The 54,178-nt window shown below is 66.9% G+C and carries 58 protein-coding genes, 2 tRNA genes and 1 pseudogene (2 of these 61 cut by a window edge); 37 read left to right on the top strand and 24 right to left on the bottom strand.

All coding sequences use genetic code 11. The annotated features are described in order from the left end of the window. Positions 1-628 carry the 3' portion of a CAF17-like 4Fe-4S cluster assembly/insertion protein YgfZ gene (gene ygfZ / locus ACYVDN_RS09310; RefSeq protein WP_460570666.1) on the top strand. It extends 536 nt beyond the left edge of the window, so only the last 628 of its 1,164 coding nucleotides appear in the window; its start codon lies off the left edge, out of view; its stop codon occupies positions 626-628. A gap of 119 nt (positions 629-747) precedes the next feature. Here ygfZ and ACYVDN_RS09305 read toward each other — a convergent pair whose 3' ends face one another. Together ACYVDN_RS09305 and ACYVDN_RS09300 are read right to left on the bottom strand one after the other, a co-directional pair. Continuing rightward, positions 748-1,599, bottom strand: coding sequence for a class I SAM-dependent methyltransferase (locus tag ACYVDN_RS09305; RefSeq protein WP_460572305.1), 852 nt, complete (start codon positions 1,597-1,599; stop codon positions 748-750). Next, positions 1,596-2,360, bottom strand: coding sequence for an SDR family NAD(P)-dependent oxidoreductase (locus tag ACYVDN_RS09300; protein ID WP_460570664.1), 765 nt, complete (start codon positions 2,358-2,360; stop codon positions 1,596-1,598). The genes ACYVDN_RS09305 and ACYVDN_RS09300 overlap by 4 nt, the downstream gene beginning before the upstream one ends. Before the next feature lie 98 nt (positions 2,361-2,458). On the opposite strand from ACYVDN_RS09300, the gene ACYVDN_RS09295 reads away from it, so the two are divergent. Beyond that, positions 2,459-3,214 (top strand): 2,3-diphosphoglycerate-dependent phosphoglycerate mutase, encoded by a 756-nt coding sequence (locus ACYVDN_RS09295; protein ID WP_460570662.1) that lies wholly within the window; start codon positions 2,459-2,461, stop codon positions 3,212-3,214. 42 nt (positions 3,215-3,256) lie between these two features. Here ACYVDN_RS09295 and ACYVDN_RS09290 read toward each other — a convergent pair whose 3' ends face one another. Together ACYVDN_RS09290 and phoU are read right to left on the bottom strand one after the other, a co-directional pair. Beyond that, positions 3,257-4,561, bottom strand: a complete 1,305-nt coding sequence (locus ACYVDN_RS09290; RefSeq protein WP_460570660.1) for an MFS transporter — start codon at positions 4,559-4,561, stop codon at positions 3,257-3,259. A 361-nt stretch (positions 4,562-4,922) separates the two neighbouring features. Then, the gene (phoU, locus tag ACYVDN_RS09285; RefSeq protein WP_460570658.1) at positions 4,923-5,573 is read right to left on the bottom strand and encodes a phosphate signaling complex PhoU family protein; all 651 of its coding nucleotides are present in this window, start codon (positions 5,571-5,573) and stop codon (positions 4,923-4,925) included. 180 nt (positions 5,574-5,753) lie between these two features. Here phoU and ACYVDN_RS09280 point away from each other — a divergent pair, with 180 nt between their 5' ends. After that, positions 5,754-6,917 carry a sensor histidine kinase gene (locus ACYVDN_RS09280; protein WP_460570656.1) on the top strand — a complete coding sequence of 388 codons (1,164 nt, stop codon included), beginning with the start codon at positions 5,754-5,756 and terminating at the stop codon, positions 6,915-6,917. Then, positions 6,914-7,612, top strand: a complete 699-nt coding sequence (locus ACYVDN_RS09275) for a response regulator (RefSeq protein ID WP_460570654.1) — start codon at positions 6,914-6,916, stop codon at positions 7,610-7,612. Before ACYVDN_RS09280 ends, ACYVDN_RS09275 begins: the two co-directional genes overlap by 4 nt. Here ACYVDN_RS09275 and ACYVDN_RS09270 read toward each other — a convergent pair. Continuing rightward, a complete protein-coding gene (locus tag ACYVDN_RS09270) occupies positions 7,594-8,058 on the bottom strand; it encodes a hypothetical protein (RefSeq protein ID WP_460570652.1) in 465 nt (154 codons plus the stop codon). The genes ACYVDN_RS09275 and ACYVDN_RS09270 overlap by 19 nt on opposite strands. Positions 8,059-8,219: 161 nt before the next feature. On the opposite strand from ACYVDN_RS09270, the gene ACYVDN_RS09265 reads away from it, so the two are divergent. The 5 genes from ACYVDN_RS09265 (at position 8,220) to ACYVDN_RS09245 (ending at position 13,453) form a co-directional block, all read left to right on the top strand. Continuing rightward, entirely contained in the window at positions 8,220-8,702 is a 483-nt protein-coding gene (locus tag ACYVDN_RS09265) for a CarD family transcriptional regulator (protein WP_460570650.1), read from the top strand. A gap of 69 nt (positions 8,703-8,771) precedes the next feature. Further along, positions 8,772-9,929 (top strand): bifunctional 2-C-methyl-D-erythritol 4-phosphate cytidylyltransferase IspD/2-C-methyl-D-erythritol 2,4-cyclodiphosphate synthase, encoded by a 1,158-nt coding sequence (gene ispD / locus ACYVDN_RS09260; RefSeq protein ID WP_460570648.1) that lies wholly within the window; start codon positions 8,772-8,774, stop codon positions 9,927-9,929. A 234-nt stretch (positions 9,930-10,163) separates the two neighbouring features. Beyond that, on the top strand, positions 10,164-11,600 hold the full coding sequence (gene cysS / locus ACYVDN_RS09255; RefSeq protein ID WP_460570646.1) for a cysteine--tRNA ligase: 1,437 nt from the start codon (positions 10,164-10,166) through the stop codon (positions 11,598-11,600). Continuing rightward, the gene (gene rlmB, locus ACYVDN_RS09250) at positions 11,590-12,591 is read left to right on the top strand and encodes a TrmH family RNA methyltransferase (RefSeq protein WP_460570644.1); all 1,002 of its coding nucleotides are present in this window, start codon (positions 11,590-11,592) and stop codon (positions 12,589-12,591) included. Before cysS ends, rlmB begins: the two co-directional genes overlap by 11 nt. 43 nt (positions 12,592-12,634) lie before the next feature. Then, positions 12,635-13,453, top strand: coding sequence for a hypothetical protein (locus ACYVDN_RS09245; protein ID WP_460570642.1), 819 nt, complete (start codon positions 12,635-12,637; stop codon positions 13,451-13,453). A 46-nt stretch (positions 13,454-13,499) separates the two neighbouring features. On the opposite strand, the gene ACYVDN_RS09240 is transcribed toward ACYVDN_RS09245, so the two are convergent. Both ACYVDN_RS09240 and ACYVDN_RS09235 read right to left on the bottom strand, forming a co-directional pair. Beyond that, the gene (locus ACYVDN_RS09240; RefSeq protein WP_460570640.1) at positions 13,500-14,780 is read right to left on the bottom strand and encodes a DUF4032 domain-containing protein; all 1,281 of its coding nucleotides are present in this window, start codon (positions 14,778-14,780) and stop codon (positions 13,500-13,502) included. Between the two features lie 102 nt (positions 14,781-14,882). Next, positions 14,883-15,977: an ABC transporter ATP-binding protein gene (locus tag ACYVDN_RS09235; RefSeq protein WP_460570638.1), complete on the bottom strand. Its 1,095-nt coding sequence runs from the start codon at positions 15,975-15,977 to the stop codon at positions 14,883-14,885. Positions 15,978-16,266: 289 nt separating this feature from the next. Here ACYVDN_RS09235 and ACYVDN_RS09230 point away from each other — a divergent pair, with 289 nt between their 5' ends. Further along, on the top strand, positions 16,267-17,193 hold the full coding sequence (locus ACYVDN_RS09230) for a DsbA family protein (RefSeq protein ID WP_460570636.1): 927 nt from the start codon (positions 16,267-16,269) through the stop codon (positions 17,191-17,193). A 34-nt stretch (positions 17,194-17,227) separates the two neighbouring features. Continuing rightward, a tRNA-Thr gene (locus tag ACYVDN_RS09225) sits at positions 17,228-17,300 on the top strand. 29 nt (positions 17,301-17,329) lie between these two features. Here ACYVDN_RS09225 and ACYVDN_RS09220 read toward each other — a convergent pair. Further along, complete coding sequence (locus ACYVDN_RS09220) at positions 17,330-17,839, bottom strand: nitroreductase family protein (protein WP_460570634.1); 510 nt, start codon at positions 17,837-17,839, stop codon at positions 17,330-17,332. Between the two features lie 53 nt (positions 17,840-17,892). Beyond that, entirely contained in the window at positions 17,893-18,309 is a 417-nt protein-coding gene (gene msrB, locus ACYVDN_RS09215) for a peptide-methionine (R)-S-oxide reductase (protein WP_460570632.1), read from the bottom strand. A 171-nt stretch (positions 18,310-18,480) separates the two neighbouring features. Between msrB and ACYVDN_RS09210 the strand changes: the two genes are divergently transcribed. The 7 genes from ACYVDN_RS09210 to groL all read left to right on the top strand — a co-directional run bounded on the left by ACYVDN_RS09210 (position 18,481) and on the right by groL (position 23,060). Beyond that, positions 18,481-18,777: a DUF3263 domain-containing protein gene (locus ACYVDN_RS09210; protein WP_460570630.1), complete on the top strand. Its 297-nt coding sequence runs from the start codon at positions 18,481-18,483 to the stop codon at positions 18,775-18,777. Positions 18,778-18,842: 65 nt separating this feature from the next. Then, positions 18,843-19,403 carry a LytR C-terminal domain-containing protein gene (locus tag ACYVDN_RS09205; protein ID WP_460570628.1) on the top strand — a complete coding sequence of 187 codons (561 nt, stop codon included), beginning with the start codon at positions 18,843-18,845 and terminating at the stop codon, positions 19,401-19,403. Between the two features lie 131 nt (positions 19,404-19,534). Continuing rightward, positions 19,535-19,738 (top strand): cold-shock protein, encoded by a 204-nt coding sequence (locus ACYVDN_RS09200; RefSeq protein ID WP_460570626.1) that lies wholly within the window; start codon positions 19,535-19,537, stop codon positions 19,736-19,738. Between the two features lie 91 nt (positions 19,739-19,829). Further along, positions 19,830-20,153 (top strand): PadR family transcriptional regulator, encoded by a 324-nt coding sequence (locus ACYVDN_RS09195; RefSeq protein WP_460570624.1) that lies wholly within the window; start codon positions 19,830-19,832, stop codon positions 20,151-20,153. Continuing rightward, positions 20,150-20,941, top strand: coding sequence for a permease prefix domain 1-containing protein (locus tag ACYVDN_RS09190; protein WP_460570622.1), 792 nt, complete (start codon positions 20,150-20,152; stop codon positions 20,939-20,941). The genes ACYVDN_RS09195 and ACYVDN_RS09190 overlap by 4 nt, the downstream gene beginning before the upstream one ends. Then, a complete protein-coding gene (locus tag ACYVDN_RS09185; protein WP_460570620.1) occupies positions 20,938-21,324 on the top strand; it encodes a hypothetical protein in 387 nt (128 codons plus the stop codon). Before ACYVDN_RS09190 ends, ACYVDN_RS09185 begins: the two co-directional genes overlap by 4 nt. 116 nt (positions 21,325-21,440) lie before the next feature. Next, positions 21,441-23,060, top strand: coding sequence for a chaperonin GroEL (groL, locus tag ACYVDN_RS09180; RefSeq protein ID WP_460570618.1), 1,620 nt, complete (start codon positions 21,441-21,443; stop codon positions 23,058-23,060). 125 nt (positions 23,061-23,185) lie between these two features. On the opposite strand, the gene ACYVDN_RS09175 is transcribed toward groL, so the two are convergent. The 4 genes from ACYVDN_RS09175 to ACYVDN_RS09160 all read right to left on the bottom strand — a co-directional run bounded on the left by ACYVDN_RS09175 (position 23,186) and on the right by ACYVDN_RS09160 (position 27,984). Continuing rightward, positions 23,186-23,476: a WXG100 family type VII secretion target gene (locus ACYVDN_RS09175; RefSeq protein WP_460570616.1), complete on the bottom strand. Its 291-nt coding sequence runs from the start codon at positions 23,474-23,476 to the stop codon at positions 23,186-23,188. A gap of 175 nt (positions 23,477-23,651) precedes the next feature. After that, entirely contained in the window at positions 23,652-25,124 is a 1,473-nt protein-coding gene (locus ACYVDN_RS09170) for an ATP-binding protein (protein ID WP_460570614.1), read from the bottom strand. 299 nt (positions 25,125-25,423) lie between these two features. Beyond that, complete coding sequence (locus ACYVDN_RS09165) at positions 25,424-27,175, bottom strand: sensor histidine kinase (RefSeq protein WP_460570612.1); 1,752 nt, start codon at positions 27,173-27,175, stop codon at positions 25,424-25,426. Positions 27,176-27,291: 116 nt separating this feature from the next. Continuing rightward, complete coding sequence (locus ACYVDN_RS09160; protein ID WP_243062615.1) at positions 27,292-27,984, bottom strand: response regulator transcription factor; 693 nt, start codon at positions 27,982-27,984, stop codon at positions 27,292-27,294. Positions 27,985-28,164: 180 nt separating this feature from the next. On the opposite strand from ACYVDN_RS09160, the gene ACYVDN_RS09155 reads away from it, so the two are divergent. From ACYVDN_RS09155 to ACYVDN_RS09145, 3 genes are read left to right on the top strand one after another with little or no spacing between them, the layout of a single operon-like run. After that, the gene (locus tag ACYVDN_RS09155; protein WP_460570610.1) at positions 28,165-29,400 is read left to right on the top strand and encodes an NAD(P)/FAD-dependent oxidoreductase; all 1,236 of its coding nucleotides are present in this window, start codon (positions 28,165-28,167) and stop codon (positions 29,398-29,400) included. Then, positions 29,397-30,302, top strand: coding sequence for a dihydropteroate synthase (gene folP / locus ACYVDN_RS09150; protein ID WP_460570608.1), 906 nt, complete (start codon positions 29,397-29,399; stop codon positions 30,300-30,302). Before ACYVDN_RS09155 ends, folP begins: the two co-directional genes overlap by 4 nt. A 13-nt stretch (positions 30,303-30,315) precedes the next feature. Then, positions 30,316-31,086, top strand: a complete 771-nt coding sequence (locus tag ACYVDN_RS09145; protein ID WP_460570606.1) for a pyrimidine reductase family protein — start codon at positions 30,316-30,318, stop codon at positions 31,084-31,086. 9 nt (positions 31,087-31,095) lie between these two features. On the opposite strand, the gene ACYVDN_RS09140 is transcribed toward ACYVDN_RS09145, so the two are convergent. The 3 genes from ACYVDN_RS09140 to ACYVDN_RS09130 all read right to left on the bottom strand — a co-directional run bounded on the left by ACYVDN_RS09140 (position 31,096) and on the right by ACYVDN_RS09130 (position 34,955). Continuing rightward, positions 31,096-32,736 (bottom strand): DEAD/DEAH box helicase, encoded by a 1,641-nt coding sequence (locus ACYVDN_RS09140; RefSeq protein WP_460570604.1) that lies wholly within the window; start codon positions 32,734-32,736, stop codon positions 31,096-31,098. A gap of 63 nt (positions 32,737-32,799) precedes the next feature. Continuing rightward, entirely contained in the window at positions 32,800-34,641 is a 1,842-nt protein-coding gene (locus ACYVDN_RS09135; protein ID WP_460570602.1) for a helicase-associated domain-containing protein, read from the bottom strand. A gap of 38 nt (positions 34,642-34,679) precedes the next feature. After that, positions 34,680-34,955 carry a hypothetical protein gene (locus ACYVDN_RS09130; protein WP_460570600.1) on the bottom strand — a complete coding sequence of 92 codons (276 nt, stop codon included), beginning with the start codon at positions 34,953-34,955 and terminating at the stop codon, positions 34,680-34,682. Between the two features lie 57 nt (positions 34,956-35,012). Here ACYVDN_RS09130 and ACYVDN_RS09125 point away from each other — a divergent pair, with 57 nt between their 5' ends. Both ACYVDN_RS09125 and ACYVDN_RS09120 read left to right on the top strand, forming a co-directional pair. Beyond that, positions 35,013-35,393: a cold-shock protein gene (locus ACYVDN_RS09125; RefSeq protein WP_460570598.1), complete on the top strand. Its 381-nt coding sequence runs from the start codon at positions 35,013-35,015 to the stop codon at positions 35,391-35,393. Then, positions 35,386-36,174 (top strand): DUF3027 domain-containing protein, encoded by a 789-nt coding sequence (locus tag ACYVDN_RS09120; protein WP_460570596.1) that lies wholly within the window; start codon positions 35,386-35,388, stop codon positions 36,172-36,174. The genes ACYVDN_RS09125 and ACYVDN_RS09120 overlap by 8 nt, the downstream gene beginning before the upstream one ends. On the opposite strand, the pseudogene ACYVDN_RS09115 reads toward ACYVDN_RS09120, so the two are convergent. After that, positions 36,136-36,318: pseudogene (locus ACYVDN_RS09115) on the bottom strand (DUF2530 domain-containing protein); the annotation flags it as partial. The gene ACYVDN_RS09120 and the pseudogene ACYVDN_RS09115 sit on opposite strands and share 39 nt — an antisense overlap. Positions 36,319-36,469: 151 nt before the next feature. Beyond that, positions 36,470-37,582 carry a PLP-dependent aminotransferase family protein gene (gene serC / locus ACYVDN_RS09110; protein WP_460570594.1) on the bottom strand — a complete coding sequence of 371 codons (1,113 nt, stop codon included), beginning with the start codon at positions 37,580-37,582 and terminating at the stop codon, positions 36,470-36,472. Positions 37,583-37,721: 139 nt separating this feature from the next. Between serC and ACYVDN_RS09105 the strand changes: the two genes are divergently transcribed. From ACYVDN_RS09105 to ACYVDN_RS09070, 8 genes are all read left to right on the top strand, one after another. Beyond that, positions 37,722-38,414, top strand: coding sequence for a metal-dependent transcriptional regulator (locus ACYVDN_RS09105; protein ID WP_460570592.1), 693 nt, complete (start codon positions 37,722-37,724; stop codon positions 38,412-38,414). A gap of 388 nt (positions 38,415-38,802) precedes the next feature. Beyond that, the gene (locus ACYVDN_RS09100) at positions 38,803-39,624 is read left to right on the top strand and encodes a C40 family peptidase (protein ID WP_460570590.1); all 822 of its coding nucleotides are present in this window, start codon (positions 38,803-38,805) and stop codon (positions 39,622-39,624) included. 328 nt (positions 39,625-39,952) lie between these two features. Next, positions 39,953-40,450: an HNH endonuclease gene (locus ACYVDN_RS09095; protein WP_460570588.1), complete on the top strand. Its 498-nt coding sequence runs from the start codon at positions 39,953-39,955 to the stop codon at positions 40,448-40,450. 49 nt (positions 40,451-40,499) lie between these two features. Beyond that, positions 40,500-40,574: transfer RNA gene (locus ACYVDN_RS09090), tRNA-Arg, on the top strand. Between the two features lie 243 nt (positions 40,575-40,817). Continuing rightward, complete coding sequence (locus ACYVDN_RS09085) at positions 40,818-41,792, top strand: ABC transporter ATP-binding protein (protein WP_460570586.1); 975 nt, start codon at positions 40,818-40,820, stop codon at positions 41,790-41,792. A 6-nt stretch (positions 41,793-41,798) separates the two neighbouring features. Next, positions 41,799-42,605: an ABC transporter permease gene (locus ACYVDN_RS09080; RefSeq protein WP_460570584.1), complete on the top strand. Its 807-nt coding sequence runs from the start codon at positions 41,799-41,801 to the stop codon at positions 42,603-42,605. A 49-nt stretch (positions 42,606-42,654) separates the two neighbouring features. Beyond that, entirely contained in the window at positions 42,655-43,926 is a 1,272-nt protein-coding gene (locus ACYVDN_RS09075; RefSeq protein WP_460570582.1) for a sensor histidine kinase, read from the top strand. Next, on the top strand, positions 43,923-44,537 hold the full coding sequence (locus ACYVDN_RS09070; RefSeq protein ID WP_460570580.1) for a response regulator transcription factor: 615 nt from the start codon (positions 43,923-43,925) through the stop codon (positions 44,535-44,537). Before ACYVDN_RS09075 ends, ACYVDN_RS09070 begins: the two co-directional genes overlap by 4 nt. Before the next feature lie 421 nt (positions 44,538-44,958). On the opposite strand, the gene ACYVDN_RS09065 is transcribed toward ACYVDN_RS09070, so the two are convergent. Then, positions 44,959-45,510: a PadR family transcriptional regulator gene (locus ACYVDN_RS09065; protein ID WP_460570578.1), complete on the bottom strand. Its 552-nt coding sequence runs from the start codon at positions 45,508-45,510 to the stop codon at positions 44,959-44,961. Between the two features lie 76 nt (positions 45,511-45,586). On the opposite strand from ACYVDN_RS09065, the gene ACYVDN_RS09060 reads away from it, so the two are divergent. Beyond that, positions 45,587-46,519, top strand: coding sequence for a hypothetical protein (locus tag ACYVDN_RS09060; RefSeq protein ID WP_460570576.1), 933 nt, complete (start codon positions 45,587-45,589; stop codon positions 46,517-46,519). Positions 46,520-46,632: 113 nt separating this feature from the next. Here the strand turns inward: ACYVDN_RS09060 and ACYVDN_RS09055 are convergent, their stop codons facing one another. Together ACYVDN_RS09055 and ACYVDN_RS09050 are read right to left on the bottom strand one after the other, a co-directional pair. Then, positions 46,633-46,959: a response regulator transcription factor gene (locus ACYVDN_RS09055; RefSeq protein ID WP_460570574.1), complete on the bottom strand. Its 327-nt coding sequence runs from the start codon at positions 46,957-46,959 to the stop codon at positions 46,633-46,635. After that, positions 46,851-48,047, bottom strand: coding sequence for a Rossmann-fold NAD(P)-binding domain-containing protein (locus tag ACYVDN_RS09050; protein WP_460570572.1), 1,197 nt, complete (start codon positions 48,045-48,047; stop codon positions 46,851-46,853). Before ACYVDN_RS09050 ends, ACYVDN_RS09055 begins: the two co-directional genes overlap by 109 nt. Before the next feature lie 83 nt (positions 48,048-48,130). Between ACYVDN_RS09050 and ACYVDN_RS09045 the strand changes: the two genes are divergently transcribed. Both ACYVDN_RS09045 and ACYVDN_RS09040 read left to right on the top strand, forming a co-directional pair. Then, the gene (locus tag ACYVDN_RS09045) at positions 48,131-48,703 is read left to right on the top strand and encodes a TetR/AcrR family transcriptional regulator (RefSeq protein WP_460570569.1); all 573 of its coding nucleotides are present in this window, start codon (positions 48,131-48,133) and stop codon (positions 48,701-48,703) included. 235 nt (positions 48,704-48,938) lie between these two features. Next, positions 48,939-49,607 carry an SGNH/GDSL hydrolase family protein gene (locus ACYVDN_RS09040; RefSeq protein ID WP_460570567.1) on the top strand — a complete coding sequence of 223 codons (669 nt, stop codon included), beginning with the start codon at positions 48,939-48,941 and terminating at the stop codon, positions 49,605-49,607. Between the two features lie 132 nt (positions 49,608-49,739). Here ACYVDN_RS09040 and ACYVDN_RS09035 read toward each other — a convergent pair whose 3' ends face one another. Beyond that, positions 49,740-50,312, bottom strand: coding sequence for a hypothetical protein (locus tag ACYVDN_RS09035; protein WP_460570565.1), 573 nt, complete (start codon positions 50,310-50,312; stop codon positions 49,740-49,742). Between the two features lie 163 nt (positions 50,313-50,475). On the opposite strand from ACYVDN_RS09035, the gene ACYVDN_RS09030 reads away from it, so the two are divergent. Both ACYVDN_RS09030 and ACYVDN_RS09025 read left to right on the top strand, forming a co-directional pair. Continuing rightward, positions 50,476-50,784, top strand: a complete 309-nt coding sequence (locus tag ACYVDN_RS09030) for an EthD domain-containing protein (protein ID WP_460570563.1) — start codon at positions 50,476-50,478, stop codon at positions 50,782-50,784. 105 nt (positions 50,785-50,889) lie between these two features. Continuing rightward, positions 50,890-51,348 carry a DUF1801 domain-containing protein gene (locus ACYVDN_RS09025; protein ID WP_460570561.1) on the top strand — a complete coding sequence of 153 codons (459 nt, stop codon included), beginning with the start codon at positions 50,890-50,892 and terminating at the stop codon, positions 51,346-51,348. Positions 51,349-51,377: 29 nt separating this feature from the next. On the opposite strand, the gene ACYVDN_RS09020 is transcribed toward ACYVDN_RS09025, so the two are convergent. After that, entirely contained in the window at positions 51,378-52,166 is a 789-nt protein-coding gene (locus ACYVDN_RS09020; RefSeq protein ID WP_460570559.1) for an SDR family NAD(P)-dependent oxidoreductase, read from the bottom strand. A gap of 42 nt (positions 52,167-52,208) precedes the next feature. Then, positions 52,209-52,706, bottom strand: a complete 498-nt coding sequence (locus ACYVDN_RS09015) for a SixA phosphatase family protein (protein ID WP_460572303.1) — start codon at positions 52,704-52,706, stop codon at positions 52,209-52,211. A 90-nt stretch (positions 52,707-52,796) separates the two neighbouring features. Between ACYVDN_RS09015 and ACYVDN_RS09010 the strand changes: the two genes are divergently transcribed. Then, on the top strand, positions 52,797-54,178 hold the 5' portion of the coding sequence (locus ACYVDN_RS09010; RefSeq protein ID WP_460570557.1) for a class I mannose-6-phosphate isomerase. Its footprint extends 391 nt past the window's final position; only the first 1,382 of its 1,773 coding nucleotides appear in the window; its start codon is at positions 52,797-52,799; its stop codon lies beyond the right edge, outside the window.

Below are 54,178 nucleotides of genomic sequence, written 5' to 3'. Positions count from 1 at the left end.
GGGGGGTCATCAGTACGCGAGTGCCGAGCACGGGCATCCTGGAGCCTCGTACCACTGGGTGGAGACGCTGGTGCCGAGGGCGCGGCTGGCCGCCCTCGCCGAAGCTGCGGCGTCTGGTCATCCGGCGGCCGCGGGCACCCTCGCTGCCGAGGCCCTGCGCATCGCGGCATGGCGGCCGAGGCTCGCGACCGAGGTGGATGACCGCACCATTCCGCACGAGTTGGACTGGCTGCGCACCGCTGTGCACCTCAACAAGGGCTGCTATCGCGGACAGGAGACCGTCGCGAAGGTGCACAACCTGGGGCATCCGCCGCGTCGTCTCGTTTTTCTGCACCTCGACGGCTCGGAGAGCGCACAGATCGAGCCCGGCGCCGAGGTGCTGCTCGGCGACGCCGTCGTCGGACGGGTCACCTCTTCCGGCCTGCACTACGAACTCGGGCCTGTCGCTCTCGCGGTGATCAAGCGCTCGACGGACGCCTCCGCCGACCTCCGCGTTCGCGCAGGTGACACCCTCGTCGCTGCCGCCCAGGAGGCGATCGTGCCTCCGGATGCCGGGGCAGAGGCGAACGTGCCGCGCATCCCGCGACTGGGCCAGGTCGCCCGCACCCCGCGCAAGACCGCCGGTTGAGGAGCTCGCCGAGGCCGCGCGTCATCACCGCTGGTTGAGGAGCTCGCCGAAGGCCGCGCGTCATCACCGCTGGTTGATGAGGAGCTCGCCGAAGGCGCGCGTCTCGAAACCCGCCTCGGCTAGCCCGGCGCCACCGCCTCCCACGGCACGCTGAGCTCCCCTAGCCGCCACCGCGAACGGCCGGCGAGTACGGGCCAACCGAGGTCGCGCATCCGCTCGGCCGTCGCGATCCATCGCTGAACCGGGCCATAGGTGGACAGCGGTGCGGCGTGCGCCCACGCCTCGTCGAGCGCACCGAGAAACGCGTGCACCCGTTCGCCTGGCGTGTTGCGATGGATGAGCGCCTTGGGCAACCGCTCCGCCACGATCGACGGACGTTCGAGCTCGGCGAGACGCAGCGACACCGTGAACGACAGCGGTGCGTCCGGAGTGATGGCCACCCAGCTCGCCACCCGGCCGAGCTCGTCGCACGTGCCCTCGACGAGCATCCCCTCGGGCATCAGCCGGGAGCGCATGAGCCGCCACGCTTCGGCCACGTCTGCCTCGTCGTACTGCCGCAGAACGTTGAAGGCACGGATGACCGCGACGGCCTCCCCGCCCGGCGTCGGCACCTCGAACCCGCCGCGGGCGAACGACACGTGGGAGTCCGACGCGAACGGCGTCGCACCTTCGCGCACCCGCTCGAGCTGATCACGGGCACGCGCAACCCGCCCTGGCTCGATCTCCAGGCCGAGCACGCGCACGTCGTCGCGCACCCGCCGCAGCCGCGCCTCCAGCTCGAACGCGGTGACGCCGCTGGCTCCGTACCCGAGGTCCACGACGAGCAGGCCGGAGATGGCGCGCAGCGCCGGCCGCGTTCTGAGCTGCTCCGCGATCCAGCGATCGACCCTGCGCAGACGGTTCGTGTTGGTCGTGCCGCGTGTGACCGTGCCGATCGCTTTGCCCGGCGGCCGTGTGGATGACGCGCTCAGGGCATGACCTGCCCGCCGGAGATGTCGATCGTGAGCCCGGTGATCCACCTCGACGCGTCCGACGCGAGGAACAGGGTCGCGTCCGCGACGTCCTCCGGCTGCCCGATGCGTCCGAGCGGATAGGCGGCGCCGATCTGGCGGCGCTGCTCCTGCGACGTCCAGGCGCGCATCTTGTCGTTCTCCACTGCCGATGGCGAGAGGCAGTTCACGCGGATGCCCTGCGGTCCGTACTCGCCGGCGAGATGCCGGCTCAGCGCGATGACCCCGCCCTTCGCTGCCGCATAGGCGGCGGACGACCCCGCCGCCTGCCGTCCGGCGGAGGACGACATGGTCACGATCGTTCCGCCGTGCCGTTCGAGCATGCCGGGCAGGAAGGCCGAGATGGTGAGAAAGGTGGAGGTGAGGTCGGAATCGAGCACCTCGTGCCAGTGGGTGAGCGTCTCGTCGGCGGTAGGGACGGGCATGCCGTTCCCGCCGGCGAACGCCGCAACGATGTCGACGTCGCCGAGCTGCGCCGCGACCGTGTCACGCAGGCGCTCGATGTCGGCCTCGACGGTGCAGTCGGCGATCACGCCGATGGCTGTCACGTCGCGTTCGGACAGCGTCGCGACGGTGCGATCGAGTGCTTGCTGATCACGGCCGACGACGGCGACGTCAACGCCGTTGTCGGCGAGAGCACGCGCGGTTGCGGCGCCGATGCCGCGCGAGCCTCCTGTGATGACGGCCACCTTGCCGTTCAGGTCGGGATATGTGGCGGTCATGCTCGGCTCCTCTCGTCGCTACCGCTTCTTCGAGTCTCACGTTCGGGCGGGTTCCATTGTCCCGCGGGCCTCCGTCATTGACAGATACGCTTAGAAACATGCCTGCCCCCTACACCCTGATACTGCTGCGCCACGGCGAGAGCGACTGGAACCAGAAGAACCTCTTCACCGGCTGGGTCGACGTGCGTCTCTCCGACAAGGGACGCGCCGAAGCCGCTCGTGGTGGCGAGCTGCTGGCATCCAGCGGCCTTCTCCCGGACGTCGTGCACACCTCCGTGCTTTCGAGGGCGATCCAGACCGCGGATCTCGCTCTCGACGCCGCCGACCGCCTCTGGATTCCGGTGCGTCGCTCGTGGCGACTGAACGAGCGTCACTACGGTGCGCTGCAGGGCCTCGACAAGGCGGAGACCAAGGAGAAGTACGGCGACGAGCAGTTCATGCTCTGGCGTCGCTCGTTCGACGTTCCGCCGCCTCCGCTGGATGACGACAGCGAGTTCTCCCAGGTCGGTGACGCCCGCTACGCCGACCTGCCCGACGCCGAGCTCCCGCGCACGGAGTGCCTCAAGGACGTCATCGCGCGCATGCTGCCCTACTGGCAGTCCGACATCGTTCCCGACCTTGTGGATGGCAAGACCGTGCTCGTCACGGCGCACGGCAACTCTCTTCGTGCCCTTGTGAAGCACCTCGACGGCATCAGCGACGACGACATCGCCGAGCTGAACATCCCGACCGGCATCCCGCTCGTCTACCGCCTGGACGAGGATCTCAACCCGTTGGGGCCGGGGGAGTACCTCGACCCGGAGGCCGCAGCAGCTGGCGCCGCAGCGGTCGCAGCCCAGGGCGTCAAGAAGTAAGGCCTCACGAAGCAAGGTCGGCGCGCCGACCCCGGTCGCTGCTCAGGGCACGGGGTCGGGTTGCGCCCCCTGCGGCCTGGACCGCGCCGCGAACACCCACGCGCCGAGCGCGCCGACCACGAGAACGGCCGCCAGCGTCGCGACCGCCGGGATGATGCCGACCACCGCGCCAAGCACTCCGAGAGTGATGCCGCCTGCGGTCCGCAGACCCGACGCGAACGTGCCGTACACGCCGAGGATGCGGCCGCGTTCGGCTGCGGGGGCCTGCAGCTGAACGACGCTCTGCGTGATCGACAGCGAGCCGATCTCACCGCAACCTGCGATGACGAGGGCGATCAGGGCGATGGCGTAGTTGCCGGTGAGGGCGAAGACCAGCGTGGCACCGCCGAAGACGACGGTGGAGATGACGGCGGCCCTCAGAGTCGGATGCATGATGCCCGTCGCCTCGAGCAGGATGCCGCCCACCACGCCTCCGAAGCCCATGGCGAACAGCAGCATGCCGTAGGTCAGGTCGCCTTCCGAGCCCGCGCCGAGCTGTCCTGCGAACGCGGGCATCGACACCTGCAGGGCGTTGCCGATCGTCACGGCGGTGAGTCCGGAGATCACGATCATGGCGACGATGAGCCGGTTCGAGCGGATGTCCCGCAGCACCCGCGGCAGGTCCCTGAAGCGCACCATCGACCTGTTGACGAGCACTCCGGCATCCCTGGTATGGCCGGTGAACGGCGTTCGCCACATCAGGACCATCATCGGCAGGTAGAACAAGACATTCGCGAAGATTCCGCCTGTCGGGCCCAGCCAGAGCAGCAGCGCTGAGCCGACGGCCGGTCCGAGCAGCAGGCCGAGGCTCTGGAACGTCGCGTTGAGCCGAACGGCGCTGGGCAGCTCGGAGCGGTCGACGAAGTCGTGCAGCATCAACTGCTCGGCCGGCGACCAGAAGGAGCCGGCAACGCCGTGAAGCACGAGCAGAACGCACGCCTCCCACATCTGCAGCGAGCCGGTGAGGAACAGCACGCCCCAGAGCACGGAGACGAGCATGTAGAGGCCTTGCGCCAACTGGATGAGCCTGCGGCAGTCGTATTTCTCGGCCAGCGTTCCGGTCCACACCGACAGCACGAGGAACGGCAGCCAGTGGCTGATGATCTGGAATCCGACGAGCGCAGGGGAGTGGAACGTCTCCCACAGCACCCAGTACGAGATCACGTGCTCGATGTTGTCGGCCATCATCGACAGCCCCGACGTGAAGAGATAAGGCCGCGAGGCCCCGTTGCGCAGTGCTGCGAAACGACGCGGGACGCTTGGCCGTCCGGCTCGTCCGCCGTCCTGCACCGGTTCGGATGCCTCCACGTGACCTCCTCGTCGGTTCAGGGGCGTAGCCAGTATAAGTTCGCACCGCCGACATATCGGACATCGGGGCGTCACTCATCCCCAACCGATGGCACGGTCACGCCACCACAGCCGTGAGTACGGACACAAGACGACCACAACTGCACGGTCGGCTCAATGCACAAGACACCCCGGGTCGATGCGGCTAAGGCCGTACCCATGGAGACCGCGTCCCACCAACACACAACCTGCAATATCGCGAACGCAACCCGCTCCACGTCGCGGCGGCGTGTACGCCGCGACAACCCCGACCACGCGCCCCGCCAACTGCGGCACGCCGGGCGGGGACCGGCGCGCCAAACAACGCCGGGACCGGCGTGCTCTATTCCTCAGGCACCCAGTCGCCGGTGACGAGGTACTGGACCTTCTTCGCGATGGAGACCGCGTGGTCCGCGAAGCGCTCGTGGTAGCGGGAGGCGAGGGTCGCGTCGACGGTGTCGACTGCCCCGCCCTTCCAGGTCTCGCCGAGCACCTTGTCGAAGACGCTGACGTGCAGCTCGTCGATGTCGTCGTCCTGGTCGCGGATCTCGTCGGCGAGGCGCGGGTCCTGCGTGCGGAGCAGTTCGACGAGCTTCTCAGCGATGACGACGTCGAGCCTGCCCATCTCGGAGAACGTCTCGCGAAGGGTCTTCGGAACGACCTTGTCGGGGAACCGGTACCGGGCGAGCTGGGCGATGTGCTCGGCGATGTCTCCCATGCGCTCGAGCGACGCGCTGATGCGGAGTGCGCTCACCACGATGCGAAGGTCGCGTGCGACCGGGTTCTGCCTCGCGAGGATCTGGATGGACAGCTCGTCGAGCACCACGGTGAGGGCGTCGATCTTCTGGTCGTTCTGGATGACCGTCTCGGCGAGCGAGACGTCGGAGTCGTTGAAGGCCGCGGTCGCATTGCGGATCGATACGACGACCAGCTCCGCGATCTCGACCAGTCGGTCCTGCACTTCGCGCATCTCGTGCTGGAATACGTCACGCATTCTGGGCTCTATCCTCCGTGGCGGCACGCTGAATGACCGGGTTCGTCCGGTCCTGGGCTCTTCATGCTTTCGATGACAGGTTAACGGACGGTGTCCATGGCCAGAACGTTCCACGAAGGGGTCAGCACGGCGAGCACCCTCGTTCAGGAGGGGTGGTACCGCACGGTTAACCTTGTCCATATGGACTCCACCTGGTTGGTGCTGCTGTCGCTGGCACTCGGCCTCGTGATAGGAGCCGGACTGATCTGGCTGCTGTATGCGGCTGCTTCGAGGGGGCACAGAGCGACCGAGATCGCCAGCCCGACGGTGCCGGATGGCGTCGACCAGATTCTGGAGGCGCTGCCGACGGCAGGCATTGTCGTCGACCCCAGCAACAACGTTGTACGGGCGTCGGCCGGCGCCTACAACCTGGGCCTGGTCTGGAACACGGCTCTCAGCCAGCCACGCCTCGTCGAGCTGGTCGACCAGGTGCGTCAGACGGGGGACCCGGTCGACGAAGAGCTCGAGCTCGCGCGGAGTGTGCTCGGAGACGCCACGGTACAGCTGACGGTTCGCGTCGTGCGTCTCGGCTCCCGCTACATCCTTCTGCTCGCGGATGACCGCACGGAGTCGGTGCGGCTTGAGCAGGTTCGACGTGACTTCGTCGCCAATATCAGCCACGAGTTGAAGACGCCGATCGGGGCGGTGAGCGTGCTCGCGGAGGCGCTGGAGAGCGCACCGGATGACCCGGAGCAGGTTCGGCACTTCGCGCATCGCCTCACCGGCGAGGCCGCGCGGCTGACACGTCTGACGCAGGACATCATCGACCTCTCCCGCCTGCAGTCGGCCGAGATGGTGCCGCACGCCGAGCGGGTCTCGATCGATCACGTCGTTGCGTCGGCCGTCGATCAGAACCGAGTGCTCGCCGAGTCGCGCCACATCGATCTCGCGACCGGTCGGCGCTCGCACGCCGTGGTGTTCGGCGATGAGACGCTTCTGACCACGGCGGTGCACAACCTGATCTCGAACGCCGTGAAGTATTCGCCAGACAAGGCTCGCGTCGGTGTCGGCACACGCCTGCACGACGGGGTGGTCGAGATCTCGATCACTGACCAAGGTCCTGGCATCCCGTCGGAAGACCTCGACAGGGTGTTCGAGCGCTTCTACCGCGTCGACCAGGCGAGGGCCCGCGCGACCGGCGGAACCGGGCTCGGACTCGCCATCGTTAAGCACGCCGTGCAGAATCACGGAGGTGAGGTGCGCGTGTGGTCGAAGCCCGGCCACGGGTCGACCTTCACCATCAGACTTCCCGAGGCGGAGCACATCGCCCCGACCGGGCTGGAGCAAGGAGAACGAACGATATGACCCGCATCCTCTTGGTCGAAGACGAGGAAGCACTGAGCGACCCGCTCGCGTTCCTGCTGCGCCGCGAAGGATACGAGGTGACCGTCAGCGATAACGGACTCGATGCGATCGCCGAGTTCGACCGCGACGGAGCCGACCTCGTGCTGCTCGACCTGATGCTCCCCGGCATCCCGGGCACGGAGGTCTGCAAGCAGCTGCGCAACCGCTCCAACGTGCCGATCATCATGCTGACCGCGAAGGATTCGGAGGTGGACATCGTCGTCGGACTCGAGCTCGGCGCCGATGACTACGTCACCAAGCCGTACTCGACCAGGGAGCTGCTGGCCCGCATCCGGGCGGTGCTCCGCAGGCGCACCGACGACGGCGAGTTCGAAGACGACGGCATTCTCGAGGTCGGATCGGTGCGCATGGATGTCGACCGTCACGCCGTCACGGTCGGAGGAGTCGAGACGGCGATGCCTCTCAAGGAGTTCGAGCTTCTCGAGCTGTTGCTGCGCAACGCGGGCAGGGTGCTCACGCGCGGTCAGCTGATCGACCGCGTCTGGGGGAGCGACTACTTCGGTGACACGAAGACCCTCGACGTGCACATCAAGCGCATCAGGTCGCGCATCGAGACCAACCCGTCAGACCCGCAGATGCTGGTGACGGTACGTGGCCTCGGTTACCGCATCGAGGATCAGCGCGCGGGCGCGTAGTCCTCGAAGCCGGGGAACGTGGACGAGAGCACCGGAACGCTCAGGGTGACTCCCGTCTGCGTCCCGTAGGTGAAGAACACGTCGGTGAGGGCTCCCGCCTTCGCGTCGAGGTTGGTGAACAGCAGGCGGGTTCCCGTCGCGCCACCGATCTTCTTGACGCCGTATGCCGGAACGGTCACGTAGAGGTTCTCGCCGCCGTGCTGCACCTCGATGCGATGCGGCTTGGCCTCGTTGTTGACGAAGGTCGCAACGAGATTGCCGACCTTGTCCTCGCTGCCCGTGATGAGGACGGCGTTTCGCACGTCGACCTTTCCGACGGTGCCGCCGACGCCGACGGAGCTCTCCTGCATGTGCAGGGTGTCCTGCGGGGCGGTCAGGGAGCAGCCGGACATGCCGAGCGTCAGTCCCAAAGCAAGAACGATGGATGCCGTGACACGCGCCTTCACTGAGACCCTCCAAGTCGCACCGGGCCGGCCGATCGGCCTGTTACGAACACCGCGGATTGCGTTGAAAGCCTAGCGCATGGAGGGGACGCCTCCGGGAGGGCGGCACAGAATAGCACGGCACCGCTGTGGTATCCTAGACGCTGCTGAAGGGACTGCTATTTATGCTTTTCGAGGTCGGCGAGACGGTCGTTTACCCCCATCACGGTGCAGCAACGATCACCGAGGTGAAAAAGAGAGTCATCAAGGGCGAAGAGAAGGTCTACCTCAAGCTCAACGTTACGCAGGGAGACCTCACGATCGAGGTTCCCGCTGACAACGTCGATCTGGTCGGTGTGCGCGACGTGATCGGCAAAGAGGGTCTCGACAAGGTCTTCGAGGTGCTGCGTGCAGAGTTCACCGAGGAGCCGACCAACTGGTCCCGCCGTTACAAGGCGAATCTCGAGAAGCTCGCGTCGGGTGACGTGATCAAGGTCTCCGAGGTCGTTCGCGACCTGTGGCGCCGCGATCAGGATCGTGGACTCTCCGCCGGTGAGAAGCGCATGCTCGCCAAGGCACGTCAGATCCTCATCTCCGAGCTGGCGCTCGCCGAGAAGACCGACGAGGAGCAGGCCTCCACAGTGCTCGACGGAGTTCTCGCTTCCTGACCCCACGTTCGTGGTGATCTGCGCTCCGTTGGACGGCTGACGCCCCACTCGACGGCTACTGTCGAGTGCGTGAGCGTCGAACCATCCGCGCGGGTCGCGGTCGTGATCGTGGGTGCCGGGTCCGGTACCCGTCTGGGTGCTGCGGTGCCGAAGGCGTTCGTCACGGCAGGTGGGTCGGCTCTGCTCGAGCACGCGGTGCATTCCGTGATCGGCATGTCAGGTCCGGCCCAACTGATCGCCGTCGTGCCTGCGGATCTGACGACGTTGGCGACCGACCTCATCTCGCCGCTCGCGCCCGACGCCGTCGTCGTCGCCGGCGGAACGACGAGGCAGGCATCGGTCGCGGCGGGGCTCGCGGCGCTCGACGACGCGATCGAGGTCGTCCTGGTGCACGATGCGGCACGAGCGTTCACGCCGTCCGATCTTTTCGACGCGGTGGTTGCGGCGGTCGACGCGTCGGGCGACGGCATCGTGCCGGGCATCCCGGTGAGTGACACCGTCAAGCGCACGGATGCCACCTCTCGCATCACCGAGACCGTCGACCGCTCCGAGTTGGTCGCTGTGCAGACACCGCAGGGGTTCCCGCGGGAGCGCATCGTCGAGGCGTACCGGGTCGCGGTCGCGGAGGCGACGGATGACGCGGCTCTTGTCGCCGCGACGGGCCATCCGGTGCGGATCATCCCAGGCGACGCCCTCGCCTTCAAGGTGACGACCCCGGCCGACCTGCGCCGGGCTGAGGAGCTTCTAGGAGGCGGCATGCCGCGCATCGGTCTCGGCACGGACACGCATGCCTTCGGCGGCGACGGCGATCTCTGGCTCGCCGGACTGCACTGGCCCGGCGAGCCAGGTCTCGCAGGGCACAGCGACGGCGATGCCGTCGCCCATGCCATCGTGGATGCTCTGCTGTCGGCCTCCGGCCTCGGCGACATCGGAAGCGCCTTCGGCACTGACGACCCGAGGTTCGCCGGCGCGCATGGCGAGGTGTTCCTCCGCGCAACGAACGACATGCTGCGAGCCGCCGGCTTCCGCATCGGCAACGTCAGCGTTCAGCTTGTCGGCAAGAGACCGCGGTTCTCGGGGAGACGAGCCGAAGCGGAGAAGGCGCTCACGAGCATCCTCGGCGCGCCGGTGTCGATCTCGGCGACGACGACCGACGGGCTCGGCTTCACAGGCCGAGGTGAGGGGGTCACGGCGATCGCGACGGCCCTGGTGACGCGCATCCCCTGACGCGATGACACGCATCCGCCGGTTGAGGAGCGCCCGCGGAGAGCACGCGTCTCGACACCCGAACGCCCGCGGGGCAGGCTTCGAGACGCTCGCCTTTCGGCGTGCTCCTCAACCAACGGAGGCTCGCACACCCGATCGACCCCTATCGCGCCTACGGCGCTCACGGGCTCAATCGGCAGAGCGGTGCAAGCGAGCTTGCACCGCTCTCACCTCAATCGCCCATAGTCTTAACTGGTGGGAATCCGACTCTACGACACGCGTGCCGCCTCGCTGCGTGACTTCGTTCCGCTCGTCGACGGCCGCGTCGGCATCTACGTCTGCGGTCCCACGGTGCAGTCCTCTCCCCACATCGGACACCTGCGTTCTGCTCTCGTGTACGACCAGATCAGGCGGTGGCTCAACTACCGCGGCTTCGACGTGACCCTCGTTCGCAACGTCACGGACGTCGACGACAAGGTGCTGATCAACGCAGCGGCCGCCCGCGCCTCCGGCAGCAACGAGGAGTGGTGGGGTCTGGCCTACCGGTACGAGCGCGAGTTCACCGAGTCGTATGCCGCACTCGGCATCCAACCGCCGACGTACGAGCCGAGGGCCACGGCGAACATCCCGCAGATGCAGGAGCTGATCGCCCGCCTCATCGCGCGCGGCCACGCCTATGCGGCCGACGACGGCTCGGGCGACGTGTACTTCGACGTGCGCAGCTGGCCGAGCTACGGCGAGCTGACCAAGCAGAGCATCGACGCGATGGAGCCGGCGACGGATGCTGATCCGCGCGCCAAGCGCGACCCTCGCGACTTCGCGCTGTGGAAGGGCCGCAAGGCCGATGAACCGGAATCCGCGACGTGGCAGAGCCCGTGGGGAGTCGGCCGCCCCGGCTGGCACATCGAGTGCTCTGCGATGTCGTCGCGCTACCTCGGACCTCGGTTCGACATCCACGGCGGCGGCCTCGACCTGCGCTTTCCGCACCACGAGAACGAACTCGCCCAGTCGAGTGCGGCCGGCGATGGCTTCGCCGGTTACTGGGTGCACAACGGTCTCGTGAACGTGTCCGGCCAGAAGATGTCGAAGTCGCTCGGCAACTCGGTGTACGCGGCCGACCTGCTCGGTGCTGCGCGACCGCTGGTCGTGCGGTACTACCTCGGATCGGCGCACTACCGCTCGACGATCGACTTCACCGAGGGTTCGCTCGCCGAGGCTGAGGCCGCACTGGAGCGCATCTCCGGCTTCCTCGACCGCGTCGAGCGCCGGCTTGCAGGTACGCGGTTCGCGTCGAGCGGAGTCGAGATCATCCCGAACGCTTTCGCGGCGGCCATGGATGACGACTTCGGCGTTCCCCAGGCGCTCGCCGTGCTGCACGACACCGTGCGAGCGGGAAACCAGGCGCTCGACGGCGAAGACCTCGGGGCGGCGGCCTCAGCGCGCGGCCAGGTCGTCGCGATGACCGAGGTGCTCGGCATCAATCCGCTCTCCGCGACCTGGAAGGCGCAGACGGATGCCCCGGTGCGCGCCGCCCTCGACGCACTGCTGCGCACACTTCTCGCCGATCGGCAGGCAGCTAGGCAGGCTCGCGACTTCGCTGCCGCCGACCGGATCCGTTCAGAGCTCGCCGAGGCGGGCATCACGATCGAAGACACCCCGACGGGTGCACATTGGAGTATCGATGGCGAATAAGCCGCGCGCGGGAGCCGTGCGCAAGTCGAAGAAGGGTCCCACCAAGGGATCGGGCGGACAGGGTCGCAAGGCGCTGGAGGGCAAGGGTCCGACGCCCAAAGCCGAGGACAGGCAGTACCACGCCGCCGCGAAGCGCAAGGCGCTCGCCGAGCGCGCGGCCGCGAAGGCGGCGGGGCGCAGCGGACAGCGTTCGAACACCGCGGGGGGCTCGGCGAACCGCAGAGCCACGTCGGATGACGCCGAGATCGTCACCGGCCGCAACTCGGTGCTCGAGGCGCTTCGCGCGCGCATCCCCGCCACGACGCTCTTCGTCGCCACCCGCATCGAGGTCGACGACCGGGTCAAGGAGATCCTGACGCTCGCCACGAAGCGCGGCATTCCCGTGCTCGAGGTCGTGCGGCCTGAGCTCGACCGCATGTCTGGTCGCGACGCCGTGCACCAGGGTGTGGCGCTCAAGGTACCGCCGTACGAGTACGCGCACCCGGATGACCTGCTCGACCAGGTGCTCGAGCGTGGTCAGACCCCGCTGTTCGTTGCGCTGGACGGCGTCACCGATCCGCGCAACCTCGGCGCGATCATCCGTTCGACCGCGGCATTCGGCGGGCAGGCGGTGATCGTGCCGCAGCGCAGGTCGGTAGGGGTCACGGCGTCGGCATGGAAGACCTCCGCGGGCGCCGCGGCGCGCACACCTGTCGCGATGGCGCCCAACCTCACGCAGACTCTGAAGGGCCTCCAGAAGCGGGGACTGTTCGTGCTCGGTCTCGACGGCGACGGCGACGTGTCGCTGCACGCGCTCGAGCTCGCGGATCGCGGCGTCGTGATCGTGGTCGGCAGCGAAGGCAAGGGACTCTCCCGGCTGGTGAGCGAGACGTGCGACGCGATCGTGTCGATTCCGATCAGCGACGCCACCGAGTCGCTGAACGCCGGCATCGCCGCGAGCGTCACGCTGTACGAGATCGCCAAGCGGCGCGCGGAGGCCGACGCGAACTGAGCTGTCTACACGGACTCGGGAACCGGTGCCTACGCTGTCGAACATGGATGACAGGCGGCGACGTCTGCTCGAGCGCGCCTACTCCCGTGAGGGCGCGACGGAGGCTCAGCGCGACTACCGCGACCCTGTGACAGGGGAGACCCTGCGGATGACGCCGAGCGAATGGGCGCTCTCCGAGTACGACAGGATGAACGCGCCTGCGACGAACGACCGTCGCGAGGGCGCGCCAGGTGCCGACCGCGACGACGGCGGGATGCCGGCGTCCAGCGATGATGGCGGTGGTGGTTGGAACCAGATTCCCGATGCGGACGACCAACTCGACGGCTCGCGACGCCTGTTGTGGGCGCGGCGAGGCATCCTCCCCCCTCTTCTCGTCGGTGTCGCTGCGTTCATCGTCGGAGTGCTGGCCACGCTCGGGGTCTCCGCAGCCGTCGGCGGACCCGCGGCATCCGGCCACGCGGCCCCCACGCCGACCCCGACGCGTGTCGTCCCCTTCTATGTGCCGCTTCCGGCCGCCGCTGTTGAGGAGTACTTTCACTCGCCCCGCATCGTGGCCGACCTGCCGAACGGCGTCACGGCGGGATTCGACCCGTCGTTCTACCCGGTGGCGAACAGCCTGACCCTGCAGGAGAGCAGCGCCATCTACGCGGCGAGGCGGCTGAACGGCGAGTACTGCTTGGTGGCGGTAGCCGGAGACCAACGGGTCGCCGAGACCTGTGCCACCCTGAGCGGCATCGCCAAGCACGGGCTGTCGCTCACCAAGGACGTGACGCGGGACCTCGACGGGCGTCCGCTCGCGGTCACCGCGACCTGGCAGCGGGACGGAACGATCAGCTGGGACGCGATGCCGTCGGTGGGATGACCGGGTAGTGGCGTGCCGGCCGGCGGGATGACCGATGCATGGTGGATCAGACCTTCGACATCCAGTCGTCGTCGTCGATGACATCCGTCGGCACAGTGATGGCCTCGGTGACCGGAGCTATCACGGTCGCCTCGTCTCTGCGGTGCCGCAGCACATCGTTGATGTACGACGAGAGCGCCTCGGCGAGCGGCACGTCGCGGCCCTCCTCCTGCGACATGTACCAGCGGTGGTCGAGGAGCTGGTGGAACACCTCGGCCGGCTCGAGCTTGCCCCTCAGGTCGCCGGGGATGGCACGCACCACGGGCTCGAAGACGCGCAGCAGCCACTCGTGGGCGAGCGCTTCCTCGTCCATGCCAGGCTTCGCCACCGTCGCGGCATAGGAGTCGAGGTCGTTCAGAAGTCGCCTTGCCTGGTTCTCCTGAGCGTCGAGCCCGGTGAGCCGGAGCAGCCGCCGTTGGTGGTGGCCGGCATCGACGACCTTCGGCTGGATGCGCACGCTCGCGCCGCCCTCGTTCGTGCGGATCGCGAGTTCCTCGATGTCGAACCCGAGCTCGTTGAGCCTGCGAACGCGTTCGGCGATGCGCCAGCGCTCGGAGGCCGAGAAGGACTCGCTGCCCGTGAGTTCCTTCCAGAGCGAGCGGTAGGCGGTGATGATGCCGCCGGCTACCTCGACCGCGTCGAGCTCCTCGGCGAGCCGCCCGCCCGCAGCGATGTCCATCAGCTCGCCGGCGATGTTCACCCGCGCGATCTCGAGGTCGTTCTCACGCTGCCCGTTCGAGAGGCCGCCCTCGTAGAGCTGCCCCGTCTCGGCGTCGACCAGGTAGGCGGCGAATGCGCCGGCATCTCGCCGGAAAAGCGTATTGGACAATGACACATCGCCCCAGAAGAACCCGGCCATGTGCAGGCGCACCAGCAGAACGGCCAGCGCGTCCACAAGTCGGGTCGCGGTGTCCGGCCTCAGGGTCTGGGAGTACAGGGCACGGTAGGGGAGCGAGAACTTCAGGTGCCTGGTGACCAGCACCGGCTTGAGCGGCTTGCCGGACTCGTCGGCGCGACCCTCGATGACGGCGAGGGGGTCGACGCACGGCACGTCAAGGCGCTGCAGGGTGCGGAGCATGTCGTACTCGCGCCTCGCCATCTCACCTGTCGTCTCCTTGATGGCGATGACGTAACCGGAGAGGTTCGCGAAGCGCACCAGGTGCCGCGAGATGCCCTTGGGGAGCAGGGCGATGTGATCGTTGGGCCACTCGTCGAGTGGGAGGTCCCACGGGAGGTCGAGCAGCGCAGGGTCGACAGTCGCCGCGGTGATGTTCAGGGAGCCGGCCATAGCCATCCATTTTAAGTGCGATCCGGCCTCTCGGCCGGCGAGAACGAAGAAGGCCCCGACCGGATGATTCCCGTCGGGGCCTTCTACTAATGGGGTGTGCGCTTAGTCGACGACAGCGCCACCGAGGCGCTCGCCGCTCTCGGCGTCGAAGATGTGCACGTGGCCCGGCTTCGGCGTGATGTAGACCGTCTCGCCGGCGTTCGGGTGCACGCGACCGTCGACGCGGCCGACGATGTCGACGCGCTTGTCGTCGACCTCGGTGTGGCCGTACAGGTAACCGTCGGCGCCGAGCTCCTCGACCAGGTCGACGGCGACCGTGAGGCCGTTGCTCGCGCTGGAGGAGACGACGACGTCCTCGGGGCGCACGCCGATGGTGACGTTCTTGCCGGCCTTGGCCAGCACGTCGCGGTCGACGGGGACGACGGCGGTGCCGAACTGGATGCCGCCCTCGGTGACATCCGCCGAGAACAGGTTCATGGCGGGGCTGCCGATGAAGCCGGCGACGAACACGTTGTTCGGCTCTGCGTAGAGCTCGCGCGGGGTTCCGACCTGCTGCAGCACGCCGTCCTTGAGGACGGCGATGCGGTCACCCATGGTGAGGGCCTCGGTCTGGTCGTGCGTGACGTAGACGGTGGTGACGCCGAGACGACGGGTCAGCGAGGCGATCTGGGTACGGGTCTGAACGCGGAGCTTGGCGTCGAGGTTCGACAGCGGCTCGTCCATGAGGAACACCTGGGGGCTACGCACGATCGCACGGCCCATCGCGACGCGCTGACGCTGACCACCCGACAGTGCCTTCGGCTTGCGGTTCAGGTAGGGCTCGAGGTCGAGCAGCTTGGCCGCCTCCAGCACGCGCTGTGCGCGCTCGTCCTTCTTCACACCGGCGATCTTGAGCGCGAAGCCCATGTTCTCGGCGACGGTCATGTGCGGGTACAGGGCGTAGTTCTGGAAGACCATGGCGATGTCGCGGTCTTTCGGCGGAACGTCGGTGACGTTGCGCTCGCCGATGAAGATGTTGCCGTCGTTGACCTCTTCGAGGCCGGCCAGCATGCGGAGCGACGTCGACTTGCCGCATCCGGAGGGGCCGACGAGAACCAGGAACTCGCCGTCGGCGATGTCGAGGTTCAGCTTGTCGACCGCAGGACGAGTCGAGCCCGGATAGATCCGAGTCGCGTCGTCGAACGTGACTGTTGCCATGGTTTCGTGTCTCCTTCACCGGCAGGTACGTGCCGGACGATCCGTAGTGAATGGATGTTGTATGGCCATTAGGTCACCAATGACCAAAACCGATGTTACGACATGCGTAGCCGCCGGACGAATCGGCCTCCTCGCACCATTCGCACCGGAGGCGTGCGAACGATCTCCAGGGGCCGTCTGGGCATTTCCCAGAGTGCCGCTCTACGATCGTCCGGTGCGTTCGCATGCTCCCCTCTCTTGACGCATGCCGCCCTGTACGACACAGTTCCCAGCCCCGAAGTGAGACCGAATGAGCAACGGCGATCCCGCTGAGCGCCAGAACAACGGAGAACGCCGCGCGGCGGCACGCGACAAGGCGCGCCAGCTCCGTGAGCAGCACCGCAAGCGGGAGCGACGCCGTAGCGCGGTCGTCCGATCGAGCATCATCGCCGTGGTCATCGCGGCCGCCGCCATCGTGGCCATCGTCATCGTGAGCTCCATCCACTCTCCGGCCAGCGGTCCGGCGAACATGGCGAGCGACGGCATCCTGATCGGCAAGGGCATGAAGGCCGAGCTCACGCCGGCCGCCGCGGCCGATGCCAAGCCTGCGTCGAGCAAGCCGGATGCCAGCGCGGGCGCCGTGACGATCGTCACGTACGTCGACTACCTCTGCCCGTACTGCGGAGAGTTCGAGCGCACGAACATCGATCAGATCGGCAAGCTGGTCGACAGCGGGGCCGCGACGATCGAGATCCACCCGATTCCGTTGCTCGCGAGCCACTCGGCCGGAACCAAGTACTCGCTCCGTGCCGACAATGCGGCCGCCTGTGTTGCGAACTACGACCCGAACTCGTTCTGGGCCTTCAACCGCGAGCTCTTCGACAACCAGCCGCAGGAGAACACCGCGGGACCGACGGATCAACAGATCAAGAAGCTCGTGCAGAAGGCGGGAGTCTCCAGCTACGACTCCGTATCGAAATGCATCGACGACGGCCGTTACGAGGCGTGGGCGCAGAACGCCCTCGATCGCACTCTCGCCGGTCCCATCCCGAACTCGAGCGTGAAGCAGTTCAAGGGCACGCCGCTCGTGCTGGTCAACGGCAAGCAGTACCAGGGGTCGCTCACCGATCCCGACGAGTTCCGCGCGTTCATCGTCAAGGCGCAGGCCGACACCTACTCGACGCCGACGCCGACTCCCACGCCGAGCTCGACCTCGACGCCGACCCCGACGAGCTGACACACCGTAATATGTCAGACGGGCTGACGCCCGCGCCGGCTTAGCTCAGTTGGTAGAGCACTCGCCTTGTAAGCGAAAGGTCGCGAGTTCGAACCTCGCAGCCGGCTCCGTTGCGCAACGTCAGTTCAGGGCAACGTCAGTTCAGCACTGTGACGAACTGCTCGGCGTCGACGAGCCTCGGGGCTCCTTCGCCCTTCTCGGGCCGACGCTCCGGCTTGCCGCCGACATAGAGCCAGCCGAGCAGCCGTTCCTTCTTGCCGAGCCCGTGCATCCTCGCGACCGGTTTCGACCGCGTGTAGTGGCCGGTGCGCCACATCACACCCCAGCCCGCCTCGTCGAGCAGCAGGCTCAGCACGTGGGCGACGCCGGACGCCACGGCGTCCTGCTCCCAGGCCGGAACCTTCTCGCTGTCGCGCCGTGAGGCGACGATCGCGATCAGCAGAGGAGCCCTGAGCGGCTTCGTCGAGGGCGCTCTGTGCTCGCCGCCGCGACTCTCGGCTTCGGAGATCGCCTTGCCGAGACGCAGTCGTGCATCGCCTCGCAGCTCGATCAGACGCCACGGCCGCAACGAGCTGTGGTCGGCGACCCTGCCGGCAACGGCGACAAGCTCTACGAGTTGCTCGTGCGTCGGAGCGTCATCCGTCACTCTCGAATGCGATCGTCGCGACGCGACGGCCTCGCGCGCTCCTCGGGTCGATGTCACGCCTCGGTCGACTCTGCCTGCGGCGTGAAGTCGAGCGAGATCGAGTTCATGCAGTACCGGTCGCCGGTCGGGGTGCCGAACCCGTCAGGGAAGACGTGTCCGAGATGAGACCCGCAGTTGGCGCAGCGCACCTCGGTGCGCACCATGCCGAGCGAGTCGTCCTCGAGAAGCTCGACCGCCTCCGGCCTGACCGACTCGTAGAAGCTGGGCCATCCGCATCCTGAATCGAACTTCGTGCCGCTCTTGAAGAGCTCGGCCCCGCAGGCCGCACAGGTGTAGACGCCCGCGCGGCTCTCATCGAGGAGCTCGCCGGTCCACGGACGCTCGGTCGCCGCTTCGCGCAGCACCGCGTACTGCTCGTCGCTGAGGTCGTCGCGCCACTGCTCATCTGACTTGGAGACCTGGTAGGTCATGGCTGAAGGGTCCTTCCTCGGATGCCGGGGACACTGTCATCCCCGCGTGCCCTTGGTGATCTGCGGGGGCACGTCAAGGGTAACGACTGCGTGGCGCGCACTGTTCCGTGCGCCTCGGCCGTATGACGTCATCCGCAACCTACAATGGCGGCGATCCAGGAGGTGACGGTGGTGGCAGACTCCGACGCGGCGCGGCATGCGGATGGAGACGAGTCGCCAGGAACGCTGAGCGAACGCGATCTCGCCGTGCTGGAATTCGAGCGTCGATGGTGGAAGCACGCGGGCGCAAAGGAGCAGGCGATCCGCGCTCAGTTTGGACTTTCGGCAGCCAGGTACTATCAGGTGCTCGGCCGCGTGATCGACACGCCCGAAGCTCTGTTGCACGATCCGATGCTGGTACGTCGGCTGCAGCGGGTCAGGGATGCTCGCCTCGCGGCGCGAGCGGATCGGCTCCGCCCACGGCAGTGAACACCACAGCTGCGCGAACCAGATAGCGGTAACACCGCCCTAACACCGAGGACCTGCCCCAGCCTATGGCCGAGAAATACCCGACAGACCGATTCGATCAGGTTCCCGACGGCCTCGAGCGGATCGGCGCGCACCGGGCGCCTCGGCCGAGAGGGTACGGCTGGATCTGGGTGGCGTGGTGCGCAGGCGCCGTTGTCGTGATCGTCGGTCTCGGGGCGCTCGGCATCTTCGCCATCAACGGAACCCTGAACGTCGATCTGCCGTTCTCGACGGGCACCAAGACCCCGACGGCGACGGCGACCGCGACGCCTACCCCGACGATCACACCGGTCGTGAACCCCGCACTCAACCTGATCGTGTTGAACGGCACCACGCAGGAAGGCCTCGCCGCAGACGCCACCACGAAGCTCACGGCGGCGGGATGGAAGAAGATCACCCCTGCCAACGCGAGCTCGACCGATATCACCAAGACGACCGTGTACTACTCCGATCCGAAGAATGAGGGAGCCGCGCTCTCGGTCGCAGCGACAATGGGCAACGCTCCCATCCAGATCACTCAGGACTTCGTCGCCTCTGGAGCCGACATCACCGTGGTGCTCGGAACGGATTACAAGCCCGCCGGCTAGCGAATCTGCCCGCGTTTCGCGGAATGTCTCAATCTGGAAACGCCTCTCGTCATGGCCCATAGCTGACGCTAATATCGGGGTTCAACGCGCGCGACCAGCGGCGTTGAGGCACAGGCATATGGGAGTAATCAATGGCGAACGGAACCGTCAAGTGGTTCAACGCTGAGAAGGGCTACGGCTTCATCACGGTCGATGACGGGGGACAGGACGTTTTCGTTCATTACTCTGCGATCGACATGAACGGATACAAGGTCCTCGAAGAGGGCCAGCAGGTGACCTTCGAGGTCGGCACCGGCAGCAAGGGGCCGCAGGCGGAGTCGGTACGACCCGTCTGACGACGCTTGAGGAACAGAGAGGGATGCCGCGCAAGCGGCGTCCCTCTTTCTTTGTTGACACGCGAATGTCCCATACCTAGGATTCCGAGGTATGGGACACGATCGCATCCGGGGCAACTTGGACCTCCTCCTACTGAGCGCGCTCAGCAGTGGTCCGGCGCACGGATACCACGTCATCACCGCGCTGAAGACGCGCAGCGAAGGCGAGTTCGACCTTGCGGAGGGCACCGTGTATCCCGCCCTGCACAGTCTCGAATCCGCCGGCTTGGTGCAGAGCGATTGGCAGTCCGTCGAGGGTCGCCGTCGGCGCGTCTATCGGCTGAGCGACACGGGCGCCAAGGAGCTGGCGGACCAGGCGGTGCAGTGGCGGCGGTTCTCGGTCGCGGTCGACAACGTCATCGGCGGCCTGTCATGAGCGGCAGGGATCGCATCGACTCGTACCTCGACGAGCTGTATTCGAGGCTTCGCGGCGATCCGGGGGAGTGCCGCAGCATGCTCGCCGAGGCGGAGGCGCACCTGCGAGACGCCGCAGAGGCCTCCGTTGCAGCCGGAATGGACGAGGATGACGCGCAGAAGGCGGCCATCGCGGCCTTCGGTTCTCCTCAGCACGTCGCGCGAGCCATGGACCGCCATCCGGTCGGCGCAGCGATCGCGGCATTCGCCGTCGCGGGCGGAAAGCTGGCCGCCGTGGGATTCGTCGCCATCGGTCTCTCCGCAGGCATCTCTCGTCTCGTGGCAGCTCTCACCTCGACCCAGTGGGTCTACGGTGCACCGACCGCGTACCGCTTCGCCGCGGCGAAGTGCGCGCACTGGCTGACGGTGCAGCCGAACGCGACCGACTGCAGCACGGCGGCGGCCATGGAGAACTCGGACGACTCCTTCATCTTCACGATCGCGGGTGTGGTCGTCGGACTCCTGCTGGTCGCAATCGTGGTGGCGGCAGCAGTGCTGCTGCGTCGTGCAACCCGCGTCCCACGGCGTCGAGTGCCGAGGGCGGTCGTCTTCGCCGTCGGTGCGACTGCCTTCGGCGGTGCAGGACTCGCGTTGCTCGCCGGCGGGATCGGCGACGTGGTCGTCCGTGGACACTGGGGACAGGGGCTCTGGTACGTGGAGGCCGCCGTCTCGCTCACCTTCGCCGTGTACTTCTGCATCCGGCTGGTCTCCTCCACCTCCCGGTCGCTGACGGCCGTTTCCGGCACGTGAGCGCGTCGTCCGCGGGATCGCGAGGTCGGGTTGCGCTCACCATCGTCGTGCTCGCCGTGGCCGGGCTCGTCCTCGGCGCTCTGAGCGTTCGCATCCTGTTCGGTGGAACGGCGCTGGTCGTGATTCCGTGGGCCGTGTGCTGCGGAGTCATCGGAGCGGTCATCCGATCGCGATGGCTTGCGGTCGTGGGCGCTGCCGTGTTCGGCTTCGCGGTCTCGGCGGCGTTCCTGGTCGGCGGCTACAGCGGCGGCGGACCGATCGGCGGCGCACTGGGAGTGTTCGCGGTGCTTGCCGTCATCAGTGCCGTCGTCGCAGCGGCGGTCGGGCTGATCGTGAACGTCGTCGCCTCCTCGCTGCGCGGCAGACGGCGAGTTCGTCGCTGACGACGGCTCGTCTTGCACTCGCGGGTGTCGAGTGCCAGAATCGTTTTAGCACTCACTCTGACTGAGTGCTAACCACTGAATCTTTCGCGTAACGTCCGGGAGGGACGAGAAACAACATGGCAAAGATCATTGCTTTTGACGAGGAGGCTCGTCGCGGCCTCGAGCGTGGACTCAACACGCTCGCCGACGCGGTGAGGGTGACCCTCGGCCCGCGCGGTCGCAACGTCGTGCTCGACAAGAAGTGGGGCGCCCCGACGATCACGAACGACGGCGTCTCCATCGCGAAGGAGATCGAGCTCGACGACCCGTATGAGCGGATCGGCGCCGAGCTCGTCAAGGAGGTCGCGAAGAAGACCGACGACGTCGCAGGCGACGGAACCACCACCGCGACCGTGCTCGCCCAGGCGCTCGTGCGCGAGGGCCTTCGCAACGTCGCGGCCGGTGCCGACCCGATCAGCCTGAAGAAGGGCATCGAGAAGGCCGTCGCGGCTGTCACCGAGCAGCTCATCGCGAACGCCAAGGAGGTCGAGACCAAGGAGCAGATCGCTGCGACCGCGTCCATCTCCGCCGCCGACACCGAGATCGGCGCCATCATCGCCGAGGCCATCGACAAGGTGGGCAAGGAAGGCGTCGTCACCGTCGAGGAGTCGAACACGTTCGGCACCGAGCTCGAGCTGACCGAGGGCATGCGCTTCGACAAGGGCTTCCTGTCGCAGTACTTCGTCACCGACCCCGACCGCCAGGAGGCGGTGTTCGAAGACCCGTACATCCTCATCGCGAACCAGAAGATCTCCAACATCAAGGACCTTCTGCCCATCGTCGACAAGGTGATCCAGGCGGGCAAGCAGCTGCTGATCATCGCGGAGGACGTCGACGGCGAGGCGCTCGCGACCCTGATCGTGAACAAGATCCGCGGCATCTTCAAGTCGGTCGCCGTCAAGGCCCCCGGCTTCGGCGACCGTCGCAAGGCGCAGCTGCAGGACATCGCGATCCTCACCGGCGGTCAGGTCATCAGCGAGGAGGTCGGTCTCAAGCTCGAGAACGTCACCCTCGACCTGCTCGGCCAGGCCCGCAAGGTCGTCATCACCAAGGACGAGACGACCATCGTCGAGGGCGCAGGCGAGCCGGAGCAGATCGCAGGCCGCGTGCAGCAGATCCGCAACGAGATCGAGAACACCGACAGCGACTACGACCGTGAGAAGCTGCAGGAGCGTCTGGCGAAGCTCGCCGGTGGTGTCGCTGTCATCAAGGCCGGCGCCGCGACCGAGGTCGAGCTCAAGGAGCGCAAGCACCGCATCGAGGACGCAGTTCGCAACGCGAAGGCCGCCGTCGAGGAGGGTGTTGTCGCCGGTGGTGGCGTCGCGCTGATCCAGGCCGGAACCGTCGCGTTCGAGAAGCTCGAGCTGACCGGTGACGAGGCGACCGGTGCGAACATCGTTCGCGTCGCGATCGAGGCGCCGCTCAAGCAGATCGCGCTGAACGCAGGCCTCGAGCCGGGTGTTGTCGCGGCCAAGGTCGCCGAGCTTCCCGCCGGTCACGGCCTGAACGCCGCGACGGGCGAGTACGGCGACCTGCTCGAGCAGGGCATCATCGACCCGGCCAAGGTGACGCGCTCTGCTCTGCAGAACGCGGCGTCGATCGCCGGTCTGTTCCTGACGACGGAGGCCGTCGTGGCCGACAAGCCCGAGAAGGTCGCGCCGGTCGCCGGTGGCGAGGGCGGCGGTATGGACTTCTAAGAGTCCATGACCTCAGGGTCAAGGCTCGCAAGGGTCAACGCGTAACACGCACGAGAGGGCGTCTCCTACGGGAGGCGCCCTCTCGCCGTGTCATCGAGGATGCATCAGAGTCATCGACGGTCGCCTCAGACCGCGAAGAGCCTGGCGTTGGTGAGCTCCGCCTCCGCGTAGTGCTGCCCGGCCTGGCCGAGCGCCTGATTGATGGCCGCGAGCGACTCCTCGACCTGCTGTTGTGTCGCACGCCACTGCGTGACGACGCTCTGGAAGGAGTCGGACGCCTGCCCGCTCCAGGTGCCCTGCAGCCCGGTGAGCTGGCCCAGCAAGCCGGCCACCTCGCTCTGGATGCGGCTCATCGAGCCCCGGACGGCGGACGTCGCCGCGATCATCTGGTCGCTGTCCACTCGGTATGTGGTCATGGTTCCTCCTGTCGTGGTCGCCACGAGGCGCCCGAGCCGAGCCGACAGGGCGCCGCTCCGCGGGTGCGGCGTGAGCGTGCCCCGAGACTACGAATCCCAGAACACGGCCGAGAGTGGGGCATCCCGTTCCGTGGCAAAGGGTGCAGGCCGTGCGGCTGGGGAGGACGGGACGGCGCTACCCGAGCAGCAGCGCCGTGAGTGGCGCAGGCACCGCCCAGACGTTTCCGTCGATGTCGAGCACGGACTTCGTGGCGAAGATGCCGCGCCCGTACTTGCCGTCGATGACACGGGATTCGGCCCTCCAGCCGTCATCCACCCACTTGCCCTCGATCGGCACAGTCAGGCCGTGTGTGCCTCCGACCGGTACGCGCACGGGAGCGAAGTCGATCTCGTTGTTCGACTCCGTGCGGGCATACCCGACGGAGTCGTCCGAGAGCCAGCGGCCCTCGTCGAGCGACTCGATCGCGCGCGCGAGAGCGGCTCCCAGCGCCGACTCGGTGAGCGTCGCGTAGTCGGGAGCGGGGAGGCCAGGGCTCATGATCGACGGGATCCACGCCAGCAGCGGATCGGTGAGGTAGAGCTTGTAGTGGGCGCCGACGACCCGGTCTCCCGCGTCGCGTACCTGGTTGCAGCGCAGCGCGGCGTGGGTGCTGATCAGCCGCTCGACGCGTGCTGTGAACGTCGGGCGGCTCGCGTAGCCCAGCTCCTGCGCGGTCGCGGTGAGGTTCAACGGGCTGCTCATGCGATCGCCGATGCCGCGCAGCAGTGTGGTGGTCGTGTTCGTCGGGGCATCGGGATCGACGTCGCGGCGCAGCCAGGCGTGCAGGTCGCGCGCGTAGCCGTCGGACACGGCCCCCGCCCTGGTGTGCTCGAAGACCGCGCGTGGGAAGCCGCCGCACGTGAGGTAGTCCTGCCAGGCCAGATCGAGCTCGTCGACAGCGAACTGCACCTCGTCGAGAGCCCATCTCGCGGCGTCGGTCTGCAGCTCAGCAGGGTTGAACGACGGCACGACGGGGAGTCCGGGGTATGCGGCGACGAGGAAGTCGCGGAACGACATCGGCAGCAGCTGCCTGATGCGATGCGAGCCGGAGGTTCCTGCACGGCCCGCGAGCAGGTTGCCCTGGATGTCCTCGGACTGAGCCCAGCGGCTTCCCGTCACGACGACCGTGTCGTCACCGAAGGGCGTGGTGTCGCGGGCCAGCTTGAGGGCGCTCGTCCAGCCGCTGACCATGCTGATCTCGTCGAACAACCACACCCTCGGTCGTGCTCCCTGCTGATCCACCGACCGGGTCAGCATCCTCGCCAGGGTGAGTGTGCGGGTGACGTCTCGTCCTCGCATCGTGTCGCACGGCACGTAGATGACCTGTCGCGGATCGACGCCGGGCAGGGTGCAGAGGTTCGCTGCGGCATCCAGCAGCGCGACCGACTTGCCGATGCGGCGTGGCCCGGTCAGTACGACGAGCCGGCCGTCGGGCTGTGTGCCCGCCACGTCGTCGAGGATGCCGCTGCGATAGCCGAGCTCGTATCGAGTGCGTTCGCGCAGCGTGCGGTTCGCCGCAACCCAGTCGGTCGGGTCGGCACCCCTGGCGGCGGCATTCCACCACGGGTTGCTCTCGGTCAGCAGGCGCCGTAACTCGTCATCGCGCACCCCGCAACGGTAACCGCGGCACGCCGTGAACACTGGGCCGAATCGCCGGTGAACTCGCCAATGGGGGAGCGGCAAGGCGCCGACATCCTTGCCGTAAGGGGAGGGGTAGGGGCGCGTAGTGCTTGCCGCAGGGGGAGAGGTCCGGCTGATCGCTCCTTGCCGAAGGGGGAGTGGTGGACGAGATACACGGTTGCCAAAAGGGGAGGGGTCCGCGAACGGGTTTCGAGACGCGCCGCCTCGCGGTGCTCCTCAACCAGCGAGGGGGAGAGGAGAAGGGAGCGGAGGAAAGGGGAATCGCGTCAGGCGGGCTCGGCCGACCGGGGGGCCGCAGGGGAGTCCGCCAGCGGCAGCGTGATGCGGAACGTGGCGCCACCGCCGGGGGTCTCCACCACGTTGACCGTTCCGTGGTGCGCGGCGACGATGGACGCCACGATCGCCAAGCCGAGTCCACTGCCGCCGGTCTCGCGGGTGCGCGACGTGTCGGCCCGCCAGAACCGCTGGAAGATCTTCTCCCTGATCTGCGGCGGGATGCCCTCGCCGTGGTCTATGACCGAGAGTTCGGCAACCTGCCGATCCTGGTCGACGGTGACGCCGATCTCGATCGGGCTGCCCTGCGGCGTGTAGCGCACGGCGTTGCCGATCAGGTTGGCGATGACCTGCCGAAGCTTGTTCTCCTCGGCCATCACGAGCGGCCGAACGGTGGGCGGCTCCGGGATGTCGCTCAGCTCCAGCGGAACCGTCTCCAGCCCGGGCTCCGACTTGCGCGGTCGGCGTCGCAGGCGAGCGAGCGTCGCCCCGGCGAACCCGATCGGGCCCGTGCTGTTGGCGTTCCGAGACTGACGGGAGGAGGATGTCGGTCGCTGCGGCGACGCCCCTTGCAGCTCCATCGACTCCTCGGCAGCGTCGGCGGCGGCCGCTTCGGCTGACGGACCGGGCGGAGGCGGCGGCAGAGGGGGAAGCGACAGCCGCACCGACACCGTGCGGTCCGGGTTGCCCGCGTTCGCGTCCAGCGCCGCGTCGTGCGCGAGCGGAACGAGGTCGACCTCCGTGAGTGCCAGCGGCTTCGTCTCATCGAGGCGTGCGAGCTCGAGCAGGTCCTCGACCAGGAGGCCCATGCGCACGGCCTCCTTCTCGATGCGCTCCATCGCCTGCGCGACTTCTTCGGGTGTCTGGAGCGCGCCCATGCGGTAGAGCTCGGCGTAACCCCGCACGGACACGAGTGGCGTGCGAAGCTCGTGGCTGGCATCCCCCACGAAACGTCGCATCTGCTCGATCGTGCGGGCACGGTCTTTGAACGCACGGTCGATACGGTTCAGCATCGTGTTGAGGGAGCGGTTGAGCCTGCCGACCTCGGTGTTCGGGGTGGCCCCGCCGAGGCGCTGGCTGAAGTCTCCGTCAGCGATCTCGGCGGCCGTTCGCTCCACCTCGCGCAGGGGGCGGAAGGTGGTGGTCACGAGCGCCCTGGTGAGGAACGCGCCGATGATCACGACGATCACGCCGAAGCTGAAGAAGATCGAGAGGTATGCCGAGAGGGCGGCATCGAGCTGGGCGGTCGAGATGGCGATGATGACCGTGCCATACGTGGGGGTCGCCGCGTCGAGTTGAACAACGGCGCACACGCTGCGGAACGATCCGGTTCCGTCACGACTCTCCAGCCATCCCGGTCCCTGGTTCGCGCACGCTGCACCTTGTTCGAGCGTGAGAGTCTTCGGGACCGCCGGCTTCTTCTCGTAGGGGACCTTGCTCCAGTTCTGCTGCACAAGGCTGCCGCCGGCGCTGTAGAGCGCGACGTAGAAGCTCGCCGTGTTGTCCTCGCCGAGGACGGGTCCGCTGCCGTCCTTGGTCTCGGTCGGCAGGATCGCATTGATGCTGGACGGCTGCGCGGCAATCGACTTCAGTTGCTGGTCGAACAGGTCGATGAGCACGGGCTTGAAGAGCAGCATCGTGCCGAGGCCGGCGACGAGGAGTCCGAAGGTGAGCACCAGCACGGTGACACCGGTGATCTTCGTTCGCAGCGAGATCGAATTCCACCGGTTAAGCACAGTGCTCATTTCTGCGCGCGTTCCCGCCACCTCGCGGAGCACGTCGCGCTCTCGAGATGGCGGAGTTGTTCACGGAGGGTGAGCCTATGCGGTCAAGCTGGGATGCAGGCGGGCGGAGCCTGCCTCTAAACCTTCGCGGCCTTGAGCATGTAGCCGAAACCGCGCTTGGTCTGGATGAGGGGTTCGGTCGAATGCGCGTCGACCTTGCGGCGCAGGTAGGAGATGTAGCTCTCGACGATGCCGGCGTCTCCGTTGAAGTCGTACTCCCACACGTGGTCGAGGATCTGCGCCTTCGACAGCACGCGGTTCGGGTTGAGCATCAGGTAGCGCAGCAGCTTGAACTCCGTGGGGGAGAGCTCGATGGCGGTGTCGCCGACGAAGACCTCGTGCGTGTCCTGATCCATGGTCAGCTCGCCCGCGCGGATGATCGCGTCATCGTCCGCCTGCATCGTGCGACGCAGGATGGCCTTGATGCGCGCCACGATCTCGTCGAGGCTGAACGGCTTGGTCACGTAGTCGTCGCCGCCGACCGTGAGGCCGGTGATCTTGTCTTCCGTGTCGTCCTTCGCCGTGAGGAAGAGGATCGGCGCGGTGTAGCCGGCCCCGCGAAGACGCTTGGTGACGCCGAATCCGTTCATGTCGGGAAGCATGACGTCGAGGATGATCAGGTCGGGTTCTTCTTCCAGCACGGCGCTGATCGCCTGCGCTCCGTTACCCACGGCGCGCACCGCGAATCCGGCGAATCGGAGGCTGGTGGTGAGGAGGTCGCGGATGTTCGGCTCGTCGTCGACGATGAGGATTCGGGGTCCTGTGCTCATGCGCCAAGTATCTGCGCGTCAGCTGGGTTCAATCTGTGAGTCTGTCGTGCGATATCCACTCGTGGATGGTGCGCGCGCAGGGGGACTGCTGGAAATCTCGGCACCACGACCCGGGCTCGTACAGAAGAATCGAGAGGAGCACGAGCGTCGAGATCCATCCCGTCGCGTCAGGAGGCAACCATGTCAACACCGGAGTTCGTCATCGTGGGCGGCGGTCTCACCGCGGGCACGGCGGCCGTCACCCTTCGTGAGGAAGGCTTCGACGGTCACATCACGCTGATCGCAGGCGAGGCGCACAAGCCGTATGCGCGACCTCCGCTCTCCAAGGCCTACCTCGCCTCGCTCGACGACTCCGAGGTCTGGGTGCAGGATGCCGCATGGTGGGCGGAGCACGACGTCGAGGTTCGCTCAGGCCAGCACGCGCACGCACTCGACCTGGACGCAAGGTCGGTGCGCCTGGAAGGTGGGGACGCCGTCCCGTTCGACCGGCTGCTGATCGCGACGGGAGCGACGCCGCGCAGACTGGACCTTCCGAGATCGGACGCTGCGGGCATCCACTACCTGCGGACGATCGAGGACTCGCGGGGCATCCACGATGCGATCTCGACCGGCGACAAGCGCGTCGTCGTGATCGGCTCGGGCTGGATCGGCATGGAGGTCGCGGCGAATGCGCGTGCGTTCGGCAACGAGGTCACCGTGCTCTCGCGCACACGGGTGCCGCTGTCGTCGGCGCTCGGGGATGAGCTCGGCGAGGTGTTCGCGAGCCTGCACGAGGAGCACGGGGTGGGCATCCTGCGCAGCGTGGAGGCGACGGGCTTCCGCACGGCCGACGGTCGGGTGACGGGCGTCGAGCATACGGGCGGCGTCGTGGATGCCGACGTTGTGGTGGTCGGCGCGGGTGCCGTGCCGCTGGTCGGTCTGGCCGAGGACGCCGGGCTCGAGGTGGATGGCGGTGTGCTCGTCGACGCCGGGATGCACACGGGTGCCGATGGGGTCTTCGCGGCGGGCGACGTGGCGAACCCCTACCACCCGGTCGTGCGCCGGCGGCTGCGCAGCGAGCACTGGGCGAACGCCATCGGCACCGGAAAGGCCGCTGCGCAGAACATGCTCGACAGGGGAGTCGACTACGACGACATCCCCTACTTCTATACGGACCAGTTCGACCTGGGCATGGAGTACTCCGGGTATGCGCCGCTGCTGGATGGCAAACACGTCGTCTACCGCGGCGATGTCGCCGCGCGGGAGTTCGTCTCGTTTTGGGTGACATCGGAGGGTCGCGTGGTCGCGGGCATGAACGTGAACGTCTGGGACGTGAACGGCGACGTGCAGGCGCTGATCCGCTCGGAGCGGGCGGTCGACGAGTCGCGGCTCGCCGACTCAACCGTGCCGCTCGGCGACCTCCTGGCCGACGCGTGAGCGTCTGGCTGCCGCCGCTGCGCACGCCGCAGCGCACGATCGGCGCCCGCACATTCGACTTCTCACGCCGCGTCGCAGTGATGGCCGTCGTGAACCGCACGCCCGACTCGTTCTACGACCGCGGAGCCACGTTCGGGCTCGATGCCGCGGTGCGGGCGTGCCTCGCCGCCGTCGAGGCGGGCGCCGACTGGATCGACATCGGCGGGGTGCCGTTCAAGCCCGGTCCGGAACTTCCCGTCGAAGACGAGATCGCCCGCGTCGTCCCGGTGATCGAGGCGGTGCGGAGGGAGTCCGACGTCGTCATCTCTGTCGATACGTTCCAGGCGGAGGTGGCCAGGCACGCGATCGCCGCGGGAGCGGACGTGGTCAACGACACCACGGGCATCCATGATCCGGAGCTGGCACGGGTGGTCGCCGACAGCGCGGCGACGCTCGTGATCACCCACAGCCTCGCGAAGCCGCGCACGGTGTACCCACGGCCGCACTACGACGACGTCGTCGCCGACGTCGTCGCATTCCTGCGGGGGCGGGTCGACCTGGCCGTTTCGCTCGGCGTCCCGGAATCGCGCATCGTGATCGACCCGGGCCACGACCTCAACAAGAACACCCTGCACACCCTGGAGATCACCAGGCGATTCGACGAGATCGCGTCGCTCGGGCTGCCGGCGCTCGCCGCCGTGTCGAACAAGGACTTCATCGGAGAGACGCTGGATGCCGAGCGTGGAGACCGTCTGGAGGGATCGCTGGCTGCCGCCGTGTTCTGCGTCGCGCAGGGTGCGCGGGTGCTGCGGATGCACAATGTGCGCGAGTCCGTGGCGGCGGTGCGGATGACCGAGGCGATCCTGGGACTCCGGGAGCCGGCGCATCTGAAGCACAACATGGGGGACTTCAATGAGGAATGAAGGAGCGATCCAGATGATCGCGCCCGCCCAGACCGGGGAGCTCGACGACGACGCGATCCTCGAGGCGTACGAGCGACAGCCGGGGGAGCGGGGCACCCATCGGCTTGGCCCCGGCGATCGCTGGGTGCGCGTGAACTTCGTGACCTCGGCGGACGGCGCCGCGACCCTGGCAGGCCGGTCGGGCGGGCTGTCTGACGCCGCGGACAAGCGCGTCTTCGCCCTGTTGCGCCGCCCTTGCGACGTGATCGTGGTCGGTGCGGGCACAGTGAGAGCCGAGGGCTACGGCGGCATGATGCTCGACGACGTCGCCGAGCGCTGGCGCTCCGAGCACGGCTATGCGCCTCAGCCGACGCTCGCGATCGTGTCGGGCAATCTGGCGCTGGACCCGGAGAGTCACGTGTTCACCAAGGCCCCGGTTCGCCCGATCGTGTTCACGACGGGCGCGTCCCCGGTGGATGCCCGTGAACGAGTCGCGAAGGTGGCGGACGTGATCGTGTGCGGCGAGGCATCCTTCGACACGGGCTCTGCGCTTGATGAGCTGGCTCAGCGCGCCCTCACCCGGGTGCACTGCGAGGGCGGACCGCACCTGTTCGGCACGTTCGCCCGTCAGGGCACGTTCGACGAGCTGTGCCTCACGGTGAGCCCCGTGCTGGAGGGTGGAGCCGGCCAGCGCATCATCGGCGGAGAAGAGTGCGTGGTCGATCTGCGGCTTGAGCAGGTGCTGCGGTCTGATGACACGCTTCTGCTGCGGTATCTACGTGGGCGCGGACCGCTGGTCGAGTAGCGGAGTTGCTCAGGCCGCGAGCTCGTGGGCGTCGACGATCGAGTAGGCGTAGCCCTGCTCGGCGAGGAACCGCTGGCGGTTCTGCGCGAAGTCCTGGTCGACGGTGTCGCGAGCCACGAGGGTGTAGAAGTTGGCGGAGAGCCCCGACTCCTTGGGGCGCAGCAGGCGGCCGAGCCGCTGAGCCTCCTCCTGGCGTGAGCCGAACGAGCCACTGACCTGGATGGCGACTGTGGCCTCCGGCAGGTCGACGGAGAAGTTCGCGACCTTGCTCACGACGAGCACGGGCGTCGTGCCCTCGCGGAACTCCTGGTAGAGCCGTTCCCGTTCGTCGACCGGCGTCGAGCCGGTGAGCGATGGCGCGTCGAGGGCACCCGCCAGCTCGTCGATCTGGTCGAGGTACTGCCCGATCACCAGGATGCGCTCGCCGGCGTGCCGCCGGACCAGGGCCTTCACGACGTCGAGCTTGGCGGGTGCCGTGGCCGCGAGTCGGTACCGTTCGTCATCCGCCGCCGCAGCGTAGGAGAGCCGGTCCGACGCGGGCAGATCGATGCGCACCTCGTAGCACGCGGCGGGGGAGATGAAGCCCTGGGACTCGATCTCCTTCCACGGAGCATCGAACCGCTTGGGGCCGATCAGGGAGAAGACGTCACCCTCCCGGCCATCCTCACGCACCAGCGTCGCAGTGAGGCCGAGGCGCCTCCTGGCCTGCAGCTCCGCGGTGAGCTTGAACACCGGAGCGGGAAGTAGGTGCACCTCGTCGTAGATGATGAGGCCCCAATCGAGCGCGTCGAGCAGGCTGAGGTGCGCGTACTCGCCCTTCCGCTTCGCAGTGAGGATCTGGTACGTGGCGATCGTGACAGGCCTGACCTCTTTGACCTGACCCGAGTACTCGCCGATCTCCTCAGCGGTGAGTGAGGTGCGGCGCAGCAGCTCGTCCCGCCATTGCCGTGCCGACACGGTGTTCGTCACGAGGATGAGCGTCGTGGTCTTCGCCGTGGCCATCGCCCCGGCACCGACCAGCGTCTTTCCGGCGCCGCAGGGGAGCACGACGACGCCCGAGCCGCCCTGGAAGAAGTCGTCGACAGCCTTGGCCTGGTAGTCGCGCAGGTGCCAATCGGTCGTGTCGAGGGCGATCTCGTGCGGGGTGCCGGGAGTGTACCCGGCGAGGTCCTCTGCCGGCCATCCGAGCTTGACGAGCTCCTGTTTGAGCTGGCCACGAGCCCACGCCGCGACGACGAAACCGCCGCCCTCCCGCCGTTCGAGCAGCAGGGGCGAGACGCGCTTCGCGCCCGACACCTCCCGCAGCACAGCTTCGTCGTCACTGCGCAGGACGAGCACGCCCTCGTCGTCGCGCTCGATCACGAGCCTGCCGTAGCGTGCGACCGTCTCCTGGATGTCGATGGCGACGGTCTGCGGAATGGGGAACTTCGAGTACCTCTCGAGGGTGCCGAGCATGTCGGAGGCCTCGTGCCCGGCAGCGCGGGCGTTCCACAGGCCCAGCCGCGTGATGCGGTACGTGTGGATGTGCTCCGGTGCGCGTTCCAGCTCCGCGAAGATGGCGAGGTCGTGGCGGGCATCCTCAGCCTGGGGATGAGCGACCTCGAGCAGCACGGTGCGGTCGCTTTGCACGATCAGGGGGCCGTCAGACATAACAGACGAGTCTATGTCGGCTGCCTCAACGACGGCTCGACTGCGGCGCAGGCTGTGGAGGAGCTACGACAACTGCACGCTGCGGATGCTGGAGACGGGGAGAGTGCGCTCGATGTCGCTCGCCCTGTCGCGCCCTCGCAGCCTTCCGCCGCCCAGCCCTGTCGGTTCGAGCGTGTAGTCCTGCTCGTGTCCGTTGGGGAGGGCGACCGTGACGGTGACCGTCGTGCGGGAGCGCACCGCGGACTCCAGTTGTCGGTTCAGCCAGGCCTGCGTGCCCTCCTCGCCGTCAGCGCGCTCAGCGGTGCGCAGACGTTGCACGAGCACCTGGGCCGTGTCCGTCGTCTCGCGAGGTTCGGTGTGCCCGAGCCTGCGTCGCACCCGCAGCTGGGTTCCTCTGTCGTCTTCCGCTACCACGGGGTAGTGCGCGTCGACCAGCGCCCAGTAGACGACATCGAGCGGGAAGCGGCTCACGAGCTCGCCTTCCGACTGCTGGCGAAGACCGAGGGCGGCAAGGCTCTGATCGACATCGATCGTGCGCAGCAGCTGCCCGTCGGCCGAGTGCACCAGCGATCCGGTCTCGACTCCTCGCACGCGCACCCGTCCGTAGCGCGATGCCGCCTCGTCGATGAGGTAGGAGACCGGTTGCGGAAGCCCGGTGAGCGAGATCGACTCGATGAACTCGCGCAGCGATCCGGCTGTCTCACCCATCGCGATCGCGCGATGCAGTGACGACGGGGAGATGCGGAAGCTGGTCGCCAGCCCCGTGCCCTCCACGTCGGCCAGCGTGCGCAGCCGGGCGTCCAGCGACGGCGTGAGCGGACCTGGCGCCACGATCGACAGGTCGTGTTGCACGTAGACGCGGTCCACCTCAGCAGGGAATGCGGCTCGGATGACCCGTGCGGCGTCATCCGCACCGGACTCCAGCAGCTTCACCCCTGCCGTGCTCGGAGCCGTGCCGGCTGTGATGCCGAGGAACTCGGCGTGGGTCTCCACCTCGTTGACCCTGCGGTCGAGAGTCGCGTCGGCTGCCGGGTAGCGCCATCTGGCGTAGCCGCGGAGCGCATCGCCCCACGAGGCACGCGTTCGCTCGACCATGAGCTGGCGGATGTCGAGGGGTACCGAATCGAGCCAGGTAGCCGCCAGGCGAGACCATCTCTCGGGTGTGCCCAGCTGGGCCCAGGCCTCAGCTTCGTCGGTCGGCAGCCAGAGGGAGCCCTCCCGCACCACGAGATCGCAGCCGACGGCCAGCCAGTGCACCGTCGGAACCGCGTCGGCCTCGACTCCGAGCGCCGACGCGATGCGGCGGGTATCAGGCAACGCGAGCCCGCCCTTCTGCAGCTCTCGTGCCGGTTCGCGCTCCAGCTCGTAGACGAACTCCGCGACGGCCCCTGCCGCGATGAAGGCACGCTCGGCCGACAGCTTGTCGACGAACCGGCGGTCGACGTCCGGCACCGCGGACAGTGCCGCCGGCTTGCCGGAGGCGGCGAGCTTGCGCCCCGAGAGCCCTTCGCCCTCCGCCCAGGAGACGAAGCGCGACGCGACCGCCGGGTAGACCGCGACACCACCGTCGACGCGTTCGGCGAGGAACACATCGACGAGTACGTCGAGCGCATCGGTGACAGCCTCGGCAGACGCATCCGCATCGCCCCACTCGTGCAGCCGCGTCAGCACCTCGTCCGCGTCGGCCGAGCTGTCGGCCTCGATGATCGCGGCAAGCACCGCGAGCGTCGAACGCGGCAAAGGTGCGAGGGCGTGCTGAACGGACGGCGGCTCGAGCAGAGCGTCAGCGAGGTCGAAGAAGTCCTCGATACGCGCGCGCCCGACGCCTCGCGCACCGATCAGATCGTGCAGGCTGTCATCGTCGAGGCCGCCCAGCCGAGCGGCCAGCGTCAGTGTGCTGGTCATCTCGGCTCAGGCTCCATCACCCGGGTGCTCCGCGCGGCCTAGCGTTCGGACGCTCGGTTCTGCTTGCTCCTGCTGACCAGGTTCACGACCAGGAGCACCATGATCAGCACGAACGCGAGCGGGAGCGCCGCGAGCGGCAGCAGCTCGATGGTGGGCCAGATGCCCTTGCCCGAGCCTTGGGCGGGGCCCGCGCCGAGCCAAGTTCCGATCATCAGCACGAAAAAGCAGACGATCGAGACGATCACCAGCCCTGCTGCGGTGAATGCCAGCGTGCGCTGAAGGCGCGATGCGGGCTGAGAAGTCGTCTCCGTCACGGAATCAAGGATAATTGACGTTGCAGATGTAACACCCCCAGCCCGAAAGAGGTTCCCATGCCTACCGGCAAGGTCAAGTTCTACGACGAGGAGAAAGGCTTCGGCTTCATCGCGCAAGACGGCGGTGGCGAGGTCTTCCTGCACGCCTCTGCGCTGCCTGCCGGTGCCGTTGTGAAAGCCGGCACGCGGCTGGAGTTCGGCGTCGCCGACGGCAAGCGCGGAGCCCAGGCGCTCTCGGTGCGCGTGCTCGAGAGCAGGCCGAGCCTGTCCAAGATGAACCGCAAGTCCGCTGACGACATGGCCGTGATCATCGAGGACCTCGTGAAGCTGCTCGACGGCATCGGCACAGGACTCAGGCGGGGCCGGTACCCGGATGCCGCGCACGGCCGCAAGATCGCGGCGGTGCTGCGCCGTGTGGCGGACGATCTGGATGCCTGAGCAACCCGAGATCCCGGTCGAGGACGCCACGGTCGAGGACAGGGCTGTCGATGGCGCTCAGGCGCAGATGCCTGTCGACGTCGCCACGCCGACCGAACCTGCCGTCGCCGACCAGCGACTGCTCGAGGCCCACGAGCTCGCGCGCAACGCCCTCGTGGAGATCACGACGGAGTCGAGCATCGGACCGATCGCGGGACACGTCGTCGAGGGCGAGCGTGTGCTCTCTCTGCTCTTCGAGTGCACCCTTCCCGGGTATCCCGGATGGCACTGGACCGTGACGCTCGCACGCGTGGACGGCGAAGCGGAGCCGGTCGTGCTCGAGGCCGAGCTGCTGCCGGGCGAGCAGGCGCTGCTCGCCCCGGACTGGGTGCCGTGGTCCGAGCGGCTCGCGGAGTACCAGGCGGCCCAGGAGGCGGCACGTGCGGCGGGCCTCGAGACCGACGACGGTGCATCCGACGACGAGGACGAAGACGACGTCAGCGATGATGACGACGACGAGGATGACTCGGACGACGACTTCGGCGACGACGAACTCGACGGCATCGACATCGATTTGCACGACGAGAACGGCGACGACGACATCGATCTCGAGGCCGATGACATCACGGGAGCGGAGTCAGCGTCGCTCGAACCCGGTGTCTCCGAACCCGGAGTCTCCGACTCCGGAGCCTTCGAGGGTGATGCGGCGGGCGCGCCTGCGGCGGAACTGGGCGTAGACGAGGCCGATGAGACCGAGCACGATGCCCACGATGGTCGTGGGGATGACCCAGCCGGCGCCTGACGCGTTCAGCTGAGGCGACAGCACTATCGCGACGACAGCCGCGACCACCCAGAGTGCGAGGCCGGTGCCGATCGCCACGCGATCGTCGGTCTTGACGGGCGGCGGGTCGGGCAGCCGTTCGCTGTCGCGAAGCCAGAGCCTCATCGTGCTGCCCTCCCTCGTGGCCGTACCTCGCTGGTCGAATAGCGCCGACCGTAGGTCGTCGCGTATCGAGACCCGACACCCGGCGGAACGGGTCTCGATACGCGGGCCGCTGCGCGGCGCGCTACTCGACCAGCGGAGTTCGGCGACATGTTTACGCGATGTGCTCGACGACGTACTCGATCGACCTGATGAGCTGACGCACGTCGTCCGGCTCGACGGCGGCGAACGTCGCGACGCGCAGCTGGTTGCGGCCGAGCTTGCGGTACGGCTCCGTGTCGACGACGCCGTTCTCGCGGAGGACGGACGCGATGCGCGCGGCATCCACATCGTCGAAGTCGATCGTGACGACAACCTGCGAGCGGTGGTCGGGGTTCTCGACGAACGGATGCGCATACTCGACCGACTCGGCCCAGTCGTACAGGGCGGAGGACGACTCGCTGGTGCGCGCCGACGCCCATGCGAGGCCGCCGCCGTCGTTGATCCAGGTGATCTGCTCGTCGAGCATGATCAGCGTTGCGAGCGCCGGGGTGTTCAGCGTCTGGTTCAGGCGGGAGTTGTCGACTGCCTGCTTGATGCTCAAGAACTCGGGGATGTAGCGGTCGGACGCCGCGATGCGCTCCACGCGCTCCAAAGCCGCCGGCGAGAACAGGGCGAGCCACAGCCCGCCGTCCGATGCGAAGTTCTTCTGCGGCGCGAAGTAGTAGACATCCGCCTCGGATGCCGTGAAGTCGATTCCGCCCGCTGCGCTTGTCGCGTCGATGACGGTGAGCGCGCCGGGGTCGCCGTTCACCCTGCGCACCGGCGCCATGACCCCGGTGGAGGTCTCGTTGTGCGGCCAGGCGTAGACGTCGACGCCTTCGACCGGCTGCGGCGCGCTGCGTGAGCCGACGGGGGCGTCGATCACGTGCGGAGCCTGCAGCCAGGGTGCGCTCGCCGCCTTGGCGAATTTCTGGCTGAACTCGCCGTAGACGAGGTTCTCCGAGCGGTTCTCGATGAGGCCGAACGCGGCGGCATCCCAGAAGGCGCTCGATCCGCCGTTGCCGAGGATCACCTCGTAGCCCTCGGGGATGTCGAACAACGTCTCGAGCCCCTCGCGCACACGCCCGACGAGGGCGCGCACCGGCGCCTGCCGGTGAGACGTGCCGAGAAGAGAGGACTGCGCCTCGACGAGAGCGGCTACCTGGGCCGGGCGCACCCTCGACGGGCCGCTGCCGAAGCGGCCGTCTGCGGGCAGAAGGGACTCGGGAATCGCGACCGTTGGCATGCCGTCGAGTCTAGCCAGCGCAGTGAGGGGCCAGACAGCGCCGCGAGGGGCCGGACCGCGCGTTCAGTGTGGATGATCGCGCGCCGGTAGGCTGATCTGGTCGGCGCAGGGCGCCGGCAACGGAGCACTAGGGGAAACGATGACCGATCTCGTCGACACCACCGAGATGTATCTGCGCACCATCCTCGATCTGGAGGAAGAGGACATCGTTCCTCTGAGGGCGCGCATCTCGGAGCGGCTCGGTCATTCGGGGCCGACCGTGTCGCAGACCGTTGCGCGCATGGAGCGTGACGGTCTTGTCGTGGTCTCTGGCGATCGTCACCTCGAGCTCACCCCGGAGGGTCGGCGCAGAGCCGTGCACGTGATGCGCAAGCACCGGTTGGCCGAGCGGCTGCTCTCCGACGTGATCGGTCTCGAATGGGAATACGTGCACGAGGAAGCATGCCGCTGGGAGCATGTGATGAGCGAGCAGGTCGAGCACAAGATCCTCGACATCCTCGGGCATCCCACCGAGACGCCGTACGGCACACCCATTCCGCGCATCGAAGACCAAGGCATCGGTCTGCACCGCGTGTTCCTCGACGGTGTGCGCAACATCGTGGATGTCACGGCGGAGGCCGACCAGCCAGTCACGGCCACGATCAGGCGGCTGGGCGAACCCGTGCAGTTCGAGCCCGAGCTGCTGGCACAGCTGCGTCAGGCGGGCGTCTTTCCGGGGTCGACCGGATCGTTCTCACGAGCCGGCACCTATGTGGCTGTGCAGATCGACGGATATCCCGAGGCGATCGAGCTGCCTCACGAGGTCGCGAGCCACATCTTCGTCGCGGCCTGACCATCGCAGGCTTTCGGAGACGCTCAAGGACCGTCGGCGGGGCTATGAGCCCCGTTGGAATGGCTCTGCGTCCACAGGCGCGGATACATCTTCAGTGCATTGCGCCGGGCTCGGAAACGATGTGACAAAACCATAACGGTCCCGTAGTCTCTTACGAGTCCACAGACCAGAAGCCGGTCGACGGGCCGGGTTCAAGACGTTCCACCAGCCCGTCTCTTGAACCGAAGAAACCGAACTCTTCTGAGATCTCGGACGGGACGGCTCACCTAGTGCCGTAGGAACGCCGGAGGTTCACACCTTGGCAACATTAGGTACCAGCGGTTTCCCCCCAGACCGCGACCCGAGTACTTCAGGCGAGACCGACGCACAAGCGACCGAGGCGACCACGATGTCGCGTCGCAGCCTCAGATCGTCGGACCGCGCCCGCAGCGGTCACGCGTTGCAGGCCCGTACCGCAGCGGCCACGCCCGCCACGAAGACGCCGGCCAGCGCAAAGCGCAAGCGTCGCATCAGAGGTGGACTCGTCAACCTCGCGGTCATGGCCCTCGCAGGCGGAATCGTCGCCACGATCGCCATCCCTGCCTATGCGTTCAATCCGTCGAACTCGAACCAGGCATCCTTCGGCACCTCGGTCATCGACAACCTGAAGAAGACCAACTCGCAGACCGTTCGAGTCTCCAACGTCATCGACTCCCCGGCCGTCAGCGGTGACAAGTTCAGCGCGACGACCGAGCAGCAGCTCGCCGACCAGAAGGCCGCGGCCGAGGCGGCGGCAGCGCAGGCGGCGGCCGCGAAGCAGATGCAGGCCTACGCCGCGGCGTACAGCGGCCCGAGCGCGGCCGACTACCTGAGCAACCCGCCGTACCCGAACTTCAGCCTCGCGCAGGTGTTCGCCGTCGCACAGCAATACATCGGCGTGCCCTACGTGTACGGCGGCGCTACACCCGCGGGCTTCGACTGCTCCGGATACGTGATGTTCGTCTACGCGCAGTTCGGTGTTTCGCTGCCGCACTCCGCGACAGCGATCAGTGATGGCGGCACACGCATCTCGCTCGCCGACGCCGTGCCGGGCGACATCATCGCGATGGGTTCCCACGTCGGCTTCTACGCGGGCAACGGAAACATCCTCGACGCGCCCGACGTGGGTCGCAGCATCAGCATTCGCCCGCTGTGGACCAACGACTTCTGGGTCGTGCGCTACGGCATCTGATTCCACCGTGCGAACGCCGAGGTGAAATCTCGGTGTCTGCAAGGCGACGCAGCCAGCGATCGGCGTGCCACAAGGGCGTGGTACGCCGATCCTGCGTTAGATTGATGCTCTGACATCGTTCGTCTGCTTCATCAACCCGAGAGGATCCCCCGCATGGGAACCATGCGGCATCACAGCCACCACTGCTTCCACCACCACTGTGCGTGGAATCACTAGGCGTCGTCTTCGTGACGGCGCCTTTTTTGTTGCCTGTGGGATCTTCACGAGTTCCTGAAGAAGACGAGCGCGAGAACCCGGGAAGCCATTCCGGTCGATCGAAAGGACGTCGATGCGCACGTTGGTGCTGAACGCGGGATACGAGCCGCTGGCCGTCGTGAGCTTCAAGCGAGCCCTGGCGCTCGTGATGAACTCGAAGGCGACGGTGGTCGAGGTGGATGCCGATCATCCGGTCTGGGGCATAGCAGAGGTCTATGACAGACCGTCGGTCATCCTGCTCACCCGCTACGTTCACCTGCCGCACGGGCGCGCGGTTCCGGTGTCTCGCCGGGGCGTGCTGCGACGGGATGGCCACCGCTGCGCCTACTGCAGCCGATCCGCGACCACGATCGACCACGTTCTGCCGAAGTCGCGTGGGGGAGCCGACAGCTGGGACAACCTAGTTGCCTGCTGCCTGCGCTGCAACAACGTCAAGGGTGACCGCACGGCCGCCGAGATGGGCTGGGCGCTGCCGTTCACACCACGGATGCCCCACGACCCGTCGTGGATGGTGCGTGGCGTCGAGCACGCGCTGCCCGAGTGGGAGGGCTACCTCGCGCCGGCGGCATGAGCGCGGGTGTCGGCCCCGGTACATTTAGCCAGCTAAACTTGTCGGGCCAGCCTCTGTAGCTCAATGGAAGAGCAGTTCCGTCCTAAGGAAACGGTTGGGGGTTCGAGTCCCTCCAGGGGCACCATTATGAGTGTCGCGAAAACCGCGGAATGACGCGGAAGTTCCGGGTATCGCGTTCAGGTAGACGCGCCTCGTGCCACATTGTGCCCACAACCTGTGTGACGACGCCGTCAGCGAGTGCGCGATCGTTTGTCCTCGACTCGCTTGGGGGACATGACTCGGGGCGAGTTCGATGTGACGGATGTCATGCGATTCCGGTGATCGACGTGTGCGGGCGATGTGGACGTACTCCTCGAGAGTGGGGAGCATGAATACGAACCCCCTTCTGATGGATGGCTCTCCGGATGCGTCCCGGCGCGTTCTCGCAGTCGACGCGCGCGGCATTACGAAGCGCTTCGGGCAGGTGCTCGCCGTCGACGGCATCGACCTGCAGATCGCTCCGGGCGAGATCGTCGCCTTCCTCGGCCCGAACGGGGCCGGAAAGTCGACCACGATCGACATGCTCCTGGGCCTCAGCCAACCCGATGCCGGCGAGGTGAGCATCTTCGGGGGTAGCGCGCGGTCTGCGATCGCCCGCGGCCTCGTTTCGGCCGTGCTGCAGACGGGCGGTCTCTTGAATGACGTGACCGTGCGCGAGACGGTCACGCTGACCGCAAGTTTCTTCACCGCGCCGAGCCCGGTAAGCGAGGTTCTTGAGCGTGCCGGAATTCTCGACATTGCCGAACGACGGGTGGGCAAATGCTCCGGCGGGCAGCAGCAGCGGCTGCGCTTCGCGCTGGCCATTCTGTCCGACCCTGGCCTGCTTATCCTTGACGAGCCCACCACGGGTATGGACGTCGATGGACGCCGTAGCTTCTGGCAGGCCATTCGGGCGGACGCCGCGCGTGGCCGCACGATCGTGTTCGCCACGCACTACCTCGAGGAGGCAGACCTCTACGCCGACCGCATCGTGCTCGTGCGCAAGGGGCGCATCGTCGCCGACGGCACGTCAGCCGAGATCAAGAACCTGGCATCCGGACGCGTCGTCCGCGCGACCCTGCCCGGCGCCGACGTCGCGACGCTGCACGCGCTGCCCGGTGTCACGTCCGCCGAGACCAGGGGAGACGTGGTGATCGTGACGACGACGGACTCAGACTCCGCTGCCCGCTACCTTCTCACGCGGACGGCTGCTGTTGACGTCGAGGTGACCTCGCACAACCTTGAGGACGCGTTCGTTGCCCTCACCGGCGACGATGACGCCGACCGTCCTGCTCCGCTGTCCACCATCGCCCGGAAGGCTTGAACTTCGATGACCGCTTTGACAGATCTCGCCGAGAAGCGCAGCGTGCGTCCGTTTGGCGCCTTCAACCTCACTTACCTGTGGATCGAGCTCAAGCGCAAACTGCGCAACAGGCGCACGCTGGCCCTCACCGTCGTGTTTCCCGTCGTGCTCTACCTCTTGGTCGGATATCCGCAACGGAACGTGGCATTGGGACACACCGCCGTCGCTCAGGGCGGCGTCTCGGTCGCCGCCTACATCATGGTCTCCATGGCGCTGTACGGGGCCATGATGTCGGCCACTACGGCAGGCGGGTCTGTTGCCATCGAGCGCACCCAGGGCTGGAGTCGACAGCTGCGACTCACCCCGGTGAGCGCGGTCGCGAACGTGGCGACCAAGATCATCGCCGGTCTCGTCGTCGGCCTGATCGCCGTGGCGGCGACGTTTGTGGTCGGCGCATTGACCGGTGTGCGGCTGCCTGTCGGTGACTGGCTGCTCTCGGGGCTCGCCGTTTGGCTGTTGGGCACGCTCGTGTTCACCGCGCTTGGCCTGATGATCGGCTATCTCGTGCCGAGCGAGAACGCCATGCAGTTCGTCAGCCTTGCCATCGTGCTGCTGTCGTTCCTCGGCGGGCTGTTCATCCCGGTGACACAGATGCCCGAGGTGATGCGCGAGATCGCCGTGTGGACTCCGGTCTACGGCATCGGCGAGCTAGGACGCGCGCCGCTCACGGGCGACGCCTTCGATGTGCTCGCCCTGCTGAACGCGTTCGCCTGGCTCGTGATCTTCGCGGTCGGTACCGCGCTTCTGTTCCGGCGTGACACCAAGCGCGGCTGAACGGATGCGCCCCACGCTCGCGCAGGCGCCCCAGGCTACTGTGGGCACAGTGTCATCGAAGCTGATCGACCTCGAGGTGCCGGTGCCCGAACCCCCGGCCGACCTCGACCTGCGCAGCGGCCCAAGGATTCCCGTTCTGGGAAACGTCACACCCCGCGGCACCATCGTCTTCGGCGGCGGGCGCCGCTCCATCGTCCGATTCCTAGCGATCCTGATCTCGCTGACGTTCGTTGTGTCGGCCGACTTTCACAGCAATGTGCCATGGCTTATCGCCTATGCCGCCGTGATGGTCATCGTGATCGCGGCGGCAGGTTCAGTGGCGGCAGGCTTCACCTGGCGGGTTCCTCGGCGTCTGCGACTCGCGGTCTGCGCCGGCTATCTAGCATTGCCGTTCTCCATGTGGCCGGTGCTGCAGTGGAACATCTGCATACTCTGGATCTTCGCCGCGATAGTTGTCGGCGTCAGCATGTACACCACGGCGGTGACCGGGTTTCTCACCTTCGCCATCGCTGTACTGGCGTTTGCATTCCAGTACGCGGGCGGTGAGCGAGGAGTCGAACTCGTATGGCTGCCGGCGATCGTGGCATCCGTCTCGCTCATGATGTCGGCATTCTCTCGCCAGGCGGCATCGATCGTGCAGCTCCAGCAGACGCGGCACGAACTGGCACAGCTCGCCGTCGCGCAGGAGCGCGGACGCGTTGCCAGAGACATGCACGACATCCTCGGCCACTCGCTCACCGCGATAGCGGTCAAGGCAGAGCTCACCGGCATGCTGATCGACGCGAATGACGCCGCGAAGGCACGTGAGGAGGCCGGTGCCGTCGAGCAACTCGCCCGCGCCGCGCTGGCCGACGTACGCACCACCGTCGCGGGTTACCGGGGAACGAGCGTGGCCGCCGAACTGGCGAATGCGCGGTCCGTGCTCACCAGCGCAGGCATCGAGGCTGAGTTCCCCACCACGGTCGAGGCTCTGCCTGCCGATGACCGGGAGCTCGCTGGATGGCTCGTGCGTGAGGGCGTAACGAATGTGCTGCGGCACTCGAACGCGCGGATCTGTCGCATCGTTCTCGAGGCCGATCGCGTGGAGGTCGCCGACGACGGCCGAGGCCCAGCGCGCGTGCCGGTGCCGCAGTCCTCGCTTGGAAACGGGCTGCGGGGGTTGCGTGAACGCGCAGAGATGGCCGGCTGGCAGATTGAGACCGGGCGAAGCGAGCTCGGTGGGTTCCGACTGTGCATGATTCGTGGCGCGACATATCCCGGAACGGCGCCAGGTCTGGACGGTCGAGATAGTGGGAACGACGAACAAGCGGAGTCAGCATGACTCACACGCTGCGGCTGCTTCTGGCCGACGATCAAGCCCTCGTTCGCGGCGCTCTCGCCACGATGCTGTCGCTCGAGCCGGACATTGAGGTCGTAGCTGAGGTCGGACGGGGCAATGAGATCGTGACGATCGCACTCGAGACACGACCGGATGTTGCGCTGCTCGACGTGGAGATGCCGGGCGGCGACGGCATCACGGCTGCGGCGGAATTGCGCGAACGGATGCCGAGTGTCCGCGTGCTCATGGTGACGACGTTCGGAAGGCCTGGATATCTCAGAAGGGCGATGCGAGCCGGCGTGACCGGCTTCGTGGTCAAGGACACCCCTGCCAAACGGCTGGCAGCGATAGTGCGCGACGTGGCCAACGGCATCCGTGTGATCGACCCGGAACTGGCCGCAGAATCCCTCGTGGCCGGCGAGTCCCCCCTCAGTGAGCGGGAGAGCGATGTGCTGCGTGCTGCCCAGTCGGGTGGAACGATTGCTGACATCGCACGCGAATTGCATCTGTCCGAGGGCACGGTGCGCAACTATCTCTCAAGCGCTATCGGCAAGACCGACGCCCGCACCCGCGCCGAAGCCGTCCGCATCGCCCACGAAAACGGGTGGCTGTGACCCGCGACCGACCCACAACCTCGGCGCCGCTCCCACCCGCGCCGCGACAGAGGCGGGCGGTCTCATGGCCGACCACCACGTGCCGTGTGGGCCCCGCGGACCGATCGGAGGCGTTCACTCGCTTCGACTCTGGGAGAAGCCACCGTGGGCATTAGCATCGGCGCTCTTGTGGCGGTATTCGCCGCGATCTACATCGTGCTGATCATCAGACGCAGAAAATGAAACGGGACGCCGACACTCAACAGGACGAACCTGGTTCGCATGTCCGTCCGGTCGCTGGCTCGATCTCCCAATAACGCCGTCCGCCCTGCTGCCGCGACGCGGTCGATGTTGCCGGCGGAACGCTATTGATGGCAGACCTCGTGAGCAGGTGCGCTGGTTGACGTGCGGGTCTCGTCGTGGAGCGAGCTTGGTGGTGCGATTAGTTTGCTCCGGGCCAGTTGAGGGTGTTGGTCTGGATGCGGCGGATGGTCGTGTTCAGCCAGGAGCGTTCGTGGTCGAGTTGGTCGAGGTAGTAGTGGGTTTCGATCATGTGCAGTTCAGGGATGCCTTCTGCCTCTTGTAGCGCGATTGAGAGGAGCTCGTGGTCGCGTTCGATGCGATCGACGCGTCGTTGCAGGGCAGCTGCAGCTTGGATGGGAGCCAGGATTCCGAGGTACGCCAACGCGGACATGAATGTGGTGCGGTCGCTGAGTGCCCCGTCTTGGAGTTCGTGCTCGACCCTTTCGGCAAGGGCTTGTCGGCCCGCCGGAGTGAGCTGAAAAGTCTGTCGGTCGTCGGCTCGCGGCACAGTGCTCAGCCAGCCTGCCTCTACGAGGGTGTTCAGCAGCGTGTACACGGTCGAGTTGCGTACGCCGAGGTAGGCGTATCGGGTGCGCAGTTCGCCGAACACGGCGTAGGCGTGTCGGGGCTGCTCGGCCACCAGTCCCAGGATCGGGAGCACGAGGGAGTTGGTGAGCGCATTGGTCGGCATTGGCCCACATTAGCGGACATAGCCGTATACGACTATTATTCTCACTGTCCGTATACGGCTAGTGAGGGAGTTCGTCATGATGTTTGGAATCTGGCCGGGTGTGGTCGGGGCGGATCTGGTGGACCTGACCCCGTTGGCGACGCCACCGGAAGATGTGGAGCGCACACGAGCTGCCCTGGACCTGCTGCAGGGGGATTCGGCGCAGTTCTATATCCGCTGTTACCGGCACTACCGGACATCAGGGAGGCCCGAGCGTGGTGTGGATGCCGCTCCGGCCGACCCGGGCAGCTACGCAGGCGCTGGCCGGCTGATCGATCTCACGGCGTGCTATCGGGCCGTTGAACCGGACCCGGCCGACTACGCGGAGTTCGTGCGCCAAGCAGTTCGAGATGTTGCCGAGTGGGGTGGTGGGAAAGTACAGGTCGGTGAAGAACTCAATGTGCCTGCCCCGTTGGATGGCGGCTTCCCCTGCTGCATCGAAGCCGTGGCTGCGGGAGTCGCCGCCGGGCTCGAGGAACGCGACCGGCTCGGCGTAAAAGTTGGAATCGGCGTGAACGGCGCGGGAGTCGCGGACCCGGCGTTCTGGACCACGATGGTGGATGCCCTGGGCGCGGACTCGACTTCTCGTCTCGACTTCCTCGGCCTTGACATGTTCCCGGACGTCTTCCGCCCCATCCCAGAAGACAAGGTCGGCGCTGGGGCACAGTTTCTCGTCCGCACTCTGCGACAGGTGACCCTCGAGGCCGGAATCTCTGAGGCGACGCCGATCCACGTGACGGAAACCGGCTGGCCCACCGGCCCCACGCGCGACGAGGCGAAGCAGGCACGCATCCTTCTGGCCGTCGCGGAAGCTGTTGCCGCGACCGGCGAGGTGAGCGTGTACGAGTTGTTCTCGCTCCGCGACGGCATCAGCGACGGCAACTGGCAGAACGGATTCGGACTCCTCCACGACGATTACACCCCCAAACCCGCATACGATGCGGTCCGACGACTCATCAACGCGTCCTGACGTACGCCGCTTCGGACCGCCCAATGTCCCGGTTGGCGCTCGTCGACAGTCTTGGAACCGGAGCCGTCGCCGGACTTCCAGCTGTGGTCAAGGACGTCAGTGCGCGGTTCTCGTCAGCTGGCGGGAAGTACCGCGGCGAGTTGAGCGCGGTTGGTGACTCCGAGTTTGGGGAAGATTCGGTAGAGGTGGGAGCCGACTGTGCGGTGGGAGAGGAACAGCCGTTCGCCGATTTCTCGGTTTGATAGTCCTCTTGCGGCCAGTTGGGCTACATCACTCGCTCGCTCTACAACCTGGCCGACGGTAGGTGCGGCGGCAGGGCTGGCGCGGTTGGCTACTGCTCGGCGACTCCTCTGCCGCGGACCGCTTGCGCGATTGCGGGGCGCAGCACGCGCCACTGGATGACTTTCATGATGAGAGCGTTCAGCCGGATGCTTAGCCATCCCTTCGGTGCGATCATGTCGACCCTGCCGGGCAGGAGCTTCTGCGCGGCTGTCACGCGCGGGCGCATCGATTGTTCGTAGGTCGCGAGCAGCGCGTCTCGCGCTTGGTCGTCGGCGATGGTCGAGCCGTCTCCGAGGGCGGTAGCGAGGGCTTCCGCTCCCTGTAGCGCGAGCGCGGTGCCGAGGCCGCTGAGTGGGCTGGCGTTCCAGGCTGCGTCGCCGATCAGGGTGACGCGGCCGTCGTGCCAGACGGGCATGTGCACCTGGTCGTAGGTATCGAGCGCGAAGTCCGGCGCGCTCCGGGCGGCCTCGAGGAACTCCTTCGTGCGCCAGCCGACTCCGGCGAATACCGAGTCGAGTAGGGCGAAGCGCGCCGGGAGGTCGTCGCGAGGCGGGAGCTCGTCGGCGGCGAACGTCAGCCCGATCTCCTGCTCGCCGGGATGCCCCGGACGGGCTGTCACCTGTCGGCGCCCGGGGGCGTTGTGGGCGAGCGCCCAGCCGTCCAGGCTCGGGGTGGAAGGCCCTTCGGTCAGGGTGAACCAGGCGTGCGCCAGCCCGAGCGGGCGGCGGTAGCGCTCCTGTGGCCCGAAGCGCAAGGCGCGCACACGGGAGTGGGCGCCGTCGGCTCCGACCACAAGGTCGTACATCTCGACGTCGCCGGATCGGAAGCGAGCCGACACGCCTCTGGCGACGTCGGTCAGCTCGTCGACGGTGTCGCCAAATCGGTGTTGTGCTCCCGCCGCTTCGGCCGCGTCGTGCAGCAGCCGCGCGAGGTCGGTGCGCAGGAGCTCTTCTTTCGAGATGAAGCCCTGACCGTCGAACGCCTCGACGGGCATCGTCGCCAGCTGTCTCCCGCGCCCGGTAATCCACGCGAGGCCCCGCTGCGGTACGAGCACCTCGAGCGCGGCATCCAGAAGCCCGAGCCGAGCGAGAACCTCTCGTGAGTCGCCACGTAGGTCGACAGTCTGCCCGCCGGTGCGGAGCCCCGGTGCGATCTCGACAACGGTGACCGACCACCCTGCACGGCCGAGCAGGATCGCGAGGGTGTCGCCGGCGATACCAGCGCCGACGATGAGGATCGTGGGCATGAGAGCTCCTGTCTCGCTAACGCTACACAATATGCATTAGTACACTATCCGTAATGCATCAAATGTTGCAATAGTATGAGGTCGTGCCCGAGAACTACGGAGCCGCCCGACCCGGCGGGCGGACAGCTGAAACACGCGAGGCCGTTCACCGAGCCGCCCGCGAACTGCTCGCTGAACCGGGGGCCGAGGTGACCATGTCCGCGATCGCCGAGCGATCGGGCGTGCATCGCACGACTCTCCATCGGCGCTGGCGAAGCGTCGAATCGATCCTTCTCGATGTCGCCGTCGAGCGCGCCGTCGAGGAGGCTCCCGTCCCCGCGAGCGGCGACCTCCGCGCCGATCTCACACGGTATGTGCGGCGCCTGCTCGTCGGACTCCGAAGCACGGGCACGAGCACCCTACTGAACGCTCTCCTCGCCGCGGCGGCGCGAGCGGAGGACGCCAACGAAGTCGCCGACATCGTCCGGCCACGGATCCTTCAGTTCCAGGCGATGCTGGACGCGGCCAGCGTCACCAGGGTCGACGGACTGAGGCTCGTCGAGCTCGTGCTCGCCCCTGCGTACTTCTGGGCGCAACTCGGCGCGCCCCTGGACCCGGACGAAGGAACGGAGCGTCTGGTCGACACGGTGCTCTCCGTGGCACAAGGTGTCGAGTGAGTCGAAGCCTCGTCGAGAACAAGAGACGGTTCGAGCGAGCCGATTCGCTCGTGCTCTACGACAACCCTCTGCGAACACGCCGACCCCGTACAGGGAGCAAAGCCGGTACGTCCCGTCGCTGGAGCGCTAAGTCAACGAGTTCGCCGGTGCGGCATTGCCGACGTCATCTCCGGTGCGAGAATCACCGCATGGGCGGCATCGCTGCTCTTCGTGGTGGGAAAGGTGAGGGAGCAGGATGTCGAAGGAAACGAAGTCGTTGACGCTGAACCCTCAGCTGGGGGTGTTCCAGGCATCGCTGATTGAGAAGTACGCTGCCGCGAACCAGGCGGCGAAGCAAGGGCAGATCGTCTTCGTCGGCTCGAGCCTCATGGAGATCTTTCCCATCGAGCAATGGGAGGAAAGCGGCGAAGTCGTCTTCGGCAAGTACATCTACAACCGAGCCGTTCGGGCCACCACTACTGCATTCCTGCTGGAACACATCGATACGCAGATCTTCGATCTGGAGCCGTCGAAGCTCTTCATCAACATCGGCACGAATGACATCGGGTTCGGGGTGCCGGAAGAGGAATTCCTCGCGAACGAGCGTGAGATCTTCCGCCGGATCGCCGAGCGGCTGCCCGATTGCGAAACCTACGCATTGAGGTATTACCCCATCAACACGGTGGACTTCCAGAACGACGAGGATGAGAAGACGCTCTTCGCGACGCGCTCCAACGCAGCTTTCCAGGCTGCATCGGACAAGATCGAGACGATCGCACGGGAGTTCGGTTTCCGTTTCATCAATGTGAACGCGGGCCTGGCCGACAAACGGGGCAATCTGAAGAAGGAATTGACCTTCGATGGCGCGCATCTCAACCCGGACGGCTACCGAGTGGTGCTGACGAACCTCACGCCCTACCTCTGAACGAAGCGCCGTACGTCGCGTTGCTCAAGGCTGTTGGCGACCCGGTGGAGTGTTGCGACGAGGCAGTGGCCGGAGTGTCGTCGCTCTGATACGCGCTGAGGTCCTAGCCGAATGCGGCGTCATCCGGGGTGCTCATGCGTTCTGCTTCCTCAGCTTCACGCTCAGGCGGATGGCCGAGACGAGGAAGAAGATCGCACCGAGCGTCGCGTAGCCCGCGGCACCCGTCAGCATGCCGTTGCCCTGAAGCCCCTGGAACAGGAATCCGAGGCCCGCGAACACGGAGATGCCCCCGGAGAGGATCTGCGCGACCTGGCCGCCGTCGCGGAAGTTCCGGATGGCGGTGATGAGCTGCGGCACGCCCGCGATGATCGCCCACACGCCCCAGACGGCGAGGGCGGCAGGGACCGAGATCGATGACGCGATGCCGATCGCGACCGCGATCGCGATGCTGACCGCGACGCTGATCCACTCGGAGGCCTTCGAACGGTCCTTGTCAGGATCCGCGCGCAGCTGCCACAGAACCGCTCCCGCATCGAAGAGCGGGTAGATGACGAGGAGAACCGTGAGCAGCACGCTCGGCTCGGAGGCTGTCGCCACGGTCGCGAACATGATCGCCACCCAGACGATGGCGAAGACGAATCGGATGAAGTACAGCTTTCGCAGTGCGCGGCCGTAGGTAGCGGCCATGGCGGTGTCGGTGGTCATGATGTGAGCTCTTTCGGATGTCGGCCGCCCGTCGGGGCGACGATTGCGGAGTAGTGCGTTTCGGAAAAGAGAGGTTCACTTTGGCTGGAACCTCAATGTAAAGTAACTAGTACGTCTACATCGCAATGTAGACGATTTCGTACACAAGTGCAAAGGAAACGACATGCCCACCAAGGTCGAGATCATCATCGACAACCTCGAATCACCGGACGCGTTCGATGCAGCCCTCCCCGGCATCCTCGATAAGGCGCGCGCCCTGCCGGGTCTCCGAAGCCTGGAGTCGGGTCGCGTCTGGCCGAAGGAGGACGGCAGCGCGACTCCCGCATTCCGCACGGTCGCACTGCTCTTCGATGGCTATGACGAGGCCTCGGCTGCCACGGCGACGCCAGAGGGCGGCGCCTTCTTCGGGGCGGTGATCGAGGCGACGGGCGGCAAGATCACAGGGCTGTTCCTCGACGTCGAGTCCGTCTGAGACGGTTCTTGGGGCGGTCGACCTGTGAATCGACCGCCCCATGACCAGGTGGCAACTCCGGTCTGTCATCGTTGGAGCGGTCAGAGACATCGGGAGGGGATGCCCATGAACGCGGCACCTGACGACGAGAAAGCAACCACGGTTCTGCCGAAGACCATGAATGGAAAGGCCAGCGCAGCGAAGGCCGCCGTCGGTGACAAGCCGGTCTTCGACTACATCGCCGGGCTGCCGCAGCCGCAGCGTGGAATCGCGGAGAAGATCGACGCCATTGCGGCTGCAGCACTGCCGAATCTCGAGCGGTCGGTGAAGTGGGGAATGGCGTACTACGGGGTCGGCGACGGGTGGTGCTTCAGCAGCGGAGGATTCGCCGACCACGTGAAGCTCATGTTCATCAACGGCGACCTTCTCGACCCCGTGCCACCGGTCACGCCGACGGCGATGGGCAAGGCCACTCGCGGTGTCGAGTTGGCGGCGATCTCCGAACTCGACGAGCAGCAGGTCATCGACTGGATGCTACAAGCGACCTCGCGTCCCGGGGTCGGGCGCTCACGCAAGCGCTCCTGACGCCGCCGGGAGCTGAACGCTCGGGGAGCTCACCAGGAGCGCTTCGGAGCAGTGAGGCCGTTTTCGATCCAGAGAAATCGGCCGGTGGGCGGGTTCGGATCGGTCGCGATGCGCACGACGAGGTCGACGACCTTCGACGGTGGGTCGCCGCCGGTCTCATCCATCCAACGCACCCATTCTCGGTAGTTGGCGCCCAACGGGCCCGATGATGCCGCTTCGGCGCGGATGGTATCGAACATGGCGGTCTTGACGTCGCCCGGGTGAATGACGTTTGCCGTCACCCCGGTGCCCTCCAACTCGACAGCAAGATGCCGAGTGAAAGTGTTCAACGCCACCTTGCTGACCCCGTAGGCGCTGTTGCCCCCGGCTGGGGTCACGAGGGACGCCGCGGAGCTCAGGTTCACGATGGTTCCATGACCGCGCGCCACCATGGACGGAGCAACGATCCGGGTCGTCCGGAATACCGCGGTGAGGTTGAGGTCGATGGTGGCGATCCACTCCGCAGGGTCGACGTCCCATATCGCGCCGATCGGTCCGAACATTCCGGCCGCGTTCACCAGGAGATCGATCGGGGCAGCATCCACAACGCGACGAAGTATCGCCTCGCTGTTCGAATCGGCGAGATCGGCGGCGACCGCGGTGGCATGACCGCCGTCGGCCTCGATCTCATCGATCACGTCTGCGAGGGCGTCGGGCCGCCGAGCCACGGCCACGACGGTGGCGCCGCGATGGGCGAGACCGACGGCCAAGGCTTTGCCGAGTCCACTGCTTGCGCCGGTAACGAGTGCGGTTCGATGTGCGAGGCTCGGTGAATCCACGTGGTCTCCTTTCAGACCGACTTCCTGCGTCCGTGTGCGAGATCAGCTCAGGTCATGGCCGTCGGAGCGCCCCGACGCGCGAAGCACCGTGGACGCAACATCGAGTTGACGCCACATTCCGGCAACGCCGAACTCGGCGATGCCTGAGGTGTGCATGACCACATCTTCGCCGGCGAGGTGTGATGCGAACTCTTCCATACCCGGATTGTGGCCGACCAGGATCACAGTGCGGGCGACATCCGGAACCTCACGCACGATGTCGAATAGTTGGTCGACGGATGCCCCGTACACGCGGTCATCCCATCGCACGGGCACTGCAGTCGAGAACTGTGCGGACGCGAGCTCCCAGGTCTCGCGGGCCCGTGTGGCGGGGGACCCGATGGCCAGGTCGATCCTGGCCGTGTGGCCCATGAGCCACCGCCCGGCGAGCGGAGCCTGGACGCGGCCTCGTTCGGCCAGCGGCCGGTCGATGTCCGGTGCAGAACCCGACCAGTCCGATTTGGCGTGGCGGAGCAGGATGAGAGTGCGCTCGATCGTCATCACGCTGCCAGTGTGCCTCACCATCCGACGGCTTGCCGGGGTCGCGCGTACTTGATAACGTTACCAGTCAGTGTTCCTTGGAGGGTCAGCGTGAACAAATATCTGCCGGGTTCGACGGAGGGTTCGTCGTACGACAAGTTCCCGGCGGTGTCCCTTTCTTCTGGGCACAGCCTGTGGCGCGGCGACGAGGTCTGGAGTCGCCTTGCGGCCGACATCTCCTCCGGTGCCAGGCGCATCGCCATCGACACCTACCCAGGTGTGACGCTCAGCGAGCTGATCGAGGTGCTCCACGAGCGATTCCCCGATGCGCGGGTCGTCGACGTCGAAGACGCGGCCGCGAAGCCGATCGGCGAGATCGACGAGATGATCCGCAACAACCTGACGGACGACCGCGTCTTCGGCATCCTGAACCATCAGACGCTTGATGCCTTCTACGACGTCGATCGTCTGTCGGCTGTGGCCGGGAAGATCACCGCGGACGACCCTGCGACCTTCGTCGTCGGCTGGGGCGCGACCCTCGTGCCGATGGTCTTCGACCGCATCGTGCTCGCCGACATGGCGCGCTGGGAGATCCAGCAACGGCAACGCGCGGGCGCCCCGAACTGGCGCTGCGACAACGGCGGCGAGGATGCCATCCGCAAGGTGAAGCGCGGATTCTTCGTCGAATGGAGGGTCGCTGACAGGCACAAGCGCGCCATCTTCGACCGCATCGACTATGTGCTCGACACCAACGCGTCCGTTCGCGACGCCAAGCTGATCACCGCCGAGACCTTCCGCGCCGGACTCGCGAAGGCGGTGACCACGCCGTTCCGAGTCGTGCCGTTCTTCGACCCGGGGGTGTGGGGCGGGCAGTGGATGCGCGAGGTGTTCGGCCTCGGCGACGAGCCGAACTATGCGTGGTGCTTCGACTGCGTGCCCGAGGAGAACAGCATCCTTCTGAACGTCGACGGCGGGGTCATCGAACTTCCAGCGCTCGACGTCGTCTTCCTGCACCCGAGGGAACTGCTCGGCGAGAAGACGTTCGCGCGGTTCGGGGCGGAGTTCCCGATCCGCTTCGACTTCTTGGACACCATGGATGGCGGGAACCTGTCGCTGCAGGTCCACCCGCTGACCGATTACATCCAGGACACCTTCGGCATGCACTACACGCAGGACGAGAGCTACTACATGCTCGACGCTGCTGATGATGCCGTCGTATATCTGGGTGTGAAGTCCGGGGTCGACCGGGCCGAGATGGAGGCCGAGCTCCGCGCGGCTTCTCGGGGGGAGCTCGACTTCGACGCGACCCGGTTCGTGAACACGTTCCCTGCGAAGAAGCACGACCACTTCTCCATACCGGCCGGCACGGTGCACTGCTCCGGTGCCAACTCGATGGTGCTGGAGATTTCGGCGACCCCGTACATCTTCACCTTCAAGATGTGGGACTGGGGTCGGGTCGGCCTAGACGGCGTTCCTCGGCCGATCCACCTCGA

Source organism: Humibacter soli (genome assembly GCF_054779035.1).
The sequence above is the reverse complement of the archived record's forward strand: the minus strand, read 5'-3'. Positions and strand labels throughout refer to the sequence as shown.

Excerpts from the sequence above, each read along its gene's own strand:
- ACYVDN_RS09275 (WP_460570654.1), top strand. The coding sequence starts at position 6,914 with ATGACCCGCATCCTCTTGGTCGAAGACGAGGAAGCACTGAGCGACCCG.
- ACYVDN_RS09265 (WP_460570650.1), top strand. The coding sequence starts at position 8,220 with ATGCTTTTCGAGGTCGGCGAGACGGTCGTTTACCCCCATCACGGTGCA.
- ACYVDN_RS09085 (WP_460570586.1), top strand. The coding sequence starts at position 40,818 with ATGAATACGAACCCCCTTCTGATGGATGGCTCTCCGGATGCGTCCCGG.
- ACYVDN_RS09200 (WP_460570626.1), top strand. The coding sequence starts at position 19,535 with ATGGCGAACGGAACCGTCAAGTGGTTCAACGCTGAGAAGGGCTACGGC.
- ACYVDN_RS09120 (WP_460570596.1), top strand. The coding sequence starts at position 35,386 with ATGCCTGAGCAACCCGAGATCCCGGTCGAGGACGCCACGGTCGAGGAC.
- ACYVDN_RS09105 (WP_460570592.1), top strand. The coding sequence starts at position 37,722 with ATGACCGATCTCGTCGACACCACCGAGATGTATCTGCGCACCATCCTC.
- ACYVDN_RS09155 (WP_460570610.1), top strand. The coding sequence starts at position 28,165 with ATGTCAACACCGGAGTTCGTCATCGTGGGCGGCGGTCTCACCGCGGGC.
- ACYVDN_RS09140 (WP_460570604.1), bottom strand. The coding sequence starts at position 32,736 with ATGTCTGACGGCCCCCTGATCGTGCAAAGCGACCGCACCGTGCTGCTC.
- rlmB (WP_460570644.1), top strand. The coding sequence starts at position 11,590 with ATGGCGAATAAGCCGCGCGCGGGAGCCGTGCGCAAGTCGAAGAAGGGT.
- ACYVDN_RS09060 (WP_460570576.1), top strand. The coding sequence starts at position 45,587 with ATGATGTTTGGAATCTGGCCGGGTGTGGTCGGGGCGGATCTGGTGGAC.
- ACYVDN_RS09175 (WP_460570616.1), bottom strand. The coding sequence starts at position 23,476 with ATGACCACATACCGAGTGGACAGCGACCAGATGATCGCGGCGACGTCC.
- ACYVDN_RS09295 (WP_460570662.1), top strand. The coding sequence starts at position 2,459 with ATGCCTGCCCCCTACACCCTGATACTGCTGCGCCACGGCGAGAGCGAC.
- ACYVDN_RS09050 (WP_460570572.1), bottom strand. The coding sequence starts at position 48,047 with ATGCCCACGATCCTCATCGTCGGCGCTGGTATCGCCGGCGACACCCTC.
- ACYVDN_RS09160 (WP_243062615.1), bottom strand. The coding sequence starts at position 27,984 with ATGAGCACAGGACCCCGAATCCTCATCGTCGACGACGAGCCGAACATC.
- ACYVDN_RS09240 (WP_460570640.1), bottom strand. The coding sequence starts at position 14,780 with ATGGCCGGCTCCCTGAACATCACCGCGGCGACTGTCGACCCTGCGCTG.
- ACYVDN_RS09280 (WP_460570656.1), top strand. The coding sequence starts at position 5,754 with ATGGACTCCACCTGGTTGGTGCTGCTGTCGCTGGCACTCGGCCTCGTG.
- ACYVDN_RS09095 (WP_460570588.1), top strand. The coding sequence starts at position 39,953 with ATGCGCACGTTGGTGCTGAACGCGGGATACGAGCCGCTGGCCGTCGTG.
- ACYVDN_RS09035 (WP_460570565.1), bottom strand. The coding sequence starts at position 50,312 with ATGACCACCGACACCGCCATGGCCGCTACCTACGGCCGCGCACTGCGA.
- ACYVDN_RS09040 (WP_460570567.1), top strand. The coding sequence starts at position 48,939 with ATGTCGAAGGAAACGAAGTCGTTGACGCTGAACCCTCAGCTGGGGGTG.
- ACYVDN_RS09100 (WP_460570590.1), top strand. The coding sequence starts at position 38,803 with ATGTCGCGTCGCAGCCTCAGATCGTCGGACCGCGCCCGCAGCGGTCAC.
- ACYVDN_RS09235 (WP_460570638.1), bottom strand. The coding sequence starts at position 15,977 with ATGGCAACAGTCACGTTCGACGACGCGACTCGGATCTATCCGGGCTCG.
- ACYVDN_RS09165 (WP_460570612.1), bottom strand. The coding sequence starts at position 27,175 with ATGAGCACTGTGCTTAACCGGTGGAATTCGATCTCGCTGCGAACGAAG.
- serC (WP_460570594.1), bottom strand. The coding sequence starts at position 37,582 with ATGCCAACGGTCGCGATTCCCGAGTCCCTTCTGCCCGCAGACGGCCGC.
- ACYVDN_RS09055 (WP_460570574.1), bottom strand. The coding sequence starts at position 46,959 with ATGGCTAAGCATCCGGCTGAACGCTCTCATCATGAAAGTCATCCAGTG.
- ACYVDN_RS09025 (WP_460570561.1), top strand. The coding sequence starts at position 50,890 with ATGAACGCGGCACCTGACGACGAGAAAGCAACCACGGTTCTGCCGAAG.
- msrB (WP_460570632.1), bottom strand. The coding sequence starts at position 18,309 with ATGACCTACCAGGTCTCCAAGTCAGATGAGCAGTGGCGCGACGACCTC.
- ACYVDN_RS09230 (WP_460570636.1), top strand. The coding sequence starts at position 16,267 with ATGAGCAACGGCGATCCCGCTGAGCGCCAGAACAACGGAGAACGCCGC.
- ACYVDN_RS09065 (WP_460570578.1), bottom strand. The coding sequence starts at position 45,510 with ATGCCGACCAATGCGCTCACCAACTCCCTCGTGCTCCCGATCCTGGGA.
- ACYVDN_RS09135 (WP_460570602.1), bottom strand. The coding sequence starts at position 34,641 with ATGACCAGCACACTGACGCTGGCCGCTCGGCTGGGCGGCCTCGACGAT.
- ACYVDN_RS09300 (WP_460570664.1), bottom strand. The coding sequence starts at position 2,360 with ATGACCGCCACATATCCCGACCTGAACGGCAAGGTGGCCGTCATCACA.
- ACYVDN_RS09070 (WP_460570580.1), top strand. The coding sequence starts at position 43,923 with ATGACTCACACGCTGCGGCTGCTTCTGGCCGACGATCAAGCCCTCGTT.
- groL (WP_460570618.1), top strand. The coding sequence starts at position 21,441 with ATGGCAAAGATCATTGCTTTTGACGAGGAGGCTCGTCGCGGCCTCGAG.
- ACYVDN_RS09190 (WP_460570622.1), top strand. The coding sequence starts at position 20,150 with ATGAGCGGCAGGGATCGCATCGACTCGTACCTCGACGAGCTGTATTCG.
- ACYVDN_RS09015 (WP_460572303.1), bottom strand. The coding sequence starts at position 52,706 with ATGACGATCGAGCGCACTCTCATCCTGCTCCGCCACGCCAAATCGGAC.
- ACYVDN_RS09030 (WP_460570563.1), top strand. The coding sequence starts at position 50,476 with ATGCCCACCAAGGTCGAGATCATCATCGACAACCTCGAATCACCGGAC.
- ACYVDN_RS09145 (WP_460570606.1), top strand. The coding sequence starts at position 30,316 with ATGATCGCGCCCGCCCAGACCGGGGAGCTCGACGACGACGCGATCCTC.
- ACYVDN_RS09195 (WP_460570624.1), top strand. The coding sequence starts at position 19,830 with ATGGGACACGATCGCATCCGGGGCAACTTGGACCTCCTCCTACTGAGC.
- ACYVDN_RS09205 (WP_460570628.1), top strand. The coding sequence starts at position 18,843 with ATGGCCGAGAAATACCCGACAGACCGATTCGATCAGGTTCCCGACGGC.
- ACYVDN_RS09125 (WP_460570598.1), top strand. The coding sequence starts at position 35,013 with ATGCCTACCGGCAAGGTCAAGTTCTACGACGAGGAGAAAGGCTTCGGC.
- phoU (WP_460570658.1), bottom strand. The coding sequence starts at position 5,573 with ATGCGTGACGTATTCCAGCACGAGATGCGCGAAGTGCAGGACCGACTG.
- ACYVDN_RS09080 (WP_460570584.1), top strand. The coding sequence starts at position 41,799 with ATGACCGCTTTGACAGATCTCGCCGAGAAGCGCAGCGTGCGTCCGTTT.
- ACYVDN_RS09245 (WP_460570642.1), top strand. The coding sequence starts at position 12,635 with ATGGATGACAGGCGGCGACGTCTGCTCGAGCGCGCCTACTCCCGTGAG.